This window comes from Olivibacter jilunii, assembly GCF_900607235.1.
GTDB lineage: Bacteria > Bacteroidota > Bacteroidia > Sphingobacteriales > Sphingobacteriaceae > Olivibacter > Olivibacter oleidegradans.
Window position 1 is genome coordinate 461372 of record NZ_LR027849.1, and the last position, 57671, is coordinate 519042.

A 57671-nucleotide genomic window follows, 5' to 3' on the forward strand; every position below is an offset into this window, starting at 1 on the left:
ATATTGAGGCTTTTATCAATCGAGATACGTTGAACCTATCTACGGTTGAATTTGTAGATATCGACCAAGAGGAGAAACGCTCCACACAGCGGATTTATGATGCCATGGTGGATAGCGCTGTATCTTTTTCCTATCTGGCAAGGTATCGATCTAAAAAAGACATTAATCCCGGGAATCATCTTTTTGTCCATAAAAATGGTAAATGGCGCTTCTCCGTTACGTCGAATGCTGTAGAAGGGTTATTCAAAACGGCTTACATTCCGTTGATGGATATGGACCTGTTTCCTAAAAACGCAGTGATTTATGAAATGGAAAATACGCTGCCATACCGGATTCCAAAGGATAAGGCGTTGATTGACTTTCATTATCAACACTATATCTATACTTATGATTATGTGTGCGAAGCTGCGAGCGAGGCAGTATTTAGAGAAGCGATGGCGGAAGATTTAATGAATAAATTTAACTTGGAGGTTACCTTGCAGGAACGTAAAATCCCCTGTATGGTATTGAAGATGAAAAAAACCAAACAACTGGAATCGAAAGGGGGGCAGTCTATAGACAGTCTTTATGCGGTAATTTTGCAGATGGAGGTGAAGGAACCTAAAATGAGGAACATGCCTTTTGCAACCTTGGTGCATCGCTTAAGGGCACGCATGAAAATTACCCGGGGCATGGCACTGTTGGATGAATCCGATTTTAAAGGGAACATTGATATAGACCTTAGCCCAGCAGCTTTGCAAGCAAAGGATAATAAATTGTTGATAAAGGAATTGGCGGAATATGGCCTAGTTCTGAAAGAGGAAAAAAGGAAGCAAACTTGCTTGGTTTTTAAAGAGCGAGAGTAAAGGATACTGATCCGCATTGTATGCGGATCAGTAATTCAGCAAGTTTAGATTATCCTAGTCTTGGAAGCTAAGATAATCCGACTGAGGCTGACTTTGAGGTTGCCCAGGCGTTTGTGCGCTGGTGTAACCTCTCGCACAGTCAGGTGAAACAAGGGGCTCGCAACCTGTAGCGGCTTCAGCATCTTCTTTCGAAATCATCCCGGTCCCGATCTGATTACCTACGACATTGTTTGCCGCATCAAACTGATACCAGTGTAATTGTTGCTGTGCCGATTTTGTCGGCGCTTTTTGAGTACTTGTAAAAGCACTACCTACCAATCCAACTACTATAGCTGCAGCTGGCAGGATTTTGATGAAGTTGTTCATGTTTTTTGATTTAGTAAAAGTTTCTATGTTGTTCCTTAGGCCACTACCTAGTAGCGATCTCCGAGGTATATACTCATGGTCCCATCTTAACCTCCTTTCTTTTTCGGTACAGAATTAACGCCCATATATTGAGAGCTATGAACGTGCAATTGAACAGTAAGTGCTGCCACCAAGAGAGTTGTTTGAAGGGAGCACCGCAGGCACAGGGTAAATGTGGCTGTGTTATAAACAAGAAGATAATATAACCGCTGAAAATGACAAGCAGCCAGAGCGACATCTTTAAACCGAATCGTCTAGTCTTTTCCAGCACTAAAAGTAATGCGGCTAATAGTTCGGATGGTATTAAGATCAGTTTGGTAGTTCCTTTAAGGAAAGGTAATAGTGGTTGTAAATCCATTTGGTTTTTAAACGTTTTATAATCCCGCAGTTTTATTCCTGCTGTCACCGCCCATAAAAGCGTTAGCAGTGTAGTGAGGATGATGACCGTCTGTTCGCTTTTCAGAAATCGTTTTAATGCGCTTGCCTTTTTCATTTTAAACTTTCTTCTTTTTACATAAGCGGGCTGCCGATTTATCCCACATATCTGTTTTCGGCAGCCGGCTGACCCATGGAACTGTTGCCTATTGTTCGGCTATACCTACCTGTCGTTTCCATGAAGTAAAGATCTTAACAAAAGGCCCCTGAGTGTTATATCAAATCGAAACCTCGCGCATGTCTTTTTCGAAACCTCTTTTTATCGTAAACCTATTTTTATTCCTTTTTTCTGTAAGTGGATGGAGGTGATCCGAAGTATTGTGCAAACTGCTTGGAGAATGGGCTGGCCTGGCTGTAACCTAAACGATGGGCCACGGTGTTGATATCCAGGCCCGCATGTTCCAGAAGCATACGGGCATAGTTGAACTTTTGTTCGGTGATATAGCGTTTCAAGCTTACCTGATAATACTTGCGGTGTATTCTGCACAGGTATTGTGTGGATACACCGAAATCGGATGCAATTTCATTGATGACCACAGGTGCCGAATAGGCAATCTTTTCGCTGATCAATTCGTGAACAGCGTCTAAGAGTTGAAGCGATTTGGAAACAATAGGTGTTTCAGGTGCTTCCAGATCGCTCAAACTGAGCGCCAGTAATTGAACCACTTTGTCATATACCACACAATCCTGCTCTACAGGCAGTCGTTTAGATTGTCTGCAAAGTGATAGAATTAGCTGCCGGTGTTTGGCTCGAATATCGAGCGCCGGTATGGTATAGCTTTCCATTAGCTGTGCACGCAGTTTCGCAAATAAGCTCTGCAATTCTTCCATGCGATGTGTGGGCCGCCGCATTAACCAATAGCTTTTAATGACAAAATAGAACAGTACGTGTTTTCCACTCGCCACTCTGAGCGAACATTCAATAGGGGGTATGTACGCAATGCGATATTCGTTATCAGGTATCTCCGTGATAAATGCTCCGCAGCGGTAACCTTCGCTGATGGTAAAGGTGCCTGCAAATGGATAGAACCAGTATAGATCATGTAAAGCAAAATGCACAGGAATGTCAAGTGCCGCCCGGGTATCTATTTGCAGAAAACTGATGAAGGCATCTTTTGCGTTATAATACTGTTCGGTAATTGAAAATACAGGATGCTTCCAGTGATTGCATGCCGCATAATCCAGTTTGTAACTCGCCGTTGCCGGGCATTTCGTGTTAAAGTCAATGTCCGGCAGATAACGATCAGGGATGTCGATATGTAACGGTTTTTCCATAAATGAGGTTCATTTAAGGTTTATCAAATACTTGAGATGCAATAGTAAGTGAATATTGCATCTCTTTTTTTATCGGAAAAATGCAAAAATGCCTGTTTAGGACAAATTTACAGCCCATTTAAAGGTTAAGGGGGGCATAAATGAACACAAAAAGGGGGCATAAGTGTTGGTTTTTGTTTATTGATAGAGCAATTATACCCTGTTTTTGATGACGGTTCAGAAGAATCTTCGTCAACTTCGGAAAAGATCATTCGGCGTGATACCGAAATGTTTGATAAACTGTCTTCGAAAGGCTCTGATTTCAGTGTAACCCATGGCATAAGCCGCTTGTAAGGGCCTAAACCCTTCCTCTTTGATTAAATGGTAAACCTCCTTTAATCTTAAATCTGTAATGTACTCTTGTAGGCTTTGGTCATAGGCCTGTTTATGGGCATAGCGTAGTTGGTAAGGGCTGATGTCAAACCGATAGGCAATTTGTGATACGGTATAGATATTGCCTATATCAATATTCTCCTTGATAAATAACCTGATTTCCGCTAAGCGTTCAACGTCCAATCGGATATGCTGCTGCCGCAGATAGAAGGCAGATCGAGCGATTACAATAAGCCGGATGATAGCCAGTGGAATTTCTCCTTCCAGTTCCAATTCATCTAATTTACGATGATGTAATAGCTTGTTTAAGTGGCGTAAAACATGTGCATCAATAGGTAACCGTAAACTAGCAGCAAATTCTTCGTGCGATTCCTTCAGTTTATCCAGTAGATCTTTTATGAAATGTAAAGAAGTATTCCGAAAGCGCAACAACAACTCTTCATCTACTACAAAATAAAAGACGAGACAATGGGTTCCTTTTTCGAAGTGGCTGTGGTGATCGCCTGACGGGACGTAAACTGCTTGATAGTTTTTTTCTTTTGGTTTTAATGGGATTTTACGGTGTTTGCAATTGACTACCAATAAATATTCGTCTTCCAATTGGTAAATCCAATAGATGTTCGGAGTGGAGCAACGTAAAATGATGGATAGATCTACGTCTGTTTTTATCTCTCCAAGGTAAAGGAAGATATGTTTGGTACGGTAGTATTGTTCTACCACAGAATAGACTTGGTGTTCCCAATAATTGCATAGGGCATAACCTAATCGATAAGTTGCGGTTTTCGGCAGCATATGATTTAAAGTTGGCTTGCCGAGTGAATTTGGAAATTCGAGTTTTATTAAAGATTCTGCCATGTTTTTTTTGATTTGATAATGAGTTGGTTGGTTTTAAGGTCATGTAAAGCCCGTGGGATACAGCACGGTTCCTCCTTTCTTTTGTTAAGCCGGCGGCTCCAGGGCGGAGGCAGCGTCTTTGGCTCGCCGACTTGCGTTAAACATAAATTGGTTTTTAGGGTAGTATTTTTTCAGGATCATTGGGCCGATAATAAAGGCCGCTATATTCCAACTGATCATAAGCATGCTGAAATGCCAAAGCCCCATAAAGTAGGCAATGAAGGCATGCATAAGGCATGTGATAGTAATCCACATAAAGCGGGGCCTCCCGCTGTACACGGCCAAGGAATAAAACTGTTCGAGCAGAACAACCAGCCAGCCTAGTATAATTGCTAACCATGGTTTGTTTGCTAGCAGCTCTAAATGCCAGCTGCCATGTGCTTGGAAATAGGGGAGGTTAGCGGCTTTCCAAACGGCTTCTCCATTCCACCAGGTGCCGCCCATGGCTTTGAGCAGACCTCCGAAAAAATAGATCAAGCACAGATGAATCTGCACTACGCGCATGTAAAGCCATAGGTAGAAACCGGGGCATCGCGGTGTTAAAGCCAGGTAAAAGAGAAGGGAAGCTCTAATAGCATCTGCTCCATAACTGTAAGACTGATTGATACTGAAGATGCTTACATCCAATAGCAATAGAAGAATCACACATGCCCGCCAGTAAGGGGTGAAGGCCAGGCCACCGCAAAGGATGAGGTAAAGACCCATAATGAACCATGTGCTTTGCGAGGCAGTGAATCCGATAGATTGTAAACCCATTATTAGGCTTTGGATGCCCAAAGCGGGAAATTGCTGCGTCATCCGCAACAGGTCTACATCAATCCATCCTTCGCTGCCGTAAACAAGCTCGAAGTCGGGCATGAGTATCAGCAGATTACTGGCGAAAACAAAAGCAAAAACTTTCCGGAGCACTTGGAAAAATGCTCGATCTACTGGGTGAAAATCTTTCATCTCGGCTTTATTTAATTAGGCAATGTTCATAAATTTTGGCGGCTCTTGCGCTTTTCCCTGCTTCTATTAGGGCTGGCGGCTCATGAAGGTAAATGGTGCAATGCAGGCTACTGGCCTGGTCCGCTTGCGCTAGCAGGTGCTTCATCAGGTTGCGTATACTAGCTTCCAGGTAACGGCGATAAAATCGGGCGGAAGCATTTTCTTCCGCCCGCTCGTGCAGATAACGTTGAAATTGGTCGAGCCATATGGCATAACGCTGCAAGCCCTCCATGCTGGCTTCCGCCGGCAACTGGTCCTGGCGCAAAAGCTTTCCCTCAGCATTGAAATACCGAAAGCTGCTCATGTATTGGCTGGCGACATGCGGTGCAAAGAAACCGTAGCCATATGCCGTGCCACTGACCAAACCGTAAAGACGGCAAGCATCGCTTGATAAAACCTTATCAATAGCTTCTTTAAAGTGTCCACTAGCCGCTTGTCTATAAATTAGGTTATAAGCGTTTATTCCACTAATACTATTTACAACCAAGATATGCAACAAGTGCAGCACGGCGCAAAATAGAAGCAGCTTTTGCTGTTTACTCATAGTTTGCCAATAAGGTTTCATACATAGCCCAATCGCCCTCAGGTTTTTGGATGGTTTCATCGCCACCACGGGTAGTGATGAACGAACGAGTTGCTGCCGTAAGGCCCATAAAATCTCTTAAATCCATTTCCGTATCGAATAAATCGATTTCGTTTGTAGGTACGTTTAAATGAGCTGTCTGCTGTGTAGCGATCCAATAGGCCATAACCATACCGGCCAAGCCTGCAAGCTTTATCATTTTCCTGTTCATAACTTTGTGATTGTTTATTTAATTTCTCGAGATGGAAGTAAATATCTAAGCTTTGAATCTAAATCGCGAAAAACTTGGACGAAATGAAAAATTAAGTCGATTTCGGTTGAATTGCTTGGATGAAATGGTTGCAAAAGGCATTTTGGTTAATTAATTGTTGTTAAATAAATCGATTTTTTTGATATTTAGCTTATTTAACGGTTTTATCACTCCTAAACATTATACCATGTTATTAAACTGCATAATTATTGATGACTCAACGGGTGCGCTTTTTCAGGCAGCCGATGCGATTAGATCTGTTCCGGAACTGCGCATGCAACACCTATTTGAACAGGTGCATGAGGCCCGCGCCTGGCTGCAAAAAAATGGTCCGGTCGATATCATTTTTACCGATGTGGAGATGCCCGAAATATCGGGTATCGAAGCGGTAGGTATCTTGAAGCCTTTTACTAAGTGGATTGTTTTTACCACGGCTTATAAAAAATATGCCTTTGAAGCTTTTGAAAAAAGTGTGGACGGTTTTATTTCTAAGCCAATAAGACCCGTTAAACTTATTCAGACGTTGGATCGCTTACAACAGCGAAACAGCAAAGCAAGCGACACCTTGCTTCGCGAAGCAAATGTTCGCTTTGTGAAAGGACTCTCCGGTAAATTGGATAGTATAGCCCTCAAGGATATTCTGTATATAGAATCCGATAGAAACTACATCCGTGTGCATACCAAAGAAGATGTGTATACAGTTCATTTAACCTTGCAAAAGGCCTATATGTCTTTACATCAGTTAATTGCTTTGGTACAAATCAGCAAATCTGCCCTGATTGCGATCGAACATGTGGTAAAGGTTTTCGGGAATTACATCACCATGGCGGACGGTAAAGAGTTTACGGTTCAGCCGAATTTTAGGGAAGCTTTTGTTCATCGGCTCCAGCTACTATCGTGGACGGCCAAACGTAATTCATCCGCCTAATGTTAACCCATTGGTATGAGCGAAGTCAACACGTTTGGGTTCACGTACTTGTGTGGCTGGTATACATAGCCTACCACGTCGGCCTATTTACGCTTTTTGAAGATGAATTGGATTATTGGGAAAATTATGTGTCTTATTTTTCGGTGAATATCCTGTTCTTCTACCTCCACGGCCGCTATGTTATCCCTCACATTTTGCGCTTGAAGGGCTGGAATGCACTTAAAATTCTATTTATACCTTTTGCTGAGTTTGCAACCTACTGCCTGGTTTATGTGTTGATTAGCTCTTTATTTGGTGATATGTATTGGGACTTTAGCACCTTTTTGCCGCTATTTGAGGTCGCTAATGCAACACCTTTTTTGCAACCTTTCTTAGCTTTTTTGTTTGTGTCTTCTTTGTATGGATTCCTTCGCTTATTCGGTTATAACCTCTTGTTGCAAGATGGACGAATAACGATCAGTTCCCATTTTCTAAACAATTTCCTGAGTGCTATTTATAGTTCAGTTGCTAAAGAGCAAAAGGCAGAAGCGCAAGAGTTGATTGTTTGGCTACAGGAACATGGCGGAATCATTGTAGACAAAGAGTACCACCGTCCGCAGCCGCTGGAAGCGGAATTGGAAGCCTTAAAAAACTTAATTGCAATGAAACGAGCGGCATCGGGAAGTTTCTTTTTCTTTAATTTAACAATCGGAGAAGGAGTGGCTTCGTTTGAACTGGCTCCTTTAACGCTACTGACTGTCGCTGAAAATATGTTTCAGCACGGCTTGGTTACCGTGGAGGATTATCCGGCCTGCCTTTCGATTACCCTTGCGGATGCTTCCTTAGTGGTACACGCAAAGAATGGAATTAACCGGGCAGCAAGGCATAAAGGCCGCCAGATAGGTTTGACGAACGTTCGGACGCGCTTGAAGCTTCATCACCGCGGTAAACATCAATTAATCATTAAAGAAAGTAAGGAAGTGTTTGAATTGTATTTGCGTGTTTGGGGGTAGGCGCTTGTATTGATACTTAAACGAACAGTGAATTGTTTCATTGTGGGAGACGTTAAAATAAGGAAGCGGATTTTTTACAAACCCACTTCCTGTAACTATTTTCCCTTGCGCCATTTTTGAAGCAGGTAGCTTACCAAAAAGCTGATGGTAGCACCAAGAGCTGCTAAAACAATGGTACGCAACAGCTCTTGTGTACTGATAAAGGGTAGGGTACTGCAAACTGTACCGCTTACCGTACCGATGCTAAGCCCCGTCTTTTTCATCAACAAGCTCGCTTTTTGTTGTGGATTCCTTTTCCTTTTCGAATAAGCCATCGATTAGGCTGATGGCTAACACGGCATACTTGGCTCCCTGAATTAATTTAATGGGAAGTTTTAAGGGCGAAGCTAAAATTAACTGCGCTGCTAAATGAATGCCGCTTTTCAGCTGTTTTAAGGTATTCTTTTTACTTTCTTCTTTTGAAATATTCGGATTATTCATAATGGTTTTTTAATCTTGAATTAACTGTTATTACTCCTGTTCCCATTGGATTTCGACGATCCAGAGGTATTCCTGTATATTAAGAAATACTTCTTCTCCGCGTTCTAAGGCTGGATAAACGAGATCCTTCAAGGCCTGCAAGGCTTTTCTGCTGTAAGTGCCTTTACCGTAACCGGTATGCTCGCTAACGGGTGCAATGCAGCCTTGTAGTTCGCTTAACGCGAAATTGGCTGGATGGATCAGGATGGCTTCGCGCCCCGGTACATTCGGAATGGCTAGCTGATCACCGTGCTTCTGGTGCATTCGGCGGATCAATCTGTAGGTTCCGGTGGGTATGCAGCTGACGCGCTTTTTGTTATTACGCCACGGAAGCTCAATGGTTTTGCAAACAGGTTTGCCCTCATAAGAGAGCAAACCGTTTGTTCCTTCAGGATGATAGGTCCTGAGAAGAGATAACATCATCATATGGTATCGATTTTGACAATGCTAAGTGAATTGAAGGCGCCGTTGTTAAGCGGGTAGTGCTTACCGTTAACCTCTTGATAAAAGGAAACACCGAAACCCAAAAACAGCGGCAGTTCGCCAATGCTCGCGGGTGCAAGGCTGGTACTCAACTCCGTCGCCTCGATCAGTGCATTGAGCGGCCATAAGTCGCTTTCCTGCATGTCGAATGCATAATCGCTCTCTTCACCGGCACTGAAATCAACTGCAGCAAGTGCCGCACTGAACTGAAAATGCGTAGCGCCCGCTGGCTTGGCAATTTTTACCGCCGGGTCAAGCGCTTTCAGCGAAACACCGCCTGTTCCGGTACTGCGGTCAATAACGCTTTCCACCTTTTCAAACAATGTATTGGATAGCAGTGCTGCGGCATTGAAGCTGAAACGGTTCAGAATGCCGAGATTTTCATCCAGTATCTTGCGTTCCCCGCGATCGCTTACCGCATCCGCTTTGAGCACCCGCATCATCCGGCTGTTCAAGCGGTTAGGCATGCGCGAATCGGACGTGAGCTGAATGAAGGCACGAAAGGCATCCCGCAGTTTCTTTGCCGATGCATTGGCCCGGCCAAATTCGGCATTGTTTTCGCGCGTCCGCTGAAACTTGGGATCGCTAGCGATACGGCTGGCGCTTACACCGCCTTTCTCTCTTGCTTGATATCCATCTTTGGTTTTGTAGAAGGTCAAATCCCCGATTCTTCCTTCTAATTTGACGAAACTTTTCTGTCTTGCCATGATTGTAAAAATTAGCTACCGTCTTACGGAACCCACTATTCGCTTTATCGACGGGCCCTGTCCGACAAAGGAAAATCGGGCTCTTGAATTGGGTAGCGTTTAACAACAAGACAAAGGTGCAAGGAATAAAAATAGGGGCGGTCGCGTGTATACCGCTGGGTCGCTAATGGTGCTATTTAGGCTTCTTTTTTCCTTAATGTCGCTTTTATACCCAAATAAACCTTGCCCGTTTCTATACTGCCCGTTATTTTTGAAACTAAGGGAGAGATCTGGTTTACTAGGGGCTTCCTTCGGGTCCTATCCGCCGCCTATTCACGGTATATACACGCTATATTCGCCTTTAGGGTAGTAAAAACGGGCTTTTAGCGGCAAAGTAGCGGGTGGATATCGGCTAAAGAGGGGGTGAGGCATCTCTCCGGATAATATGTTTTTGTGAACCTTAGTCTTCGTTTAGGAAGCGAAGACTCCAAACCTGTATGTTATGAATCAGCACAGACTTTATATTTACCCCAAGGATGTTACGATCATTACCGGAAAAGGTATCCGCCATGCACAACGGCTGCTGCGGACGGTCCATGTGGCTTTAGGTAAGCGACCTCACCAACCTGTTACTTTTCCTGAATTTGCCAGATATATGGGGCTCGACGAACAGGCCGTGCGGGAAGCCTGTATTGGCACCGTTGTAAAGAAAGAATGAAATAACTGACTATCGGGTAACATTAGCGAAATCATTTATTCCCCGATAAGTGCTGTCAAAATCTGACAGCACTTTATTTTCAAAGTTTCGATAGGGAGCAGGTCAGCTATAAATCTGTTTTAAAAATTCACGAACGGATGTTGGCTTCCTGCCCAATAACATGGTCAATGCTTCATCATTTTTATCCAGGCTGTGCGCTGCCAATGCTGCGGCCCACATGGCAAACATGCCAATATACAGCTGCGGAACTCCGGCATTTTCCAGCATTGTTTTAAATTCACCCATTTCGGGAGATTTATAATGGATATCCCGGTCCAATACTGCGGAAATTTCCCCGGCTATGGTTTTAAAACCAACCGATTCGGTATGGGTCAGTGTATAAGTTTTACCTTTATGCCCGTCGGTAGTTAAAACGTTGGCAGCGGCTTCCGCCAGTTCTTCCCGAAGCACCCAGCTTGCTTTTCCTTCCCCGGCAGGAAAAACGATTGTTCCGTTTTCAGCGACCTTATCTCCGATAAATACCGGAATCATTTCAGCATAAATACCGTTCTGAAGTATCGTGTATTCCATGCCGCTTTCCTTTAAATACTGTTCGGACTCAACATGTGAATTTTGAAAGCTGCTTATGGGCGAACCTTCAAACCCTGGTTTTCTTACAAAGGATGTATATACAAGATGTTTTACGCCTGCTTCCTTAGCAGCCCTGATCGCATTTTTGTGATGTTGGGTACGGTTCTCCATGGCTCCTCTATCATTGCTGGAAACCAATAACAATCTCTCCACATCTTGAAAGGCTTTTACCATAGATGTATGATCGGCATAATCACCCTCTCTTACCTGAACACCCTGTTCCTTTAAACGACCTGCCCTGGCTGAATCTCTGACCAAAACGGAAATTTCCGAAGGATGTACTCCATTTTTCACTAAATGCTCAACCGCTTTTGAGCCGAACCGGCCCGTTGCTCCCGTAACTAAAATCATATTTTGTTTTTTAAGTTTTAATGATCCCTTTTTTCTATTTTTTTGAGTTTTGTGTTCCTAGATTGTTTATGCTATAACAATACTTTCAATTCCTTTCCGTATAGCATCTTCCGGTCCCAGTATTGCCTGGGCGTCTGCCCTGAAAATATTGGCAACCTCAATTCCCATAAGCTCAAGGAAAAACCGAACATAATTGGTCGTAAAATCGAAGGCCTTCAATTCTCCTTCCGTATATATTCCACCGGATGAGGTTACTATATACGCAATTTTATCTTTCAGTAATCCTTCCGGTAAAGCTCCTTTTCCGGTATAACGGAATGTAAGTCCGGGCCTGGCGATCTGGTCAAAGTACGCTTTCAATGTTGAAGGGATATTCCAATTGTACATCGGTGCTTCAACTATTAAAATGTCAGCTTCGATCAGATCAGTAATGGCCCGATCGGAAATGGCTATTTCTCGTTGCTGCTCATCTGTCCGGTTTTCAGTAGATGTAAAGAAGGCATTGATATGGGATTCGCTTAAATGCGGAATTGTATTGAGATCGTATTCCTTAATTTCCACATGCTGAAATTTTTCTTTTAATTTTTCAGCCACTTTTTTTCCCAGCATTCTACTCGCAGAATTAGCTTTTTTCGGACTTGAAATTATGTGCAATATTTTTTTCATTTCTTTACCTCTTTTAAAACAGGGTGTTGCAAAATTAGCTATATTAGCTAACCGAATTATAGTAGTTACATTAAAGTAAGTAGTAACTTTTGGGTTAGTTGCTAAAAGAAAAAACAGAAGGGAATGGCGACAAATAAATTGGAATATTCACAGATACAGTGCAAAAATCGGCTGTCATCAACCGAAGATGCTTTATATGTTCTTGGCGGCAGGTGGACAATAAGGGTGATGATCGCAATTTTGGGGGGACATACCAGGTTCAACGATATACAGCGTACTTTAAAGGGTATTTCTGCAAAAATGCTTTCAAGCGAATTGAAAAAATTGGAAGTAAATCTTTTAGTTGAAAGAAATGTATATGCCGATCAAACGCCGGTCGTCGTAGAATATATACCTACCGAATACAGTAAATCATTAAAAGATATCATTACTGCTTTAGCTCAATGGGGAGCTCAGCATAAAAGGAAAATCACATCTGACGGTAGTTGATATTAAGGCAAAAGGGCCACAGGTTAGCTGGCATATTGCATTTGATTTATTTTTCCGGAATATGGCTTCCTATATCGGATTTTTTTTGATTTCGAACCTGTACTCCATATCCTTATTGTTCATCCACAAGCTGGTTCAAGAAGGAAAACTAGCAGAAGCACTTTCGATAAACGACGCACAGGAATCTAGGTTAACGGATATGTGTTACGTGGTACCGAGAAAGTTATGTGCCATATATCGAAGCAATCAAAATCGGACAGACTAATCTAGTTTTTGAGTTGTTGGAAAAAAATGCCGAAATTTAATCGCAGCAATTGTGATGTAATAGATATAAAACCTATAACTTTTTTTCACGATAAAAGCCGCACTATGAAGTCAGTGTTAATAGGCAATAAATATGAAATCCTACTCCTTGCGTTGGCGCAGCATTTATTCCTGTCACCTATATTTACTATCTACCCCAAGCTAGGAAGGTCAATGATAGAGCTCGCTACTTAAAATGCTTTTTTTCGTCTAGAACGAGTAACCAGTCTTGATCCCGACCTTGAGTGGGAGGTGTAAAGGTTGTCGGACACCGATTGCTATATTCTCCAATATAAAGAAAACGGCCGTCTTTGGGTTGATACCATTGTGCGCGTACGGTAGATTTAAATCCGGTGAGGTCTATACGTAGCGATTGGCCAATAGCAGCGTATACTAAAGCAAAGCTGTAGTCATTAGCCCTGGCAGCACTAATATAGGTGCTGTCTTTACCATATTCGCTCAAAATCATCGTGGTGTCTGGTACAAGCTTTGCAAAGCTCCGTAGCTCGAAAAGGTTTTTTAAGGCGGACATTGACTTAGCCCCTGGGCGATGTAACGCCGTTTTCCAATCATATAAGCAAGGAATAGCCGTCGAATCTCCTGCGGAAAAAAACTGCCAAATGGCGTTGTTGCCATACGTATAGCCGCACGCTCCAGATAAAATGTTCCAATAGGCATGTACCCGTACATCGTAATCAGTAAAATAGCCTTGTTTAAAATACTCCTTATTACGTATAAATCCATCTGCGTCTACTACTTGATTGGGCAACTTCGCTTTACCATCCCAACGAATAAAATCCCAAAACCGAATAGGTATATCTTCATAAGCGGGTTCAACATCGATAAAGGGCTTAAGCGGCTGTATAGAATAATGATAGGAAGCGAAGTTGTAAACGGGGAAATAGGGGCGGGCGTGTCCGCTTTGATAACTGTTAAATGATAGCCAAGATTCGTTATGAAACCAGTGGGATGATGATGATTCGCCAGCGGGATGATAACTTATAATTGCGTTGCTGCCCATACCGTCCTGTATTCCCGTAGCCATGCTCTTCCAGATAGCTACAACGGTCGTGTCAGCTACGTTTCTATCGCCTCCGAGCATCCAAATAACAGGCTTATTCTGATACCGCTTTCCTAAATATTTTCCGTAAGTGTAGGCATTTTCTTTATTGAAGATAACAGGCCCTTGACCAGGGCGGTTAGATTTTACCTTATCCCCCCATGTTGGTAAGAGAGCCATATAAAGGCCTAATTGCTCAGCTTTGTTTATCAGCCTATCTATCTGCTTAAAGTACGCTTCATTAGGGGTTTCCGGATTAAGATTGTGCAAAGGTCTTTCTCCATAATAATTCGGAGTTCTTAAGCCATTGTTTTCCGAAAGTATCACCGCTTGGATTACCGTAAACCCTTGCTCAGCCCGTGTTTCCAAATAATACTCGGCATCGGTCACATTTAACTTATGAAACAGCTCCCAAGCGGTATCCCCAATCCACAGAAAAGGCTTGTTATTGTGTGCTAGGTAGCGATGATTGGCACTGATATGTAATTGCCCCAAAAGAAGTTGGGGCAACAGGAGCCATTGAACAATTATAAGAAGTTTAATTTTATTTTTTTGCATATTAATCGGATAAAAAGATATACGTCTAACAAACTATTCGAGTAACAAAAATGATTCGTTTATCGTTAAATTGACTATATTCGTCTGATGATTAGTTTCGAGATTTAATAATTTACGAATGAAGCCGAAGTTTGTTGCCATCAGTGAAGAGATTATAGAAAAAATTATATCTGGCGAATTGTTGCCGGGCGATAAGGTTCCTTCTGAAAACGAATTGATCAAAACCTATCATATTAGCAATACTACGGCTCGTAAAAGCCTCCTTGAAATCGAGTCGAAAGGGTGGGCACGTAGAATAAAAGGGAAGGGCACTTTTGTGCTGAATCGTACGTCTGACCATCAGCTCTTGCGCACTTTGGGTTCTATTGATTCTACGCGGAGGGGGTTCAATGAAGGTCTTCAAGTGGAAGGTTTTACACCAAAGAACATCCTCTTGGAGAAAACTGTCTTGAAAGATGGTCTTTCGGCGGCTGTTATGGGAAAGCATTACATTATAGAAGGTCCCGTCCTGAAAATCCATCTGTTGCGTTACGCGGATGATGACGTGCTCAAAGATGAAATTCGTTACATTTCTCTTCAGCTCTGCCCACGGATAGATCGTCTGTCTACAGACATTTCTTACTTTAAAACTTATGAAGACCATTATAAACTTCAAATTAATGATGTTAAACAAACTCTAAGCGCTGACATCTTATACCCGAAAGATAACCACAATAATTTTGAAGTAGATCGGCCAATTGCAGTCTTCGCACTGGATGGGGTGGTACTCACCCCAGCGGAAGAAGTAATCGAAATTGAACGTTCTTATTACCGGGGGGATAAATACAAGTTTGCCGTGGTGGCTCATCCGCAATATGAACCCTCCAAGTCATAACCGTTTATCTTCCCGTCCATTCATTGATTTCTTCTGGTGGGGCTAACAGCTTTTCGACTTTTTTTACAAGCATCCCTTTTGGCACATTGAAGGATACTTTTTTCTTTATATGGCTGCTGGAGCTGCTTATATAGAGCTCGTATGTCCCTGCTTCAACCTCCCATGCGCTTTTTTTGCTATTAAAAGAAGCCAATAGTAGCGGGTCAATCTGGAAATCCATTCTCTCCATTGCACCTGGAGTCAACGTGCCGGTTTTAGCGAAGGCTTTTAATTCTTTGCTTGGTTTGTGCATACTTAGACCCGGGGCACGAAGGTATACTTGCACCACTTCGCGGCCAGCGACCGGCCCGTCATTTTGAATAGAAATTGACAAGTTGAGATTGTCTCTGAATACTTTTGTGCTCAATATCGGCTCTTTGTAGCTAAAGCGCGTGTAAGATAATCCATAACCAAATGGATAAGCAGTTTTTCTATTATAACTATCATAGTAACGGTAGCCTATATAGATGCCTTCTTCGTATAGTACTTTTAATGGGTTGTCTGCAGGTGTGCCGGGGAAATTCTTAGCTGTGGGTACATTTTCATAACGAAGAGGAAAGCTCGTTGTCAGTTTACCTGACGGGTTGATGCGCCCACTAATAATATCGGCCATGGCGTGACCGCCTTCTTGCCCTGGGTGCCAAGCGAGTAAAATAGCATCTACTTGGTCGCGCCAGCTGGCTGTTTCTATTACGCCTCCAATATTGAGTACGACCACAACCTTTTTACCTTTTTTACGAAAGCTTGTTGAAACCTGCTTGATTAGTTCCTCTTCTGCATTCGTGAGATAAAAGTCCGTCTGCTTACGGTCTCCCCCTTCTCCAAATACACGCATAAGTGAAATCAATGCTACATCACAGCTCGCTGCTTTTTCTTGTATTATTTTTTTACCTAATTGAAGTTCGTTTAACACGCTGTCGAGCTTCGGCATAGCCGTTATCAAACTGTCGCTTTTGTCTATCTTTCTTTCCCCTAGGGCTAAGTAGTTGTGGTATCGATTGGCCAAATCTTGGTCTAACGGATAACCAGCAGCCACTAAACCATCAGCCAATGAAACACTGTAGGCGTTATTGACCATTCCACTTCCGGTACCTCCAACAATGAGTTTGTAGGAGTAGTTGCCAAAAACTGCCACTTTCTGTGTTTTATCCAGCGGTAAGGTGGTATTTTCATTTTTTAGTAATACCATAGAGGAAGCTGCGGCTTTTCTGGCTAATTCAGCATGCTGTTTCAAATTTGGTTGATTGCTAACGGGACGGTTTTTGAAAGTAGGAGTACGTTGTACAATGCTTAATATGCGCCGAATGTTACGGTCGACCACTTCAGTTGCTAGAGACCCAGTGTTCAAGGCGCTGTCTATACTGTTCGACCAAGTCGCTAAACCTGGCATTAGTAGATCATTTCCCGCCTTCATTTGCTTGATTGGATCATCTCCTCCATACCAATCACTCATGACAAAACCGTCGAAACCCCATTCTTTACGCAACAAGTTTTCCAGGAGTTCAACGTTTTGCGATGTATGTATACCATTAATTTTATTGTAAGATGACATGACCGTCCATGGTTTGCCTTCTTTTACTGCTATTTCAAAACCTTTTAAGTAAATTTCGCGTAAAGCGCGTTCACTGATGATAGTATTAATAGTTCGTCTGTTGGTTTCTTGATTATTGGCTGCAAAATGTTTGATAGAAGTCCCAACGCCCTGAGATTGAATCCCCTTGATAGCGGCAGCTGCCATTTTTCCCGATAGGAGGGGATCTTCAGAATAATATTCGAAGTTGCGCCCTCCCAATGGGTTTCGGTGGATGTTCAATGCCGGAGCTAATAATATATCGACGCCATAAGCCAACGCCTCCTGACCCATTGCTTTTCCTACCGCTTCAGCAAGCTGAAGGTCCCAACTAGAAGCTAACAGGTTGGCAACCGGAAATGCTGTGCAATAATAGTGGCTACTGTCGCCATAGCGACGGGGAGCGATACGCAATCCCGCAGGTCCGTCGGACAACATGATGGAAGGAATGCCGAGGTCTACAAACGGATAGGTGTAGCCTCCTACACCTTCTATGTTTTTTTGTTGCTGGCCCGGAAGCGCTGTCGGGATGACTCCTCGTCGTTTTGCACCTGTTACCATCAAGGATTTCTCTTCATTCGTCATGGCGTCAATCAACTGCTGGACGGGAGAATGACCAAAAATAGGACGTTCTTGTGCTTTGGTATTAATAGAAAGATATACAAGTAAGCCAAGTAGATAAAAAGTAGATAAGCCTATGTTCATGATGATTGGATGATTATTTATTGAAACCATTTGAATAGTTCATCGGCAATAAGGGCATGTCCTTTTTCATTGGGATGATTAATATGCGACATATAGTTCCGTATCCCGCCTTGTTCGTTAACTATTTGCACAAACCGCTGATAGGGGTCGGCAAGGCCAACCTGATATTCCCTTGCAAGGTTGCGTATCTGTTGTGCATGTTGCGATAAAGGACTCTTCGCGTCGGCAATAGCTTGGCGTTGATCTGGAGAGGGAGTTAAAAGGATCACTTTGATACCTTTGGCTTGGGCTGCTTCAATCATTGATGCCCAAGCCACCTTGGATTGTCTTAGACCGATGCCAAGATCATTCAACGCGTAATCAATAAAGACTACATCAGGTTTATGTGGCAAAACATCGGTTATAAAGCGCTTTTCGCCTTTTGTTGACCATTCACCCCCAATAGAGGTCAGAATGATGTTGATCACCGCATAAGGGTATTGTTCTTTAAGCCGTTTTAATAACAGGTATGGATATGATTGCAGAGTGTGCACTTCTGAATTGGCCCAATAACCAGAAGGGACAGAATGCCCGTGGAACACGAGATTAATGGTCTTATTGTTTGGAAACTTCGTCTTTAGGATGTTTTTTACCGATACGAGGTAATCTTGAGGTGTTGCCGGAGTCAGTTGTTGCGCTGAAATTAGGCTAATAAAATATAGACTGAAAAATAAATAAGTGACTGTTTTCATAAAGAATGGATTTATGTTTACCAGGACACCACCAAATCTCCGGTGACATCCTCTATTACATAATGGTGTCCAAGCGTTTCATCTCCTTTTTTTACAGGTATTTTTCCTTTTTTCCAGGGATAGTCGCTATTTAAGTAAAAATTGATTTCTTGTTTACCAATTGCTTCGGGTGGATATACACGTACCGTCGCATTCTTTAATCCGCTAACTTTTAAGCGTCGGCTAATACCGAGTTCGCCAGAATGTATTTCCTTGCAAGAAACTAAACCGTCGGCCTGTGTAACGAAGAGCCTACATTCGCGGTGCCAAGATGGGGGGAACAGATATTGACTATAACCTTCGTGCAATTGAGTGTCATAACCCAGGAGCAAGGGCGCCCCTTGAGCCAACTTAAACTTGTGAATAACGCTTGTATTGGGTGCGTATCCTGAGAATTGATAGGCATTGTTACTTCGCGCGATGCTCAGTACAGGGTTTTTGATCGTTGGTGATGACTTCTGGAATCTTATATCGATTCCGAAAGCATCAAGAACGTAACGCAGATACAATGGGCCAACAAAATATGTATTGGGGTCATCAGGGTTTAGAAGTCGGCCTCCTGCGAAATGGCTTGAATTGGTGCCAGCGAGATAAGCAATTTTTCCTCCTTTCCAGGCGGGAAGCGATCGCAATGTTACAACATCACGGCATCTGTGTCCTTGGCTGAAGCTGACATAAACCTTACTGTTGCTATCCTGCGTATCTCGAATTTTGCTACGGATACCACCTCCTGAGAGAAGCGCCTGATGACGAATCTTTTTTGGATAAGTTTCTTGCAATTGATCGCCTTTAAATGTACTTTTTATCTCGAACTCACCTTCAAGCGGTTCAACTTTTTGTAGATTAAGTAAGCCAAGAAGCTGCTCGCTTGCACGTTCGAGGGGGCCATAAAGGACTACTTTACCGCCGGTTTGAAGGTAGTCAATCAGCGCGTTTTCATAAGCCGAATTTGGATCCGGTACGATACTGAGAAGAGTGGAGGCATTAAATAAGGACGGTTTTGCATGCCGGACACTGACGAAAGACTCGGTACTGATAACGGAGTTCAAGGGCAACCCATTGTTGATCGCCTGTCGAACAAACCAGTCGCCGTAATAGATCTCCTCCAGGTTTATTTTCTGATTAGCCCAACGATGATATTCTGCAAACGGATATACCCAAACAAGTGGGCCAGGTGCATCAGGGGCATCATACCGGGCCTTTAGGATATGGGGCGTAACCTCGTCGGGTACTTGTGTTGGCATATTACCAAAAGAGTCATCAATCGTCAAAAAATTTAAGTGCGTAGGCAGGGCTACATTTCCATTTTCATCAATGCGGGCGACACTCATCGGTAAATAGATATCATGTGGCTCGCGTCCGTAGCGATCTAACCATGGGCTGTTTAACCACCAGGGGTCGTGCGTATAGAAGCGAAAGATATACTGATTGCTGGGTAGTTCAGCCATGCGTGACATATAGCCCGCCAGCTCGAGCCCAAAGTCGCCATCTAAGGCGGCCCATGGTGAATTTGGTGGCGGAAGGATATTGAAACCACCTCGATAGATGGCTTGTAAGTCAACGCCGTCTTTGGCCAGATCAATACCGGTAGACAAATTGGTTCCACGAGTTTCGATCCGAATGCTCGGGCATTCCCGCCTGAACAGGGTCCAAAAATCAAGAATTTTTGCTTTGATATCAGCTAATTTATCCGTATTAAAATCGCTGCCAGTGAAAATAACACCGGTTGATGACCAAGGTTCCATGCCAAAACCAAATCCATTGCTAAACCAAATATAATCGAATCCCAAATCACTTAGAAAATGTTGACTTTGTCGGCCGAAGAAAGTACCAAAGGGGGTGTTGGCAGGAATACCTTTGGGATAGCCTGCGTAGTTTTCTTTGTCGGCTTTTAGAGTTGCGTAACTGTAGACAAAGCTCTTATGTCCCATAGCACTTCCCTCGACAATTTCGGGATGTTTCTCGTACTTGAAGGGCGATTTTGCGAATTCCGGACCTGGATCAAAGGTGGCGCCTATACGTATTGGTTTTCCGGTGAGTTGTTTTCCAACCCGCTTAAGCGTGTCGATAATTTCTTTAAGGTCGCCGTATAGGAAGTCGGGTGGTGCATCTTGGTAAAGATAAGCCCGTTCATGGAGAGAGAGCTCTTTTGGGCCTGTGCCAATGGCATGCATGGTGTTAGGATTGCCGATATACTTTGCCCACTCCAAGGCTTGGTTCAAATTACCCTTATAATCGAGAATTTCCGAACCATCCGCTACCCATAATAGAACGGAGACGGTATCGGCGTGACGCAAGAGCGCGTGCCATTGCGTGAACATCTCTACGGCCACCAACTGATAGTACTTGGCATCTTTCACTTTAAAGGGTTTCAACGAAACTTCTAAGGTGATATTGTCAAAGCGTTTCCCTTTCAAATTGGTGTTTATCTGACCTACAGAGATGCTGTTGCTCATCATCAACATAACGCACAAGAGCAGCGGTGCCAACGATACATGCTTTCTATATTTCATAGCTGCTTAGTAACCTTAATAACCTGGGTTTTGCTGTAATTTAGGGTTTATTTCAATTTCCCGCCGGGGAATCGGCAATAATAATTCGTGATCTTCCACGGAAAATTTCAATCCTTTTTGTGCATAGTAAGCATTGATCACTTCCTGTGCTTTACCGGTACGTTTTAGGTCGAACCAGCGTTGGGCTTCAAAAACAAATTCAACCCGGCGCTCCTGTGCAATTGCTTGCCGCAATGCTTCTGTATCGTTTTTTTCGAAAGAGTTTAATCCAGCTCGGGAACGGACGAGATTTAGATAAGTGTTTGCATCGGCAGATCCCTGTTCGTTTAGCGCTTCGGCATACATGAGCAATACATCTGCATAACGCAAAACAGTGAAATTAGCCGACCCATCGAGTGGGTTGTTTGTAGTCATATCTACAAACTTTAACCCATAACGACTGTAAACCATGCCCACATCTGTAAGAATAGAATCGCCGACCGATGCAGACATACGTACATCTCCCGATTCGTAGGCCTGCATCAAGCTTAAGGTAGGATTGATACGACCCGATCCCGATTGCCGGTCGGGCAGTAGCCCGATAATAGCTGGGGTAAATAGTGAAGAATAGCTGTTGCCAAGATTGACACCTGAAGTGTATTTGAATTCGAAGATGGATTCTGCCAAATTTTCATTGCTGGGTTGAAAAAGACTTTTATAGTTATCAACCAAGCTGTAATGACCTAAATCAATGACCTCTTTTAACTTGGCTGCTGCGTCCATGTAGTTGTGTTGGGTAAGGTATACTTTACCCAACAGCGTTTTTATGGCGCCGATAGACACTTGACCTTTATTTGGATTCAGATTGATTGGTATCTGACTTTCAGCAGTGAGCAGATCACTGATGATCAGTTGATACACTTCCTCACTTGGCTTTAAGGTAATATCCGCTGCGAAAACCTGCGCCGGACTGTTAAACTCGGCATCTGTAACTGGTGTATTACCGAAGGCCTGCACCAAAAAAAAGTAGCTTAATGCCCGCATAAATCGAGCTTCTGCAGCGATTCTGTTTTTAGCGATCTCATCAATCGCAGCCTCATTGATGCGATTCAATAGTACATTACAACGGGATACCGTGAAGAGTGCACTATTCCAAGCGCTTTGAATAATGGTATTGGTTGCTGTAAGGGTCATTTCGTCAAATTCTACTTCAGCCAGTGATGATGTCGGAATAGATATTTCAGCGTTATCTGTTGTTAATTCTGTAATGAAAAAGATGTCACGGGCGTATAGGTTCTTCAAAGTGGCATAAATGCCTACCATTGATGTCTCGAAATCTTTTTCGGTTTTATAGAAATTGTTCTGATTGATTTGATTCTCAGGTTCCAGTTCTAAAAAATTGCTACAGGCACTTACCAAGAGAGTGCATGCGATGCAAATGCTTAACCAGTACTTTTTCATAATGTCGTTTATAAAGTGAAATCCTAATTGTTTATTTTAAGGTGGCACGAATTCCTATTGTAAAGGTTCTTGCCAAAGGATAGCCAAAATAATCTACACCACTTGCTGCGATGTTATCACCTGTAGAGCTTACTTCCGGGTCATAAGAGGGGTAGTTTGTAAAGGTGAAGGCATTGGCCACGTCACCATAAATGGTTAAACCGGGTACGTTCAGTTGTTTGAGCAGACGCTCGGGAAAGCGATAAGCAAGATTGATGTTCTTGACGCGGACGAAAGAGCCATCAAAGAGGTAACGCGAACTGAATTGCTGGCCACGTGCATAATCACTCCGGATAGCCCGAGGTACTAAGCCGGCTCCTGGCCGCTCAGGTGACCGCCAACGGTCGTTTGCTAACGCTAACTGATTTTGTACACCCGCACTGTTCAACAAGATCTCTCCACCTTGAAAGTAAACTTCCTGACCTTGGCTACCTACAACAGATACATTTAGCGTTAGGTTTTTATAGCGGAAGCTGTTGTTAAATCCAAAGGTATAATCGGGCATAGGATTTCCCACAATGGTTTTGTCATCATCGCTTATCCGACCATCGCCATTCACATCCGCAAATTTTACATCGCCTGGTTGGGTATTTGGCGTAACCAACGGTGAAGAATTTACCTCATCCCAGTCTTTGAATACACCGATGGCGTGCAGTAGAAAAAAGCTAGAAATCGGTTTTCCTACCTCAGTGATCTGGTAGGTTGAATTACTGATGCGCGAACCCACAGTGCTTAGTTTCAATACCTTGTTCTTATTAAAGCTGATATTGAAGTTGGTGCTCCAGGAAAAGTCGGTACTTCGAATGTTCTCGGTGTTCAGAGCAATTTCAAGTCCTTTGTTTTCCAATTCGCCGATGTTCTGTGTCGCTGTTAGAAAACCCGAAATAGCAGGTAAGGCGTTATTGAGCAGTAGGTCTTTCTTTAGATTACGGTAAATATCAATGCTAAGGTTCAACCGGCTATTCCAGAATGCTACATCCATACCAAGGTTAGTTTGCTGAGAGCGCTCCCAGGTAAGCTCGGCATTGGCAAGGCCTGCTGGTACAATACCTAAGATTGGAGCTCCGTTGTTAACATAAGAAGTAGTGCCTAATAAGCCGATATGTGCATAATTGCCGATGAGATTATTGCCTGATTCACCATAGCTTGCGCGGATTTTTAAATCGTTGATAAGTTGTTGATTCTTCATGAAACCTTCCTCGGATAATCGATATCCTACAGATGCCGATGGAAAAGTACCCCAGCGATTATTGGTGCCGAAGCGCGAACTTCCATCACGTCGAACCGTACCCGTAAACAGCCACTTATCGGCAAACGTATAGTTGATACGGCCGAACATGGAAAGCATTGCCCATTCGGATATATAGTTATTACCGGCATTAACATTGCCGCCACCGATATAGTGAATGTAGTCGGTCGGGAAATCCGTAGCGCCTGCTTGTAGTATTTCAAATCGATCTTTTTGAGCCGAAAACCCCGCGACTGCGTTGATACGATGTTTTTCACCTAGGTGCTTGTTATAGGTAACCGTATTTTCATTAAGCCAATTAAGGGAGGTCTGCTGATTAACACCTGCTGTTGCCGGACTGGTTTTTACGCCCCATTGGCCAATTTCGGACGATTTCCATAACTTCGTGTTATTTGAATTGTAGTTGATGCCAATAGATGTTTTAATGGTTAAATCGTCATTTACTTTGTATTCCAGGTAGTTGTTATTGAACACCTGCGTTGAATATCGTCTATCACTAAATTCATCGATCACGAGTAGGGGATTTTCTACGGGTACGCCAAAAGGATCTAATAGCTCGGAGGTGTAACTGCCGTCGGGATTATAAATAGCGAGTGCAGGCGAATTCGCTAAGGCTGTGGCGATTAGTCCACGTTGTCCCAGATGGCCTTCAGCTCGTGCAAAATTGCCATAAGCGTGCGAACCTGCAACGGAAACACCGAGTTTTAGATGTTCGGTAAGATCGACGTCTAGGTTAGTTCTGATGTTAAATCGCTTGAAATCAGAATTTTTTATAGTGCCTTGTTGGTCAAAATAACCCGCCGATACATTATACACAACCTGTTGGCCGCCACTTGTAGAGAATAAGTAATTCTGTACGGGAGCGGTTCGGAAAATGACATCTTGCCAGTCGGTATTGGTAGTGATGGAACCAGGGTTTCTAAACTCCGGTTTAACGGAGGTAGCTCCGTTTCGCACTTCGTTGGGATCGCTTGCATTTCCGCCGGCTAATATCCACGCATTATCGCGTCCTTCCGCTACGAATTCAGCAAATTCTCTTGCATTCATCATGTCCAGTTTATTGGCTACTTGCTGTAAGCCTCCCGAGGCCTCTACCTGTATACTTGATTGTCCCTTGCTACCGCGTTTTGTTGTAATGATGACAACTCCGTTAGCTCCCCGCGAGCCATAGATAGCGGTAGCCGAAGCATCTTTCAAAATTTCAATGGATGCGATATCGGATGGATTAATGGTGCTGAGCGGATTGATTTTGGCCACCGTATTATTTGCCATACCGCTGGATGAGTAGGAGTTCCCATTAAAACTAGAGGCATCTGAGCCGCTACCACCTGCGCCTATAGCAAAACCATCGATCACATATAAAGGCTGATTGCCGCCTGTAATCGAATTGATACCACGTATGACTACGTTGACATTTCCTCCGGGAGATCCGGTGGTTTGCGTAATCTGGGCTCCCGCCACTCGGCCCTGCATTAGTTGATCAAAGCTGGCGGCAGGTGTAGGTATGAGATCTTTGCCGGATAAATTGACGATAGAGCCGGTTAAGTCGCGCTTTCGTTGCGTGCCATAGCCCACAACCACCACATCTTCCAATATTTGTGCGGTTGGTGTTAGGGTAATAGACAGATTATTATCGGTGCCTACAAGAACCTCTCTACGCTCAAAACCTACGTACGTGAAAACTAGTGTTTCCCCAATTGAAGCATTGACGTTAAAGTGCCCATTTTCGTTCGTTTTGCTGGATGCATTTCGCCCTTTGACCGTAATACTAACTCCTGGAAGCGCTTGCATGCCTTCGGACGAGATAACCCGTCCTTGAATTTGTTTTGTTTGCCCCATACTGGTCTGGCTGAGAAGCAAGAGTACAGTAAGGAAAACCAGTTTTAATTTAACAAAAGATTTCATAAATTAGTTGGTTAGATTTATAATATTATAGATATGGTATTACGCCACGATCACCGCCTCAATTCCTAAGTACTCCCCAATTTTCTTAAGGCTTTGCGCATGATGGCCGATTCCGAGTGCAAAATGATGCGTAGGACCTTCTTTTACCCATTTTGTCAAAAACGTACGCACATCAGGTTTAAAGTAACCACGTGTGTTGGTGTTTCCCGTCGGCGGAATTGGCCCCTCTACCGACATCCCTTCGGCAATGACGAATTTTATTTTTCCTTCGTAGGTTGAAGTGATGCTCAACATGGTAATAGGACCTTCCTTGATTTTGAATTCCACACCAGCGCCAAAGCCGGGTTTTCCATGGTATTTTTTTAAGCTCCGCAGGACCGGTTGGCCCTCGGCTATGGAGATGTTATGCGGCCCATCGTGACCGACAAGAATGAAATTCTCTTGGAAATCCACAGGGTGAAACTCCGCAAAGCTGCCGCCTATACCAAGTCGCTCCATGATCAACATGGCGATACAACATTTTAGGTCTGATTCGCCGCACATCGGAAAACCTGCACCCGTTAACAACGAGTTGCCCACAATCAAATTGGTCATTACCTGTTGCGTTAAGCTGTTTTCCTCGCCCTCGTAGTAATAAGCGAGTCCTGTGAGGTTTTTTTCGCGTACAAAAGTGTGTAGCGCTACCGATACCCTTGCAGCGACTTCAAGATCAGTGCTCCGTAGTTTTTCAGATATGGGATCAGATACCGGATCCGGTGTATCAAAAAAACCTAAAATTTTTTCTTTCTCGTAGTCGACGGCTGCAGTGGATACTTCATTGTACTTGCTTACGATTTCATGTGCTTCACATTGTACAATATGTAGCCCGAAATGAGCAGTGAGCATGGTGGCATCTGAGTGCATATCTAGCATGGCCTCAATGGGGTGGCCAATATGACCGATGCGCGCAGTTTTAAGATCATGCAAGACTCTTGCAATGTCGCAATACTTTTTTATCTCTTCGTCTGCCGCTGGGTCGTCATGTAAAGTCCCAATAATAACCTCAGGCGCTTTTTTTCCCATCCGAACGGCTACGCCTGTGAATTCAGGTAAAGAGCAGATGTCGTCATTGTATAGCTGTTGATGAGTGGATGCTCTGCTATAATTCAATGCTTTGTCGGGTTGAAGTGCCACTAGCACAATAGGAACATCTAAGGATCTGATGATGACACCAAACGTGCTAGAAGTGGCGTAAGTAAGCATGTCGCAGAAAATTAGATCGAGATTGCCTGCTTTGAGTTTAGGTACCAACGCGTAGGCACCCGTTACGTCATCTATCATGCCAAACTCGATGAGCTCAATGTCGTAAGCCTTAACCTTGTCGATGAAGACAGCTTGCTTATCCAACATTTGTTGATAAAGGCCCTCAAATTGCGGCCAATACTTGGCATAACCAACTCCAAATACGCCTATTCTTGGGCGTGTTTTCTCTCTCTTGTTAAAGTTTTTCATTCGCTGTGTTCTAGTTTATTTTTGTATTCTTAACGCACTAACTTTTTATAAGTACTTCATGCTATCCCTTTAGCCAAGTGATGAGATATTTTTTATCTTGTCTTGTCTGGATACGGTTTTATAGTAATTCCTGTTGCGATAATTAAAAAAGCTATAGGATACATAAGGCCGCATATGAGCCATAAAGGCGTGTATGAATACTGTTGAATGATCCATCCTATTAGCGGGTTAATGACTAATCCCGAAATAGCACCGGCAGTACCCGAAAGTCCCACAATAGTAGACGTTGCTCTGTCTCCAAAAATGTCTGAAATAGCGGTAATGTAATTGGTAATCCAAAAACCGTGTGCAAATAACAGTATAGTCATCAGTGTAATAGCTGATGGTAAATCGCTTGTTTGAGGTATTAATATGGCTGATAATGTGAGTAAAGCGGCTACACCCATGACCAGCTTCCTTGCTTTGTTAACCGAGTAACCCTTTTTGATTAATGTGTCTGAAAAATACCCTCCGGCAATATTTGACAAGCCAAGAGCAAGAAAGGGTATCCATAAAAAATGTCCGATATCATCAAAAGATACGTTTTTGGTTTCATTCAAATACTTTGGAATCCAAAACATAAAAAAATAGAAAACGGGATCCAATAAAAAGCGTATCATTAACATTAACAAGGCTGATCGATTCCTGAAGATTTGAGAAAAAGGCAGAGGTGGTTTGGATGGATATATCTCCTTGTAAGTCTTTGGTTTATGTTGTTTTGGCCAACGCAGAAAGAGCCAAATGGCTACCCAAACGAGGCCAACTAGGCCAGCAAAGATGAAGCACCAACGCCAGCCATATCGATTAGATAACTGAATGGTAAGGACGGGAGCCAATACCGCTCCGATGGCAGACCCGCCAATAGCTATTCCATTAGCTAATGCACGTTCCTTTTTATTGAATAGCTCATTTACAGTCTTTGCAGCTCCGGGGAAACAGGCCCCCTCACCGAAGCCAAGCAGAAAACGCGAGGCAACAAGATGTGAAATATGTGTCATAAAGCCATGTAAAGCACTAGCGGTAGACCAAATACCTACGGCGACGGCCAAACCAATCTTGCCTCCGAAGCGCTCAATCAGTCGGCCGCCAATGGTAAACATCAGTGCATAACTTACTAAGAAGCTGGTGTTTACCCATCCGTATTGGATGTCCGTTATATTAAACTCTTTCTGGATCTTGATAATGGTAATCGAAAGTATTTGCCTATCGAGAAAATTAAGCCCCGTTGCAATAAAAACTAAGAATACGATAATCCAACGTATATAAGGTATTAGCATGAGATGGTAGTTTAATAAGATGTATTTTTTGCATAGTTCAATTAGCTGATCGTATAGCTTTTTTAAACAGTGCTCACGTTCTTAATTACATGTAGAAATATATTTGCTGAATCATTTTTCATAATATGTTATAATGGTTAGTGCTTTTAATAACAAACTTAGTGCGTTAAGTTGTTGTGAACAAATATAGCTAAATATTCGAAACAGGCAACAAACTTTTAAAGAAATTTTTTGAATATGTACCCGATTATTTTCTACCTTTAATATTATGCACACGTTTGGCACGACTAACATATCCTTATTTCATAGACAATTATCCACATTGTTTTTCTGCAAATATCGTCTTGACTTTGACCCTAAGGAGAATGTCGCTCCCGAAAAACTGACCGAACTGGTGGGAATACTTTATTATAGTCATAGAACTTGCTAAGCAGACACATGAACAACTCCCTAACAATTTCTATGTACAAATTAAGGTACAGGAATTAATGTACTTGCTTTCTATGAAGCTGTCGCTCGTGGAGAATCAAGTTTTAAGAATATAAATAGTACGATGCGGAGAGACTTTTGGTTATCCTCCATGAAATATTGAGCGATCTCAGTACACCGCCAACGCCGTTTGAAATGCATCTTGGCCATTATCGACGGTTACTTCCTTAAAATTAACTGCAACTCTTTAGCCACATACTTTACGATGTCTTTGTGTTTGCCCATAAAAATGTAAGAAGGAAAACTAGCAGAAGCACTTTCGATAAGCGACGCACAGGAATTTAGGTTAACGGAGATGTCTAGACAAACGGTTACCTGGTACCGAGAAAGTTATGAGCCATATATCGAAGCAATCAAAATCGGACAGAAGCCTATACTACCACAACTTTTCAGAAGAGGGTAATGGCTGTACCATTTTGTAAACAAGAACGCTCATTTCCACATCAGAAGACCCAACCGGCTAATTCGTAGCAAAGCCCGTGGGGTAATCCAATGACTATGTGACAATCCTATTTCGGTTATCCGAACCCATTCGGATTTGCTTTATGTACTTTAATTCAGTGTGTTCAGCTGAAGTCGATAGCAATGAAAAATACATAAAACTATACCCATCATGCCAGTTTTTGCGCTTATGCTACGAGGTATTTACCAGGTACTGCCATTGTATTTACGGAAGTTTTACGATTTTTTTTAGAAAGCATGTAACATTTCCTCAACATATGTATTTAGACAGTACATGGATTTCGAAAGTATATACAAAACGTATTCTCCAAAAATATTCAGGGTCTGTCTTGGGTACTTTAATGATATTGATAAAGCCAAAGATATAACACAAGAAACCTTTATTGTCGTGTTTGAATATTTGGGATCCATAAAAAATACGGAAAATATTCCGGGCTGGATATATCGGATTGCTACCAACAAGTGTTTGCGGCAGTTGGCGAATGAAAGGAGAAACGAACGGGTTCCTGATTTTGATTTTTCGAAGATTGAATACAAAGAAACAGCTATAGAGGAGGGGAGTTACCAAAAATTATGGCAGTGTATCAATGAACTTGCAGAACTGGACCGGATTATTATCGGCCTCTACCTCGAAGATGTTAATCAGGATAAAATAGCCGGAATTGTGGGACTCAGCCATGCCAATGTAAGAGTTCGGATCCATAGGATAAAAGAAGTTTTGTCAATAAAAATGAAAAAGTATGAATGATAGTTTTGAACAGCTCAAAAATACCTGGCTTTCTGTAGATAGGGATTTAGTTCCGGGTTTTACAGAAGTACAGGATGAAATTGTCCATTTGAGAAAGCAAAAGAGAAACCGGATTTTGGTATGGTACATGCTTGTAATCTTGTTTTCGCTAGTGGTTATTGGGTATGTAATATATACAGACAAACTGAATAACATCTATAAAAGTATTTCTGAATTCATTCTTCTCTTTACATCCATTTATTTATTCAGCAATTCATGGAAGAACATTACCAGACAAAAAAAAGAATATTTGTTGAGTAATCTTGCTTTCATCAAAAGCTTAAGCATTAATGAAAGCAAAAGAGCAGGTAAGCAGGTGCTTATAACTTGTACTTGTACAAGTCTCTTTATGATTTCTTTATTTTTTCACTTTTTAGATGATCTCCTTAATTCACCTGAACATTTTTTGATGGGCTTGTCTTCGCTGCTGATCCTTATGGTGATTGTTTGGAAGGTTTTAAAACCCATTAGTGATAAGAGGATCAGCGAAGAAAATAAAGAACTATTATCCAAAACAGAAAAGATTTTCACTAATATAAATGATTAAAAAATATGAAAAACCTATTAACCATTATTCTTCTGTTGGTATGCATTTCAATTTTTGCTCAAACGAAATCAATTCAGCACGATGGGATCAAAAGAAAGTACATTGTATATACTCCGAAAGGATATGATGCTGAAAAACGTTATCCGGTAGTTTTTAATTTTCATGGAGGAGGGATGACGCCTGCTGAGCAGATGCTTTATACACGATTTAACCAAACTGCCGATAAATATGGGTTCATTGTAGTTTATCCAAAAGGGATCAATGAAGACTGGAACGTCGGTTTTGGAATGTCTTACAAAAACGGTACGGATGACGTCGGTTTTACGGAAATTCTATTGCACCAAATCGAAAAGGATTACAAAATAGATGGCAACAGGGTCTTTGCGACCGGCTTGTCACGGGGAGGCTTTTTCTGCCATCGTGTTGCCGCCGAATTATCCCATCGGTTTTTGGCTGTTGCAAGTGTCGGCGCCCCCTTGCCGGATTCTATTGCTTATTACCATAATAACAATAGAAAGGAAGTTGGAGTTCTCATGGTTCATGGTACGGCCGATAAAGTAGTAGATTATAAAGGAAAAGATGGTCACTACTACTCCGCACTTGATTCTTACAATTATTGGAAAGAGAATTCATTTACAAACGACAATACCACAAAAATCGATGAGATTGCAAGCGATAGTACGGTAGTCGAGATTTTAGAATCCTTTTCCGGTAAAAAATCCGTTGTGCTGATTTCTATTGAGAACGGTGGACATACCTGGCCAGGCGCCGATGACTTTAATATAGGATTACCTATAGGGCTGACATCCAAAGAACTTGATATCAATGATTATATCTGGAGTTTTTTTGCTAAACAGAAATAATGCAATGGAATTTTTTGCATTTATGCAGTGCCCGTGCTTCGGGTCTCTTTAATTTGTTACAGGCTAAACGGTTTGTCTGAACGGTATTGTTTATCTCTGATTGGTCGGATGCAGCAGGCCCGGGTTATTTGGAGAAAGTAAGTTGCCTTAGGTCGTCTTGTACCGGCGTTGTAGAATAAGTATTGATTACATTCTGTAATTCTATTCAATCAAATGCATCGTACGGTGGTTTTTTGTAATTTAGCCACTAATGAGAGCATTGGTTGCGGTAATGCTGAATTGAATATCGGAGCTTGTATTTCCACCGCTATGAATAGCTCAAAGCTGTTGATGACAGGCATACAAAATCAGCAAGAAAAATGACGATGAATGAGTAAGATTCTACGACAACAAATAGAAAAAATCACACCGCTTTCAGACAACGAGTTTGAATACATATTGTCGCATTTCACTGAAAGAAAACTCAGGAAGCATCAATTTGCTGTGCAGTGCGGACAGGCCGTCAAGTTTGACTATTTTATTTTAAGCGGCTGCCTGAAATCTTATCACACAGACAATGACGGCAAAATCCATATTATACAGTTTGGTATGCAAGACTGGTGGATAACAGATTATCAGGCTTATTACAATCAAACTGCTGCCACAATTGATATTGATTGCATTGAAGATACCGAAATGCTTTGCTTGTCTTACGAGAACAGAGAAAAATTATGTGCGGAACTACATAAAATGGAGCATTTTTTCAGAAAGAAAACGAATATACGGAATGTTGCGCTGCAACAACGCATTCTTTCACTGATGAGCAATAATGCAAAGGAACGATACGATAGTCTATTGGAACAATACCCCCAACTTTTTCAAAAAGTACCAAAACATTTATTAGCCTCTTATTTAGGCGTTACAAGAGAAACACTAAGCCGTTTTAATTCAACTTCCAAATAAACTGTGATTTACCTCACATTAAAGTTGTGAGGTATGTCCTTCCTGATTTACCTAAAGCTATGGAATTTTGTGTTATAAATTTCAACACAAAAATAATGGCAAAATTTCAAATTCAAAGTGCGAGTAGTACCGTAAACTGGACAGGTAAAAAAGTATTGGGCTTGCATACAGGAAGCATAAATGTAGAAAGCGGATTTCTTGAGCTTACTGACCACTTGATTACAAACGGTGAGATTAAAATTGATATGGCTTCAATTGCTGTTACCGACATTGAAGACATCAAGACCCATCATGAATTCCTGGCTCACCTGCAAAGTGAAGATTTTTTTTCAGTGGACAGGTTCAAAACGGCAACGTTGGTAATTACAGGTTCCAGGCAAATAGAAAATAGCAATTTCTCGATAAGCGGTAATCTTACCATAAAGGATATTACAAATCCTATCAGCTTCAATGCAAAAATTGAAGTATTTACCGACTACTTACATTCAATGGGCGAAATTGTTATTGACAGAACGGCGTACAACATCCGTTACGGCTCCGGTAAATTTATTGACAATCTTGGCGATAAGCTTATTTACGACGATTTCGTTCTTCAATTCAAGTTGATAGGAAAAATAAGTTGAAAAAATGGAAAGACGGACTGGTATTGCTAATTTTTCGTCAGTAAAAATAAAAACACCATGTGGAATAAAACAAAATTTACAAAGCTATTGGGTATAGATTTCCCGATCGTTCAGGGACCCTTCGGTGGTGGATTGTCATCAGTCAGCCTCACAAGCACAGTTTCAAATGCAGGGGCGTTGGGTTCTTTCGGTGGGCAGCCTTTTTCTGCTCGGGAAATTATCAACATTTGCAATGAAATTAAAAAGAACACGAATAAACCCTTCAATATTAATTTGTGGGTTAATGACCGTGATAGCCGTTTAGCTACGTTTGGCGATGATGACTATAAAAAACTTACAGAATTGTTTAAGCCCTATTTTAACGAACTTGGTTTACCAATTCCCCCAAAACCGACAGATTTGGGGACGAAATTTGAAGAGCAGGTAGAAGCGATATTTGAAGCAAAACCTGCTGTATTTAGTTTTGTTTACGGCATTCCGCCACAACCTATTTTAGCAAGATGCAAAGCACTTGGAATAAAGACCGTTGGTGCCGCTACTACGGTAGATGAAGCTATTGCCTTGCAGCATGCAGGTGTAGATGCTATTGTAGCAACAGGATTTGAAGCGGGCGGGCATAGGGTTTCCTTTTTACAGTCAGCAGAAGATTCGCTGACAGGCACTTTTGCACTAATACCACAAGTTGCAGATGCAGTCAACATTCCGATAATAGCAGCAGGAGGAATAACTGATGCAAGAGGAATACAGGCCGCACTAGCATTAGGTGCCGATGCCGTACAGATGGGGACTGCGTTTTTAGCAACAGAACAATCAAACGCATCGCAAGATTATAAAGACAAATTATTCACATCTGATGCCAAACATACATCGCTAACGAAGGTATTTACAGGCAGACTTTCAAGAGGAATACGCAACAGAATAACGGAAGAGTTAAAACCTTTTGAATACTTATTAGCTCCATATCCTTTGCAAAGCAAATTTATGGGAAATTTGAAAGCCTATCCTGCCACCTATGATACCAACCCGGACCTCAGTTCATATTGGGCAGGACAAGCAGCGGCTTTACTGAAACACCGAGATGCAAAAACCTTGATAGAGACTTTGGTAAAAGACATGAATAAAAAGACCTTCTAGATTTAAATGTCAGTCCTCGATATCTGTGGCCGCTACATCTGGAAGCAATCTACAAAGTTTGTTCAGTTATAGATATCTGTCAGGATTTGACAAACCTAAAAAAGTGAGAATAGAAAAATTCTAAATGTGTTTCTGTCCTTCGCGGTTTGTAAAATTATGTTTAACTTTAACTAGGTCTTGGCCATTATCGACGGTTACTTCCTTAAAATTACCTGCCACATACTGTTCGATTTCCTTGTCGTTGCCCATAAAAAAATGTGTTATTTATTTCACTTATTCGCTAATATTTCTTTATTTCGGGTATTAAGTGTTTAAATGACATCTGTAAAATTTGCCATTTAGTGCTAGGCTAACCAATAAACGCTAATGAACTAATTGCCTGAAAGCAAGAGGATCAATAGACTGAAATCGTAAATTATGAAATTAGACTTAAACAATTGTCCCAAAGTGGGGATATTAGCTGCATTACTCTGTATATTGAGTTCAAGTGGGTTCGCGCAGAACCCGATCATCCAAACAAAACATACGGCAGACCCAGCTCCTATGGTGTATAAGGACACGGTATACTTATACACAGGTCATGACGAGGATGATGCTTTTGGGTTTAAAATGACGGATTGGCTGCTCTATACGTCGACCGATATGGTTAACTGGCAGGATCGCGGTCCTGTAGCTTCATTGAAAAATTTTAAATGGGTCGATGCAGATAATGGTGCCTGGGCGGCCCAATGTGTAGAACGCAATGGAAAGTTTTATCTCTACTGTACTGTGCCAGGAGGTGTCGGGATAGGTGTACTGGTTTCTGACAGTCCCTACGGGCCGTTTGTTGATCCCATTGGTAAACCCTTGGTGAAAAATTCCAATGAAGATATAGATCCAACGGTTATGATCGATGACGACGGTCAAGCGTATATGTATTGGGGAAATCCTAACCTGTGGTATGTTAAGCTCAAGGAAGACATGATTTCGATTGATGGTGAAATCGTTAAGGATTCATCATTCGCTAAACTTGAAGGGCAGAAAGACCCATTTCGCTATCAGGAAGGACCTTGGGCGTGGAAAAAAAACGGGAACTATTATATGGCCTACGCTTCAACTTGCTGTCCGGAAGGAATAGGCTATGCGATGGGAAAATCAGCGACAGGTCCCTGGGTCTTTAAGGGAATGATTATGGATCGCAATAGCCGATCCAATGGTAACCATCCCGGTATTATAGACTATAAGGGTAAGTCGTATGTATTTGGATTTAATTATGAAATACTCAAGAAAACAATGAGCAAGCATTATGAGAGACGGTCCGTCTGTTTAACCCAGCTGGTTTATAATGAAGACGGCACACTGAAAGAACTGCCATTTTGGACATCTGAAAGTGTAGAACCTGTAGGGACACTTAACCCTTACCGGAGAACCGAGGCAGAAACAATCGCTTTTAGTGAAGGGCTCAAAACCGAAAAGCAAACGGAATGGGAGCGTAATATCCCTTGGGATAAAGGAGCGAAGATAGCTGATCGGGTAGTGGTTTCATCTATACACAATGGAGATCATCTCATGGTTCGGGCAATAGACTTTTCCAAGGGTATAAAATCCTTAGACGTTAATGTTGCGTCGCTTTATGGAGGCAAGATCGAGGTTTATTTGGATAGCATCAATGGGCCGTTGTTAGGTGTAGTGAACGTTAATACGCAGGGTGAGGGTGATATCTTTCGTACAGTTAACGGGTCCATGAAAAATATAACGGGTAAACACGATGTTTTTTTTGTTTTCAAAGGAAAAAAAGATTTATTCTATTTTGATTGGTGGCAGTTTAAATCTTAAATTTAAGGTAAAGAATAAAGGGAGAAATGTGGTAATTGTATTTTAAAAAACGGAAGATGAAGCGATAACGAACAATCATCAATTTGGTGAATTGAGTAAATTTCTGAAAGTCATTTTCTATAGTTAAGAAGAGAAATCTTAAAAAATGTGATATGAACGGCCAGGTCATACCTCCTTCTTCAACACTTGCCGATTACATTCGGTTCTTCTGGTTTGCAGAGGGCAGTGCTACGCAGGATACACCCTTTGTTCATCATGCCTTCGCTTACCCTTGTCCCGAACTCGTGTTCTGTTACAAAGGTCAATTTCAATTCCAAACAGCTTTTGAAGCAGAAAAAAAATTATCTCCTGGAATTTACGGGCAAACGCAGACCTTCGGTAAAGTCGCTTCAACTACAGATTTTGGTGTTTTTGGATTTTATTTATTTCCACACGCACTTCCACAATTATTCGGACTACCGGCGAACGAGCTGACCAACGAATCGGCGGACATTAAATCACTCTGTGGCAAAGAAGGTGAAATTCTCGAAGAAGAAATCATGCTGGCCAAGAACAACCACCAGCGAATTGAGCTGGTAAGCGATTTCTTAACAAGACGCTTAAAAAATGCGAAGACTACGAACATCCATATTCCTTTGTCTATCAAAACGATTATATGCACTCAGCAAGTGGGATCTATCAGTGCCTTAGTCAACCATAGCTTTTTATCAATAAGGCAATTTGAAAGGAGATTTAAAGAGTTTTCAGGCTTTAGCCCAAAGCTGTTTTTACGGATTACAAGGTTTAACTCCTTGCTCAACAGATCTTTCCAGGATAAGTCATTTGCGCAAATCGCCTACGAACATGGCTACTACGACCAATCTCATTTTATTCACGATTTTAAGAATTTCTCTGGTTACAATCCGAAGGAATACTTTAGACAAGATACTGTCTTTGCAAATGATCGGGGTACCGTGGGATAAGGAAAAGTAAAAATGTCGTTTTTTTACAATCTAAAAATTTATAAGGATTATACCTTGGTCCCAAATAAATGACCATGAAAACAGTTACTTCATACCTTCTAATGATTGGGTGGATCGTTGGATTTTCATTTTTAGCAATAACAGCGGTATATTCACAAGAAGGTACAATCGACAATCAATCGGAGATGACCACGGTGAAGGACGAAACCGGTGAACATTATTCTGCCGTACAGGGAATTACCACAGGGCGGGCACGAGCGCTCGTGGGAGCGGTGATGTCTCTCCTCAGTCTGGGCGCGGGATGGCGGGCAAAAAATATCGCCACTAGCAATAAGGGTAAAGGCCGAACAGCAGCTATTGTTGCATTGATATTTGGCGTGATTGGTATTGTTTTAAGTATCATACATCTTAGCATTACTGCCGGTGCCGTGTTCGGCTCCGGTAGTGGAAAAGCCGGAGCAATTGTTGCTTTAGTGCTCGGACTTATTGGTGTTGTCCTTAGTGGCTCAGTGCTCCGCTTGCTCAAGAGTAACTAATTTTATGTAAAATTTCAACTATAACTTAACCGGTAGTGCCTAAGTAAGGATAGCTTTACGTTATACGCCGGAAAATACCGATATTGTACACGATGATCACCAGAAGACAATTCATTTCACATAGCTGTATGGCTACCTCAGCGCTTATGCTACCAAATGCGCTTTTTGCAGAAGAAACAAAATCCGCCTATAAGATGGGACTGCAACTTTTTACGATTCGTGATGCGATGGCAAAAGATCCTTTTGCTACGATAAAGCAGGTAGCAGCTCTGGGTTATGAAGATACGGAGACTTATGGTTTTGACCCGAAAACAGTATCCTATTATGGTTTAAAAGCAAAGGATTTTCTTGGTCTACTGAGCGATCATGGATTGACGACCACCAGTGGTCATTATGATCTTTTTCGCTATTTCAATGCGCCTGAAGCAGAATTGATGGCTTATGTGGATCAATGTATTATCGGTGCAGGTATATTAAAGCAACCTTATATCACCTGGCCCTGGTTAGATCCTAATAATAGAAGTATCGAGCAATTTAAACAACTCGCCCCGAAACTTAATAGGATTGGAGAAAGGATTAAAAAGGCCGGTTTGGGCTTTGCTTATCATAACCATAATTTTGAGTTTATCGATCATGGCGGGATAAATGGTTATGAAATAATCATGAAAGAGACGGACCCCGACCTGGTGAAGCTACAGATCGATCTTTACTGGGTAATGCGTGCTTCTAAATTAAGTCCTGCAGCGCTTTTTAGCATGCAGCCCGGACGTTTTGTAATGTGGCATATCAAAGACATGGATAAAGTGACACAGGATTATACGGAACTGGGCAATGGTTCAATAGATTATACTAAAATTTTACCAGATAAGGACTTGGCCGGTATGGAATATTATTACCTGGAGCAGGGCGGAAATTTTAAGAAGAGCTCTATGGAGAGTATAGCCGAAAGTGCTGCTTTTTTTAAAAAAAATTTAGCGAAGTATTTTCGTTAAGGTGTATTGTTTAGGACGTGAGTAAAGATAATCTTTATTGGAAAGTAAAGAGAGAAGTATTTAGAATATTTTATTTAAATTTGTGTATGGAAGCACTGGTAATTCATCCCGAAAATAAAGAACAGTTAAGGGCCGTTAAAGCGTTCTTGAAAGCAATGAAGGTTCCTTTTCAGCAACAGGATGTTAGTTTACCAAAGCATATCCAAGAGAGTATAGAAAAAGGGCTTGATCAAGCTACTAAAGGACAGACTGTCTCCTTCGATGTGTTTAAAAGTAAACATTTTATCAGCTAGTGTACACCATAAAGTTTTTCTCCCTTAATTTTTCCAATAATTGACGAGCGCACCGAAGTTCGGAAATGCATCTTACACAAGCAATGTTCTATGTTTTATAGAGTCTATGAAGAAGAGATAATTGTTATCTGTTTCTGGGATAATAGACAATCATCAATCTGGTAATTTTCTCGGGGAAACATATCCGATAACGAACAACCCGGTGTATCAAAAACGAACATACAGATCTGAGTGCGTTGTTTAAATCGCTCGTTTACAGTTTATTATTTTTGTGGCATAAAGCTGGTATAGTGATGTACACATTCAAGTCTTTATCCAAATGCTGAAAAATTATATAAATATTGCCTGGAGAAGTCTGTTGAAAAACAAGGTTTCAAGCTTGATAAATATCGGCGGCTTAAGCATAGGCTTAGGAATTGGCATCATTGTTATTATATGGATTAGCCACGAATTAAGTTACGATCGATTTCAGAAGAATTTGCCGAACATTTACCTGATGATGACTAACACAGAAGTAAATGGCGAAGTCAATACGGGGCGCGAAACGCCACCGCCTTTAGCGGATGAAGTACTTAAAACCATGCCCGAAATACGACAGACTGCGCGAACCAGTCAACCGGGTGCCCAGTTATTACGGGTGGGTGACAAAAATATCTATGAAACGGGAATCTATGCGGAACCCTCCCTTTTCAAAATAATGACCTTTAAAACCTTATCGGGTAATCCTTACGACGCGCTGAACCAGTCGGGCTCCATCGTTATAACAGAAAGTACGGCAAAAAAATTGTTCGGAAATGAAAATCCCGTTGGCAAATTACTTGCGCACGACAATAAATATACGCGCAATGTTGGGGCGGTAATTGCTGATATTCCACAAAATAGTGTCAACGAATTTAGCGTAATTCTTCCTTTTCGGGATTTTGAACGAGAGAATAGCAGCTGGATCCATCGATGGGATCACTTCGTAATCAATACTTGGGTGCTATCTATAGACCAGGCGAATCGGGGGCTTTTGAACAAGAAGATCAATCAACTGTACCATAGAAAGCAAAATGAACCGATTTCCTTTTTCACTTATCCGCTTAAAGATATGCGGATTTTCAACCAATTCAAAAACGGCAGGGCGCAGGGTGGTAAAATTTACGGATTGGTACTCCTCGCAATTATTGGTTTTTTCGTGCTGTTGATCGCCTGCATCAATTTTATGAATTTAACCGTGGCCAAATCGCAAAAGAGATCGCTGGAGGTAGGAATAAGAAAAGTGGTCGGCGCAACGCAATGGCAAATGATCTATCAGTTTTTAACAGAAGCTTTTATATTGACGATATTGGCCGCCATTCTCGGTTTCACAATAGCCAAGATTGGCCTGCCTTATTTTAGCACCGTAACCAAAAATGAGATTCTATTCGATCCAGGCAATATAGCGGTCTGGTTGGCGCTTATTCCGCTGGTTTTTCTTACGGCCATTATTGCGGGAGGCTATCCGGCGTTTTTTCTAAGTCGTTTTAAGGCGATCACCTCGTTAAGAGGTGACATGTTAATAAAGAGAGGTAAGTTTTCGATGCGAAAACTATTGGTTACCTTTCAGTTTATCGTTTCTATATTCTTGATCATTACTACCATTGTTATCTATAAACAGGTTGACTATACCAAGGGCCAGCCCATAGGATACAAGCCGAAAGGTCTTCTGCGGCTTACAGCCCATGGAAGCATGGCGGAACAATTTCCCGTATTGAAAGAACAACTCCTTCAGTTACCCGGGATCGAAAGTGTGAGTGCAGGCAACGACAATTTGATTCAGTTTGGTGGATACGCAAATGGTTTTGGTTGGACGGGTAAAAATGATGATCAGGATTTTGCTTTCGCGCTGGCAGGGGTACAATATGATTGGATTAAAACGATTGGCGCTGATGTCGTTGAAGGAAGAGACTTTTCCAAGAATTACGGAAGTGATACGTCCGCTTGTCTGATTAACGAAGCTGCTGCAAGAAAGATGGGGCTCGAAAAGCCTATTATTGGAAAGAAGGTGGGGGACAAGGAAATTATAGGCATCGTGAAGGATTTTGTTTATAATAACCCCAATAAACTGCCTGATCCGATGCTTCTTACGCTTGGGCAACAGGCTATGTCTAATGTTTTTGTTCGTATACAAGATGGTGTGGATATGAAAAAGATATTATACGACATTGGCCAAACGGTAAAAAAACAAAATCCCTATTATCCTTTCGAGTATCATTTTATGAGCGACGAGTACGAGGCCAAATTTGACGAATTGCGTAGTACGGGGGAAATGATAAATATCATAAGCCTGTTCGCGATTGTCATATCTTGTTTGGGCTTATACGGACTAGCCAGTTTTGTGGTAGAGGTACGGACAAAGGAAATCGGAATAAGAAAGGTTTTGGGTGCCGGTATCAAACAGATGTGGTGGTCTTTGTCGAAGGATTTTTTAAAGCCTGTGTGCATTGCCTTTGTGATCGTGGTACCTGTGGCGATTTTAGCCATGCAAAGCCTGTTGTCGAATTGGGAAAAGCGCACTGCTTTGTCTTGGTGGATATTCGCTTTAAGCGGCCTCATCGTATTGTGCATTGCATTATTTACAGTTAGCCATCAAGCCTTGAGAGCGGCCAGAACCAATCCGGTAAAATCGTTAGCTGCTGAATAGATAACTTATGGAAACGGGAAGCTACAGGTGCGAACCTAAGCCGTTAATTATTCGTAACTTTGCGGCAGATGAAAAATACGCTCAGATTGCACAGACTTGTATGGCTGATTGGTGCTTTAGCGACGTCCGCTTGTACACAAAGCCAAGCTCCCAAAGCTACGAATACGGAAGATAAATCCATGGTTCAGCCTAGTCAACCGGATACCGTAGGCCAAATGGCGCTTAGTGCAGCCGATTCTACACATTTGTTAGGTGTTTGGTTTGATGAAACAATTAAATCACCGGAAGGGGCGAACGTTGCTTATCAGGTGATTGCTCGCCAACAACGCGTTTTTATTCAGCCCATCGCTTTTAAAGGAAAAAAGCTTCAGGTAAGCGATCAACCGGTGGTTAGCGCTTATGCCACAGAGCTGAAAAAAAACGGTAATTATTATGTTAGTCTGGAAAGCGCGGAAGATGCCTATGAAGTAGATAAAGAAGGCAACTTGCTGATTTTTCACAAGGGAAAACTCGTAGTGGTTTGCAAGAAAATAGGGTAACATGCCGGCTTCTTGTTCGGTGCATATTTTCTTATGCATCGCTTCTAAAATTTCAGTGTGTATTTCCGTGTGGCTTTGGTGTCTATCTCTTGGTTATGGGTGCCATATTTTACTTTACAAGACCCACCATTTTTTGAAACGATACTGGCATGCACAATTTTTCCGTTCCGCCATTGCATATCGATGACAAAGCCCCCACGGGCAACTAACCCGTTGACTTCTCCATCGGGCCATTCCTTAGGCAGGGCGGGAAGCAGCTCGATATAGTGTTCATGACTCTGTAGCAGCATCTCGGAAATGCCGGCACCACCGCCAAAGTTGGCGTCGATCTGGAAAGGTGGGCAGGTACTGAATAGATTCGAGTAAAGTCCGCCTTCTCCTTTTTTGATGATTTCGGGATCATTGGCATTGCGGAATAGCTTTTTCAACGCGTCATAGGCCATCGCACTGTTGTGTAATCTGGCCCATAGGTTGATGCGCCAGGTGATAGCCCAGCCAGTACTTTCATTGGTTCTGATGTCCAATGATTTTTGTACCGCCCTTGCCAGTTCCGGTGTGGATGCATCGCTTATGGTAGTGCCGGGGTACAATCCAAACAGATGGGATACATGACGGTGTTGAGGTTCAGCATCTTCCCAGTCATGATACCACTCTTGCAAATTGCCTTTTCTGCCTATTTTGTAGGGTGGAAGCTTTGCCAAAGCGTTGGTAACCGCTTCTTGTGTTTTTTTGTCCTTTTTTAAGATAACAGCTGCTTTCAGGTAGTCGGCAAACAACTCACGGATCATTGCAATATCGGCCGTACTTCCATACAACACGGCACCTTTATAGCCCTTATCAGTTATGTAGATGTTTTCGGGTGAGGTGGATGGTGCAGTTACTAGATAACCGTCTTTATTGGTCGTGAGAAAGCTCAGGCAGAAATCGACGGCGCCCTTCATTAGCGGATATGCCTGCTTGCGTAGGAAGTCGGCATCTGCGGTAAAAGCGAAATGTTCCCATAAATGGGTACTTAACCATACGCCGGCCATTTGCCAGTTGGCCCAAGAGGGATGCCCTTCGCCAAAATGACCCACCGGATGCGTCATTGCCCAGATATCTGTATTATGGTGGCATACCCAACCATCAGCATTATAATAATTTTTAGCCGTGATGGCACCCGTTTGTGCTAGGCGGCCTATAAAATCGAATAAGGGCTGGTGCATTTCGGGAAGGTTAGCGACCTCAGTACCCCAATAGTTCATCTCGGTATTGATGTTGGTGGTATAGTTGCTGCTCCAAGGCGGTCTTACAATTTCATTCCACAAAGCCTGCAAATTGGTTGGCTGGCCACCGGGTCGTGAGGAGCTAATCAGTAAATAACGGCTATATTGATAGAAGAGTGCTACGAGGTTGTTATCGCCGTCACCTTTGGCAAAGCGTTCTAGCCTTTCATCCGTAGGCAAATTTGCTTTCTCCCCGTGTCCTAAATTAATTGAAACGCGGTCAAAATAATGCCGATAGTCCTGAATATGCTTTGCTTGCAATGAGGCGAAGGATTGCTTTTCTGCTTCCTTCAAGTAAGAAAGCGCTAAATCTAATTCATTCTTTCCTGCCCTGCCCGGATTTTTGTCGAAACCACTGTAACTGGTGGCCATTGATAAAAGTAAGACTACCTCTTTGGCGTTCGAAATAGCGAGTGATGAATCTTGCCAACTGGTTTGCCCATCGTTCTTCAATACTTTCAGCATGGAGGCAAAACGCATGCTGTTTAGCGTATCATATACCACCGGATTTTTTTCTTTATTACGATAATTAGGCTCGGTATGAATAGGTGCCCAACCGTGCATCCATAAGCTGGTACTTTGCTTCTTGCTTTTTGAACGCAATAAACTGTTAAAACGGCAAGTAAAATCCAACCTATCTTTACCTTCTGCGGTTAATCGGATGACAATAAGCTGATCGGGATGCGAGGCAAAGATTTCCCGACGGTAACTGGTTCCGTTAAGCTGATAGGAAACCCGTGCAATGGCTTGGGAAATATCCAGTTCGCGCCTGAAATGAGTGGGAGTACCTTGGTGTTTAAAATGGATCAATAGATTGCCCAAGGGTTCATAAGATTGAGAATAAGCGCCCTGCATAAAGCGAATCAGTGAATCCGCAGTTTGATAATCTTCGTTAAAGAGTGCTTCCTGTACGGCGGGAAGATGATCCTTGGCTTGTGGGTTAACTTTATTTTCGTCAACAGGCTTGCCCGACCAAAGCGTTGCTTCATTGAGAGACAGCCGCTCTTCTTGCACGCCACCATAAACCATGGCACCTAAACGGCCATTGCCTAAAGGAAGTGCTTCTTCAAATTTACTGGCGGGCTTGCTGTACCAAAGTTTTAAATTATTCTTATTTTGACCTGTAGCACTCTTGCATAGGAAAATAAGTAAAATAATGTGTGTGATAGCATGTTGTATTTTCATATTTAGATCTTGCTGTCCGGTGACGATGCCAGACCGGGTTGTAAGGAACAATACTAAACAATATTGCTTATATCTTTAGCATGGAAATTAGCAAGATCTTCAGCTATATTAACCAGAGGCAACCCGATTATTCGTGAAATGCTTCTGTTTTACGGCGTTGTATGTCCCTTGGATTTTTGCCGTTGTACTTCTTATAGATTTTATTAAAATGGCTGGCATCAGTAAAGCCAAGCTTGACAGCAATTTCGTTGATATTATTGCGCCCGTTTTTCAGTAACTGATCAGCGGCTTTCAGTTTAATTTGTACAATGTGTTGCTGGAGGGATAAGCCACTATGTTTTTTGACGTAAATGCTGATGTAATTAGGTGACATCGAGAAGTGCCTGGCTATACTTTCTACACGTACTTTGTCTGCATCAAGCGCATGCAAACGGGTATAGCTCAGAATTTCGCTCAACTTATCTAATTCGGTATTCACCGGGCATTGCGTGCCAAATTGCGCGGTAGCCTGTGCTCGGGCCAACATCATCATAACGGCTCCAAAGAGCTCGAGTTGCAGTTCACGGCTGTAAGAACATTGATGGGAAAACTCGGCCAGCAATATTTGAAGTAAATGTTTAAGTTGATCTTGATCCTTTTTATCCTTAATTAAACTACCATTCATGGAGAAAGGTGATTGTAATAAGGTCTTAAGGATGTCGAGCCATTTAGCGGTCCTGCTTCCTTCGAGCTTTTCTATGAATAGTTGTTCCGTAAATTTTAGAAATATAAATTTCGAAGGTGCTTCAATTTCAAAATAATGCGTATCTTCCGGTCTTAGTAAAAAGACATCACCCATATGATAGGGCGCAACAGCGTCATTAAGCACGTGATTTCCGTTACCTTCTTCTATGAAAATGAGTTCATAAAAGTTGTGCTTATGTGCCGGATAACTCCAGGTTTCGGCTTCTAGTCGAAAGATATTGAGCGAATGGTAGCTGTTAAATCTTGTCATCGGGGATTGATTTTTACAAATATAGCATGAAATTGTACTGGTTTCTCTTTCTGTAACCTACTAATTTTGTGATGTACTTAAGGAATAAATATATGAAAGCTATAGGATTCAGAACATCGTTACCCGTTGAAGCAGCGGACAGTTTTATTGAGTTTGAAACAGAAAAACCAAGCCCGAAAGGCCGAGACCTTTTAGTAAAAATAAGCGCTGTATCCGTCAATCCGGTCGACTTCAAGATTCGGCAGAACAGTGCAAAGGATACGGTACTGACAGAGCCAAAAATTATTGGCTGGGACGCGGTGGGCGTAGTGGAGGCGGTAGGCGATGCGGCATCTTTATTTAAGGTGGGAGACGAAGTGTACTACGCAGGGGATATTAACCGTGCAGGCAGTAACGCGGAGTATCAGTTGGTGGATGAACGGATTGTAGGGAATAAACCAAAAAAACTTACTAAGGAGGAAGCCGCAGCTATTCCGTTAACGGCCTTAACCGCTTGGGAGATTCTCTTCGATCGGCTTCGTATCGGTGAGCGCGACAAGGGCAAATCCGTCTTAATTATCGGCGGAGCCGGTGGGGTTGGCTCAATTGCGATACAACTTGCCAAGCACGTGGCGGGACTTACGGTGATTGCAACTGCCTCGCGACCGGAAACAGCTTCGTGGTGCAAGACTCAGGGTGCCGATTATGTAGTTAATCATTATAAGCTCGTGGACGAAGTTCGTCAAGCAGGTTTTCAGTATGTCGACTTTATTCTGGATTTCGTGGATACCAATACCTATTGGGATGCAATGGTTGAATTGATTAAACCGCAAGGTCATATTGGTTCGATAACCGGATCTGCTACCCCTCTTGCTTTGAATAAATTGAAAGCTAAGAGCGTCAGCTTTTCATGGGAGTTGATGTACACACGTTCTACCTTCCAGACGGATGATATGATTGAACAACATCATATTCTGAACAAGGTTGCCGATTTATTGGATCGTGGCGTTTTAAAAACCACACTAAAAGAAACGCTTAAGGGCTTGTCCGTTACAAATTTTAAGGAAGCACACCAACAGTTGGAAAGTGGAAAAACGATTGGAAAACTGGTTGTCAGCTTTTAGGTAAATCCCGGCTCGTTCTATTATTCTCCCCTAGCTGAAAAGCGGGGAGTTTTGTTTTTTGATTCAATGTGAATTTCATTTAGTTGGGGCGTAGTCAGGTAACTTCGGTTAGGATTTTGACAGCGTCCATTGTTTTCGGTATTGTTTGGGCGATATTCCCATTTGCGTGCTAAATAAACGGGAGAAATAGTAAGGGTCTTCAATACCGATGGCTAAGGCAATTTCAAAGATTCGTCGGTCGGAAAATTGCAAAAGTTGACAGGCATGCTGGATTTTTAAGTGATTAAAGTATTCAATAGGCGAATATCCCGTTTTTTTGTGGAAGAGATTTGAAAAATGGGATACGGATAGGTGCGCCTGATCAGCGATCTCTTTCAGACTTAATGTTTTATGAATACTAGTTTTGAGAAAGCGAATAGTGCGATCAACGATATCTTCTGCCTGTTCATCGGGGTGATAGTTGAAACGGTCGTTTAAAAGAAAGGCACTCAGGTAAAAAGGCATAGTGAGGGCTATAAACTCCATATTTTCCTTACTATAGCCTTGCTGCAGTGTGTTGTATATTTTGGAAAAAAGTGCTAAATGGGGTTCGCTTCGCATGATCTTATTTTTCTGGGAAAGCATTTTCTCGAAAAGATGGGCGACTATGAGGTCGGCTTGCTTCCCGCCAAAGTGAAGCCAGTAAATTGTCCATGGATAGGCTGGATCAGCACGATAGAGGTGTTGCGTTCCGGTAGGGATGATAAGGAAATGATTTGCCTCGATCGGCAGGTCGAAACCATCGATGGTAGCACTTCCCCTACCTTCGACGCAATGAATCAATATATGTTCATTTGTCCCTTCGGGACGGTTTCGGTAGTGGTATTTGGCCTTTGGGTAAAAGCCAATATCGGTAATGTAAAATTCCCTGGTAAGGAACGTGTCCCGGTATTGATTAACGACTTTCGGAGGAATGATGATGGCCTTTTCTCCTTCAAATCCTTCTTTCTTTCTAATCATAAATTGGTTTAAAATTCCTGCAAGATAGTAATATAATCCATTTTTAAAAACGCTTTCTCCATGCTTCGTGTACCGGTTGACCTTAACTTTGTCTCATTAACCGTTATATACTATGCAGACTGAAGTCAAGGTTTGGATCGAAAAAATCAACATACCAACTTATAAAATTGGTGAGGCCGAGAAAAATCCAATGTTCTTGGAAAAAAGGGTATACCAAGGAAGTAGTGGCGTTGTTTATCCTTATCCGGTGGTGGAAAAGATCTTTGACGAGAAAGAAGATGTGAGCTATGATGCTGTTTTTCTGGAAAACCAATACCTTAAAGTGATGATACTCCCGGCCCTAGGGGGTAGGGTGCAGATGGCTTATGATAAAGTGAAGGAAAGGCATTTCATCTATTACAACCACGTCATCAAGCCAGCTTTGGTAGGCCTGACAGGACCCTGGATTTCGGGTGGTATTGAATTCAACTGGCCCCAGCATCATCGCCCCAGTACCTTTTTGCCGGTAGAATATACGATTGAGCACGGAGAAAATGGTGAGCAAACGGTGTGGGTCAATGAAGTGGAAATGATGTTCAGAACAAAGGGCAGAGCCGGATTTAGGCTTTATCCGGGCAGGGCTTACCTGGAGATTGAGGCGCATTTAACGAACAGAACACTTTTTCCGCAGACTTTCTTATGGTGGGCAAACCCTGCCGTAAAAGTGAACGATCATTATCAATCGATATTTCCGCCGGATGTGCATGCCGTGTACGATCATGGGAAGCGGGATGTCTCTTCTTTTCCGATTGCGAAAGGGGTATATTATAAAACGGACTATGCTCCGGGAACGGATATTTCACGCTATAAAAACATACCGGTACCCACTTCCTTCATGGCGGTAAATTCAACCTATGATTTTATGGGCGGCTATGAACATGACACGCAAGCCGGTATGCTTCATGTGGCCAATCATCATGTAGTGCCGGGTAAAAAACAATGGACTTGGGGTAATGCCGACTTCGGAAAGGCCTGGGACCGGAATCTAACGGATACGGATGGTCCGTATATCGAATTAATGACAGGCGCTTTTACGGATAACCAGCCTGATTTTTCATGGCTACAGCCAAATGAAACCAAGTCTTTCGTGCAGTATTTTATGCCCTATAGTGAAATTGGTGTAGTGAAAAATGCAAATAAGGACATGGCCGTTCACTTCGACCTACAGGAGGGACAACTCACGCTAGGTGTTTATGCAAGCGGTGTTTGGGAAGAGGCTCGAATTGTTGTAACTGTAGGTGCTAAACTGATTTTGGAGCGTACGGTGACGCTTTCGCCAAGCCATAGCTATCAGGAAACCTTAACCAATTCGGATAGGTATGATGCTCTACACGACTACGAATTGCGTGTGTATGATTGGGAAGGAGCTTTATTGATTCGTTATGCCCCTGAACGTGCGGAAGAAAAGGAGATCCCGCCGCCGGCAATACCGGCACCCGATCCGAAAGATGTTCCCTCTACCGAAGAACTGTATTTGCACGGTCTGCACTTGGAACAATATCGACACGCCACTTACGATCCAAGGGCTTACTATCAGGAGGCTCTTCAACGCGATCCCAATGATATTCGGAATAACAATGCCATGGGGCTTTGGTTATTGAGAAGAGGCTTGTTTACGGAGGCCCAAGTACATTTTCTGGCAGCGAAAAGCCGACTTCTCTCAAGAAATACCAATCCTTACGATAGCGAAGTGCTTTATAACTTGGGCTTGCTCAAGAAGGTAAACGACTCATTGGATGAGGCCTATTCGCTGTTTTACAAAGCGACCTGGAATGCTGCTTGGAAAGATACTGCGTATCTGATGCTCGCCCGTATAGACGTGGGTAGAAGCGAGTTTAGCAGCGCACTGGAACATATAGACCACTCCCTTGCCAATAATACCACAAGTGGACAAGCACAACATTTGCGCGTGGTCATTTTACGAAAGCTCGGGCGTGTAGAGGAGGCTTTTTCTTATGCGAACTTTAGCCTTGAGCTGGACGCTTTTAATTATGCGGTTTATTTTGAAAAATACTTGCTGTTAAAAGAGCGTAACCAAGAACAGGAAGCCGATAGCCTAATAAGCAATACAGTCGCTTTAATGAATGAGCGAAGCAGTACGTTCATTGAGTATGCGCTGGATTACGTGCAGGCGTATTGTTATGAGGAAGCGCTAGACTGGTTGGGGTGCTTGGCCGAAAGCCCGGATCCTTTGGTTCATTACCATAAAGGTTATATCGCCTCTTTACAGGCTCGACTCGATTTAGCACATTCGTTTTTCGAGAAGGCAAGCAGATGCAGTCCTGATTATTGTTTTCCGAATCGGATGGAAGATATGCTGGCACTGGAAAAAGCCTTAACCTTTAACCCAAACGATGCCAAGGCGTACTATTATCTGGGTAATTATTGGTATGATAAACGTGTGCACGAAAAGGCCATTCACTGTTGGGAAGAATCGGTTCGTATAGATGCCGGTTTTCCTACCGTAAAACGGAATTTGGCACTGGCCTTTTATAATAAAAAGAACGAGAGTGAAAAGGCTCTGCGTTTCTTGGAGGAGGCGTTTTTCCTGGATCGCACTGACGCCCGTATTTTGATGGAGCTGGATCAGCTATATCGCTTACAACAGGTAACGCCACATCAGCGCCTTTCGTTTTTAGCTCAATATGGGGATTTGGTAGAACAGCGAGACGATTTATACCTTGAACGTATCAGCTTGTTCAATTTATTGCAGCGACATGATGAAGCCTGGCAACAATTGGCATCTCGTAATTTCCACCCTTGGGAGGGGGGCGAGGGCAAGGTGCCCGGCCAGTACCTGGTGGCCGGACAAGAATTGGCCAAATTAGCGCTGCTTGAAAACCGGCTCGAGGAGGCCTTGGATTATTTACAGGCCATGCTTTGCTATCCGCCAAATTTGGGTGAAGGCAAACTCCCTAACACCCCGGAAAATGACATCCATTACCTAACCGGATTGGCCTATAAACGGTTGGAAGAAGAAACGAAAGCAAAAGCGTATTTTGAGCTGGCAACACGGGGGAATGACGAACCCGTACAAGCGATCTTTTATAATGATCCGCAACCCGACAAAATCTTTTACCAAGGATTGGCTTGGATACAATTAGGGGATGAAGAAAAGGCGCGCATGGTATTTAATAGACTGGCGGATTTTAGCGCTTATCATCTACATGATGTCATTTCAATTGATTACATGGCTGTATCCTTACCGGATCTGTTGGTTTTTGAACAGGATTTGTCGGCCAAGAACCATGTTCATTGCCTTTATATGGCTGGATTGGCTCAATTGGGACTAGGCAATACGGATGGGACCGAACATTTTTTCAATCAAGTATTGGAACGTAACAATAGTCATTTGGGTGCCGTTCTGCATAAACGCATGATCGGTTTCCTGCAGCGTTTCGACGCGCTTTGTGTACCTAGGTAAAGAGTAACGAAATACATAGACGATAAAACAGTATATCGATGAATGATTCTGAATTGAACTTTAAGCACTCCTACATCTTGGGTATCTCCTTTATTTCGGCACTTGGAGGCTATCTGTTTGGTTTTGATTTCGCCGTGATTGCCGGTGCCTTACCTTTTTTGCGTGAGGCGTTTGGACTCAATGCATGGTGGGAAGGATTTCTCACCGGCTCGCTGGCCCTTGGTTGTATTGTGGGATGCCTGTTGGCCGGAAAACTGGCGGATCGTTATGGCAGAAAGCCCGGCCTCCTGTTAGCTGCCCTCATCTTTGCCATATCTTCCCTGGGAATGGCCTATGCCTCCGACTTATCCATCTTTGTACTCATGCGCTTTGCTGCGGGGATAGGCGTGGGCATGGCCTCGATGTTAAGCCCTCTATATATTGCCGAAATTTCACCGGCCCATGTTCGCGGTCGCAATGTCGCCATCAATCAACTGACCATCGTCATAGGGATTTTGGTGACCAACCTGGTTAACTATACCCTTGCAGACAATGGCCCCGAGGCCTGGCGGTGGATGTTTGGCCTGGGGGCTGTACCTGCCGTTTTGTTCTTTATTGGTGTGCTTTGGTTGCCGGAGAGCCCACGATGGCTGTTAAAAGCAAGGCAGGACGAACGTGCGCGTAAGGTGTTGTCAGCTATCGGAAGTGAGGCTTTTGCTGCAGAAACTTTTTTAACAATTCAGGCATCCCTTAAGGGTACAGCCAGGCAATCCTTTCGGGCCGTATTTGAAAAGGCAGTACGTCCGGCCGTCATTGTCGGCATTACGTTAGCTGTATTCCAGCAGTTATGTGGTATCAATGTGGTATTCAATTATACCTCCACGATTTTTGAATCCATAGGCGCTGATCTGGATAGACAGCTGTTCGAAACCGTTGCCATTGGTACGGTTAACTTAATTTTTACGGTTATTGCTATGTGGCAGGTGGATAAACTTGGGAGACGTCCTTTGATGTTAATCGGATCTCTAGGCCTTTCCGTCGTTTATCTCGTATTAGCGGGGGTATTGCAACTTGAAATGAACGCCACGGTGGTATCTATTTTTGTGTTAATTGCCATTGCTATGTATGCCACTTCGTTGGCGCCGGTTACTTGGGTCTTGATTGCCGAGATTTTTCCGAATAAGATCCGCGGTGTGGCTTCATCCATTGCCATTGTGTCGCTTTGGATCGCTTATTTCATTTTAGTTTTTACGTTTCCTATTCTCGCTGAAATCTTAGGTACCTATGGGCCTTTCTACCTCTATGCGGCTATCTGTTTTGCCGGCTTTTTGTTTGTGAAGCACCGGGTAAAGGAGACCAAGGGACAAACGCTCGAAGAACTAGAACAACAATTGATTCATCGTTAAAACAAACAATACGGGGAATCCGAAAAAATAAAAAAAGAAAGTGTAGAACCGTTGAATCTTTCTTTGAACGAAAAGTGGTTTTCAGTATCTTAGATATTGAAAACCTAATAAATAAGAAACAGGGAAGCGAGATGATGTCGTTCCCTTTTATAACCAATATGAAATAAACCGAGAAGAGCATGGTGGTATTCCATAGAAAAAAGTTGCTTATTTTACTTGCGGTAGCGGTAGTGCTTGTATTAATCGTGTTTGCTTTTCCGCATGAGGATCCGATTGATTTTAATACGCAGGTGAAGCCTATCATTAACAAAAAGTGCATATCCTGCCATGGAGGCGTAAAACAGCAAGGAGGTTTCAGTTTGCTTTTCGAGGAAGAAGCAATGGCTGCTACCAATAGCGGTAAACCGGCTATCATTCCCGGCAATCCCGACGGTAGCGAGTTTGTTAAGCGCTTATTGACAAAGGATGTGGAAGAACGTATGCCTTACAAACATGAGCCGCTAAGTGAAGAAGAGATAAGCGTTTTTAAGAAATGGATAAAACAGGGTGCGAAGTGGGGGGAGCATTGGGCCTACCTGCCCGTTACGGAAGTAGAAGTGCCTAGTAAGGGGGAGGATTGGGCACACAATGAAATTGACCGTTTTATTTACGAGAAGCTAGATGCTGCTGGCTTAAAACCGTCAAAGGAAGCCGATCGTGCTACCTTACTCAGAAGAGCAAGTTTAGATTTAATTGGCATGGCGCCCAAGTCGGCGCTTGCTGACGCCTATCTACGTGATCCGAATGCCGACAAAGCCTATGAGAAGTTAATAGAGGACTTATTGAAATCGCCTGCCTTTGGCGAAAAGTGGGCCTCCATGTGGCTCGATGTAGCACGATATGCCGACACAAAAGGGTATGAATCAGACGGAGCACGTAATATTTGGAAATACCGCGACTGGGTAATCCGAGCATTTAATGAAGACAAGCCCTATGATCGCTTTATTACCGAACAAATAGCCGGTGATTTTTATGTGAATCCAACGGACGAGCAGTATATCGCGACGGCTTTTCATCGGAATTCGATGACCAATGACGAGGGTGGTACCAGTAACGAGGAATACCGCGTGGCGGCGGTTATCGATCGCGTCAATACGACATGGGAGGGGCTATTAAGCACTACTTTTGCCTGTGTACAATGCCACAGTCACCCTTATGATCCCATTAAGCATGATGAGTATTATAAGTTTATGGCCTATTTTAATAATTCGCGGGATGAAGATGTGCCGAGCGAATATCCTTTATTAAAACAGTTCGCTCCAGATATGGAACTGAAGTTGAAGTCCTTGACAAAATGGCTTAAAGAAAATGTTTCTGAACAAAAGGCCGCTGAGATCTATAAGTTTCTAAAAACGGGACAACCGACAATCAATTCTACGACTACGGATAGTTTACGCAATGCGGTAATCGGCAATAATAACATTGCGCTTTACTTCCGTAATCATGGTGTTGCTCGGATTGCGGCAGTGGATTTGAACCGTGTTGACCAAATGATCTACCACTTTGCTTCCAAGGTACCTGGCGGCCATATGCAGCTGCACCTGGACAGGCCGGATGGACCGGTTTTCGCTTCTTGGAAGGTGGAAGCTAAGGAGGGTTACCAGATTCAGGCAGTAGACTTCCCCATGCAACAAGGCGTACACGATGTATATATTACCTATCGGAATACAAGTAAAGGTAAAGGTGATGAGGTGTTAGTATTTTTTGATTGGTTTTACTTTAGTGATCAATTTCCCGGAAAAGGCAAGGTTGGTTATGAAGAACAAAAACAGACCTTCTGGACCTTGCTGCAAGCACCTGCCAGTACAACACCAATTATGGTAGAAAATCCGACCAATAGGCAACGTAAAACCTTTGTCTTTGAGCGTGGTGCCTGGATATCGCCGGGAAAGGAGGTAAATGCCGATGTCCCGGCGGCATTTAAGTATGCCATGCCGAAAGGTGCACCGAAAAATCGGATGGGACTGGCGATGTGGCTCACGGATAAGCGCAATCCACTGCTTTCGCGCACGATGGTAAACCGTGTTTGGGAGCAACTTTTCGGGACAGGTATCGTGGAAACCCTGGAAGACATGGGTACACAAGGCATGGACCCGACGCATCGTGAACTGCTCGATCATTTATCGTGGCGGTTTATGCATGACTATAAATGGAGTGTGAAGCGATTGGTGAAGGAGCTTATGATGAGTGCAACCTACCGACAAGACTCTAGAATCACTAAGGAGCTCCGGGAAAAGGATTTGTTTAATAAGCTGTACGCCAGAGGACCACGTATGCGACTCAGCGCCGAGCAACTGCGCGACCAGTTTTTGTCGATCAGTGGCGTGCTCAGGACGGAAATGTATGGAAAAGGGGTAATGCCCTGGCAGCCTGAAGGTATATGGAATTCGCCATATAATAGCGCCAAATGGGAAAATGCAAAAGGGGAGGATCGGTATCGTCGGGCGGTATATACCTACTGGAAGCGTTCGGCACCTTATCCTTCCATGATAACATTTGATGGAGCACAACGTGTGGTGTGTAATCCACGGCGGATCCGCACTAATACGCCCCTACAAGCTTTGGTAACACTAAATGACTCAGTCTATATAGATCTCGCTCGCCATTTCGTTGATCGGATGCAACGGGAGGGGGGCGAGCAGGTTAACGATCAGATTGCAAAAGGTTATGAATGGATTATGTATAAGCCTATCCCGGCCGGAAAGCTGGGAATTTTATCCAAGTTGTATCAAACCGCTTTTGATGAATATAAAACACATCCGGATCGCATCGATTCTTTATTAGGGGAACAGGTTAAAAAGGATGCAAGCAGTGCAGCCTTATTGGTAGTCGCGAACACCCTATTTAACTTGGACGAAGTAATTACTAAAAACTAGGAATTTATGACACGGGACGAATTGAATTTACATCGGTTGCTAAAGGAGGCCAGCCACACGCAATTGCGGGCCTATACACGTCGACATTTTTTAAAGGAAAGTGCGATGGGGCTGGGAGCGTTAGCATTTGGCTCATTGCTGGGGAGCTGTAGTACGCAGGCTACGGGCGCTAAGCCGGTTGTCTTTGATCCGGCTCACCCATTGTTGCCGAAATCGCCGCCTTTTTTGGGGAAAGCTAAAAGCGTAATCTATCTACATATGGCCGGAGCACCATCGCAATTGGAGCTGTTTGATTATAAACCTGAACTGGAGAAGATGAACGGACAGGATTGTCCGGAGTCTTTGCTGAAAGGGAAAAAATTTGCATTTATCACGGGAGTTCCGAAGATGTTGGGGCCGCAGGCTAAATTTGCCCAACATGGCGAAAGTAGGGCTTGGGTGAGTGAAAATTTACCGCACTTTTCGAGCGTAGTGGATGAAGTGACTTTTTTAAAAGCGGTGACAACAGACCAGTTTAATCATGCGCCTGCGCAGTTGTTAATGCATACAGGGAGTGCCCGTTTGGGGAAACCCAGTATGGGAAGTTGGGTTACCTATGGCTTGGGAACCGAAAATCAGAATTTGCCGGGTTTTGTGGTGCTCACCAGTGGTGGCAGTTTTCCGGATGCAGGAAAGAGCATTTGGGGGAGCGGTTTTTTGCCTTCGGTTTATCAGGGTGTTCAGTGCAGAAGTGAAGGTGATCCGGTGTTGTTTATCAAGGATCCGAATGGGATGGATCGGGATTTACGGAAGGCAACCATCGACGCGATCAATGCGTCCAATGAACAGGAATATGCTTACTACAATGACCCTGAAATTTTATCGCGGATCTCGCAATATGAAATGGCTTTTCGCATGCAAGTAACTGCGCCTGAAGTCATGAATATTGATAATGAACCGCAATATATTCACGATATGTATGGCACGCAACCCGGGAAAGCTTGTTTTGCCAATAACGTACTGCTGGCCCGCAAGTTGGTGGAGAAGGGGGTGCGCTTTGTGCAGCTTTTCGATTGGGGCTGGGATGCACATGGCGACGGACCGCAAAACTCATTGAACATCGGCTTGAAAAACAAATGCAGAAGCACGGATAAGCCGATTACCGCCCTACTGTTGGATTTGAAACAAAGGGGACTATTGGAAGATACCCTGGTTGTTTGGGGTGGAGAATTTGGCAGAACCCCCATGCTGGAAAATCGAAACGGGGCCACGAATCCTTACAATGGACGCGACCATCATACGGAGGCATTTACCATTTGGATGGCGGGAGGTGGTATCAAAAAAGGATTTACCTATGGCGAAACGGATGAAATTGGTTATAGTGCCATTAGTGGTAAGGTAGAGCCCTTTGATATACAAGCTACCATTTTGCATCAACTGGGTTTTGACCACGAAAAATTTACGTACGACTTTCAGGGACGGCCATTTCGACTTACCGATGTTTTCGGAAAGGTTATCCATGATATTATTGCTTAGCTATTTAATGATACATAACGATGCCGCATAATCGACGACATTTTTTAAAAGCCGCAACGGCTGGTTTATTTTTGTCAATGGAAGAACTTTTTGCCGATTTATCCGTGCCGGTATTATCAAAAGCCGGTTATTCGCTGACTTTTATGGCTACCGACTGGGGTTTTCAAGGGGGTGTTGAGAACTTCTGTGCAGCAGCAAAAAAGGACGGCTATGATGGTATCGAGGTATGGTGGCCGAGTAGCGCAGAGGCACAAAAGCTGTTGTTTTCGGCACTTCAGAAGCACCGGCTGGAAGTGGGATTTCTATGTGCGGGTAGCGGGCCGGATATCAAAGAGCATTTGGCAACCTTTTGCAGGCAAATTGACGCGGCTTCCGGTAATGGATATCAACGTCCACTTTATATCAATTGCCATTCCGGGAAAGATTATTTTACCTATGAAGAAAATGCGGCTTTTATTGATTATACCGTTAAGAAATCGAAAGAAACGGGTATCCCGATTTACCATGAAACCCATCGTGGCAGAATGCTGTTTGCCGCACCTGTAGCTCGAAATTTTATAGAGAAGCACCCTGATTTACGCTTAACCTTAGATATTTCACATTGGTGTGTTGTTCATGAGAGTTTATTGGACGATCAGGCAGAAACCGTGCAACTGGCCCTCCAACGTGCTGATCATATTCATACGCGCATTGGCCATGCAGAAGGTCCACAGGTAAATGATCCGCGCGCACCTGAGTGGAAAGGGGCTGTGGAGGCTCATCTTCGTTGGTGGGACCAAGTCGTTTCGCGTAAGAAACAAAAGGGTGAGCCGATGACCATGCTTACCGAATTTGGCCCCCCGGATTATTTGCCGACCT

At 42.9% G+C, this 57671-nt stretch carries 50 protein-coding genes (2 of these 50 running past the window's edge); 25 read left to right on the forward strand and 25 right to left on the reverse strand.

Annotated features, from left to right (window positions below; translation table 11 throughout):
- Window positions 1-845: the 3' portion of a TlpA family protein disulfide reductase gene (locus tag E0E36_RS07955; protein ID WP_165446940.1), read on the forward strand. Its footprint begins 481 nt before the window's first position; only the last 845 of its 1326 coding nucleotides appear in the window; its start codon lies beyond the left edge, outside the window; the stop codon is at window positions 843-845.
- 54 nt (window positions 846-899) lie between these two features.
- Here the strand turns inward: E0E36_RS07955 and E0E36_RS07960 are convergent, their stop codons facing one another.
- The 7 genes from E0E36_RS07960 to E0E36_RS07990 form a co-directional block, all read right to left on the reverse strand.
- The gene (locus E0E36_RS07960) at window positions 900-1211 is read right to left on the reverse strand and encodes a hypothetical protein (protein WP_130855496.1); all 312 of its coding nucleotides are present in this window, start codon (window positions 1209-1211) and stop codon (window positions 900-902) included.
- 73 nt (window positions 1212-1284) lie between these two features.
- On the reverse strand, window positions 1285-1743 hold the full coding sequence (locus tag E0E36_RS07965; protein WP_130855497.1) for a MauE/DoxX family redox-associated membrane protein: 459 nt from the start codon (window positions 1741-1743) through the stop codon (window positions 1285-1287).
- A gap of 218 nt (window positions 1744-1961) precedes the next feature.
- A complete protein-coding gene (locus E0E36_RS07970; RefSeq protein WP_130855498.1) occupies window positions 1962-2960 on the reverse strand; it encodes an AraC family transcriptional regulator in 999 nt (332 codons plus the stop codon).
- 231 nt (window positions 2961-3191) lie between these two features.
- Window positions 3192-4187, reverse strand: a complete 996-nt coding sequence (locus E0E36_RS07975) for a helix-turn-helix domain-containing protein (protein WP_130855499.1) — start codon at window positions 4185-4187, stop codon at window positions 3192-3194.
- A gap of 84 nt (window positions 4188-4271) precedes the next feature.
- The gene (locus E0E36_RS07980) at window positions 4272-5174 is read right to left on the reverse strand and encodes a hypothetical protein (RefSeq protein WP_130855500.1); all 903 of its coding nucleotides are present in this window, start codon (window positions 5172-5174) and stop codon (window positions 4272-4274) included.
- Window positions 5175-5181: 7 nt separating this feature from the next.
- Complete coding sequence (locus E0E36_RS07985) at window positions 5182-5757, reverse strand: hypothetical protein (protein WP_130855501.1); 576 nt, start codon at window positions 5755-5757, stop codon at window positions 5182-5184.
- On the reverse strand, window positions 5750-6007 hold the full coding sequence (locus tag E0E36_RS07990; RefSeq protein ID WP_130855502.1) for a hypothetical protein: 258 nt from the start codon (window positions 6005-6007) through the stop codon (window positions 5750-5752). Before E0E36_RS07990 ends, E0E36_RS07985 begins: the two co-directional genes overlap by 8 nt.
- 226 nt (window positions 6008-6233) lie before the next feature.
- Here E0E36_RS07990 and E0E36_RS07995 point away from each other — a divergent pair, with 226 nt between their 5' ends.
- Together E0E36_RS07995 and E0E36_RS08000 are read left to right on the forward strand one after the other, a co-directional pair.
- Window positions 6234-6974, forward strand: coding sequence for a LytR/AlgR family response regulator transcription factor (locus E0E36_RS07995; RefSeq protein WP_130855503.1), 741 nt, complete (start codon window positions 6234-6236; stop codon window positions 6972-6974).
- Complete coding sequence (locus tag E0E36_RS08000) at window positions 6974-7966, forward strand: histidine kinase (protein ID WP_130855504.1); 993 nt, start codon at window positions 6974-6976, stop codon at window positions 7964-7966. The genes E0E36_RS07995 and E0E36_RS08000 overlap by 1 nt, the downstream gene beginning before the upstream one ends.
- Window positions 7967-8061: 95 nt before the next feature.
- On the opposite strand, the gene E0E36_RS27690 is transcribed toward E0E36_RS08000, so the two are convergent.
- From E0E36_RS27690 to E0E36_RS08015, 4 genes are read right to left on the reverse strand one after another with little or no spacing between them, the layout of a single operon-like run.
- Window positions 8062-8229 carry a hypothetical protein gene (locus tag E0E36_RS27690; protein WP_165446941.1) on the reverse strand — a complete coding sequence of 56 codons (168 nt, stop codon included), beginning with the start codon at window positions 8227-8229 and terminating at the stop codon, window positions 8062-8064.
- On the reverse strand, window positions 8210-8446 hold the full coding sequence (locus E0E36_RS08005) for a hypothetical protein (protein ID WP_130855505.1): 237 nt from the start codon (window positions 8444-8446) through the stop codon (window positions 8210-8212). Before E0E36_RS08005 ends, E0E36_RS27690 begins: the two co-directional genes overlap by 20 nt.
- Before the next feature lie 30 nt (window positions 8447-8476).
- On the reverse strand, window positions 8477-8911 hold the full coding sequence (locus E0E36_RS08010) for a DUF5675 family protein (RefSeq protein ID WP_242627162.1): 435 nt from the start codon (window positions 8909-8911) through the stop codon (window positions 8477-8479).
- Window positions 8908-9675: a hypothetical protein gene (locus tag E0E36_RS08015; RefSeq protein WP_130855506.1), complete on the reverse strand. Its 768-nt coding sequence runs from the start codon at window positions 9673-9675 to the stop codon at window positions 8908-8910. The genes E0E36_RS08010 and E0E36_RS08015 overlap by 4 nt, the downstream gene beginning before the upstream one ends.
- 481 nt (window positions 9676-10156) lie before the next feature.
- On the opposite strand from E0E36_RS08015, the gene E0E36_RS08020 reads away from it, so the two are divergent.
- Entirely contained in the window at window positions 10157-10372 is a 216-nt protein-coding gene (locus E0E36_RS08020; protein WP_130855507.1) for a hypothetical protein, read from the forward strand.
- 102 nt (window positions 10373-10474) lie between these two features.
- On the opposite strand, the gene E0E36_RS08025 is transcribed toward E0E36_RS08020, so the two are convergent.
- Both E0E36_RS08025 and E0E36_RS08030 read right to left on the reverse strand, forming a co-directional pair.
- Window positions 10475-11353: an SDR family oxidoreductase gene (locus E0E36_RS08025; RefSeq protein WP_130855508.1), complete on the reverse strand. Its 879-nt coding sequence runs from the start codon at window positions 11351-11353 to the stop codon at window positions 10475-10477.
- Window positions 11354-11419: 66 nt separating this feature from the next.
- Window positions 11420-12019 carry an FMN-dependent NADH-azoreductase gene (locus tag E0E36_RS08030; protein WP_130855509.1) on the reverse strand — a complete coding sequence of 200 codons (600 nt, stop codon included), beginning with the start codon at window positions 12017-12019 and terminating at the stop codon, window positions 11420-11422.
- A 123-nt stretch (window positions 12020-12142) separates the two neighbouring features.
- Here E0E36_RS08030 and E0E36_RS08035 point away from each other — a divergent pair, with 123 nt between their 5' ends.
- Complete coding sequence (locus E0E36_RS08035) at window positions 12143-12508, forward strand: winged helix-turn-helix transcriptional regulator (protein ID WP_130855510.1); 366 nt, start codon at window positions 12143-12145, stop codon at window positions 12506-12508.
- A gap of 490 nt (window positions 12509-12998) precedes the next feature.
- On the opposite strand, the gene E0E36_RS08040 is transcribed toward E0E36_RS08035, so the two are convergent.
- A complete protein-coding gene (locus E0E36_RS08040) occupies window positions 12999-14429 on the reverse strand; it encodes a glycoside hydrolase family 140 protein (protein ID WP_130855511.1) in 1431 nt (476 codons plus the stop codon).
- A 118-nt stretch (window positions 14430-14547) separates the two neighbouring features.
- On the opposite strand from E0E36_RS08040, the gene E0E36_RS08045 reads away from it, so the two are divergent.
- Window positions 14548-15303 (forward strand): GntR family transcriptional regulator, encoded by a 756-nt coding sequence (locus E0E36_RS08045; RefSeq protein WP_130855512.1) that lies wholly within the window; start codon window positions 14548-14550, stop codon window positions 15301-15303.
- Between the two features lie 4 nt (window positions 15304-15307).
- Here the strand turns inward: E0E36_RS08045 and E0E36_RS08050 are convergent, their stop codons facing one another.
- The 7 genes from E0E36_RS08050 to E0E36_RS08080 form a co-directional block, all read right to left on the reverse strand.
- Window positions 15308-17617, reverse strand: coding sequence for a beta-glucosidase (locus tag E0E36_RS08050; RefSeq protein ID WP_130855513.1), 2310 nt, complete (start codon window positions 17615-17617; stop codon window positions 15308-15310).
- Between the two features lie 17 nt (window positions 17618-17634).
- Complete coding sequence (locus E0E36_RS08055; RefSeq protein ID WP_130855514.1) at window positions 17635-18348, reverse strand: SGNH/GDSL hydrolase family protein; 714 nt, start codon at window positions 18346-18348, stop codon at window positions 17635-17637.
- Window positions 18349-18365: 17 nt separating this feature from the next.
- Complete coding sequence (locus E0E36_RS08060) at window positions 18366-20900, reverse strand: hypothetical protein (RefSeq protein ID WP_207303737.1); 2535 nt, start codon at window positions 20898-20900, stop codon at window positions 18366-18368.
- A gap of 15 nt (window positions 20901-20915) precedes the next feature.
- On the reverse strand, window positions 20916-22340 hold the full coding sequence (locus E0E36_RS08065) for a RagB/SusD family nutrient uptake outer membrane protein (protein WP_130855515.1): 1425 nt from the start codon (window positions 22338-22340) through the stop codon (window positions 20916-20918).
- A 31-nt stretch (window positions 22341-22371) separates the two neighbouring features.
- On the reverse strand, window positions 22372-25533 hold the full coding sequence (locus E0E36_RS08070) for a SusC/RagA family TonB-linked outer membrane protein (protein ID WP_130855516.1): 3162 nt from the start codon (window positions 25531-25533) through the stop codon (window positions 22372-22374).
- Between the two features lie 39 nt (window positions 25534-25572).
- Complete coding sequence (locus E0E36_RS08075) at window positions 25573-27024, reverse strand: L-fucose/L-arabinose isomerase family protein (RefSeq protein ID WP_130855517.1); 1452 nt, start codon at window positions 27022-27024, stop codon at window positions 25573-25575.
- A gap of 92 nt (window positions 27025-27116) precedes the next feature.
- Window positions 27117-28340, reverse strand: a complete 1224-nt coding sequence (locus E0E36_RS08080) for an MFS transporter (protein WP_130855518.1) — start codon at window positions 28338-28340, stop codon at window positions 27117-27119.
- Between the two features lie 1225 nt (window positions 28341-29565).
- Between E0E36_RS08080 and E0E36_RS08085 the strand changes: the two genes are divergently transcribed.
- From E0E36_RS08085 to E0E36_RS08110, 6 genes are all read left to right on the forward strand, one after another.
- Complete coding sequence (locus E0E36_RS08085) at window positions 29566-30039, forward strand: RNA polymerase sigma factor (RefSeq protein ID WP_130855519.1); 474 nt, start codon at window positions 29566-29568, stop codon at window positions 30037-30039.
- Complete coding sequence (locus tag E0E36_RS08090) at window positions 30032-30625, forward strand: hypothetical protein (protein WP_130855520.1); 594 nt, start codon at window positions 30032-30034, stop codon at window positions 30623-30625. The genes E0E36_RS08085 and E0E36_RS08090 overlap by 8 nt, the downstream gene beginning before the upstream one ends.
- A 5-nt stretch (window positions 30626-30630) precedes the next feature.
- Window positions 30631-31488 carry a CE1 family esterase gene (locus E0E36_RS08095; protein WP_130855521.1) on the forward strand — a complete coding sequence of 286 codons (858 nt, stop codon included), beginning with the start codon at window positions 30631-30633 and terminating at the stop codon, window positions 31486-31488.
- A 369-nt stretch (window positions 31489-31857) separates the two neighbouring features.
- Window positions 31858-32430, forward strand: a complete 573-nt coding sequence (locus E0E36_RS08100; protein ID WP_130855522.1) for a Crp/Fnr family transcriptional regulator — start codon at window positions 31858-31860, stop codon at window positions 32428-32430.
- 95 nt (window positions 32431-32525) lie between these two features.
- Window positions 32526-33053, forward strand: coding sequence for a YceI family protein (locus tag E0E36_RS08105; protein WP_130855523.1), 528 nt, complete (start codon window positions 32526-32528; stop codon window positions 33051-33053).
- Between the two features lie 57 nt (window positions 33054-33110).
- On the forward strand, window positions 33111-34187 hold the full coding sequence (locus E0E36_RS08110; RefSeq protein ID WP_130855524.1) for an NAD(P)H-dependent flavin oxidoreductase: 1077 nt from the start codon (window positions 33111-33113) through the stop codon (window positions 34185-34187).
- A gap of 120 nt (window positions 34188-34307) precedes the next feature.
- Here E0E36_RS08110 and E0E36_RS28160 read toward each other — a convergent pair whose 3' ends face one another.
- Window positions 34308-34436: a hypothetical protein gene (locus E0E36_RS28160; protein WP_278045539.1), complete on the reverse strand. Its 129-nt coding sequence runs from the start codon at window positions 34434-34436 to the stop codon at window positions 34308-34310.
- Window positions 34437-34604: 168 nt separating this feature from the next.
- Here E0E36_RS28160 and E0E36_RS08115 point away from each other — a divergent pair, with 168 nt between their 5' ends.
- From E0E36_RS08115 to E0E36_RS08145, 7 genes are all read left to right on the forward strand, one after another.
- Window positions 34605-36002: a glycoside hydrolase family 43 protein gene (locus E0E36_RS08115; RefSeq protein ID WP_130855525.1), complete on the forward strand. Its 1398-nt coding sequence runs from the start codon at window positions 34605-34607 to the stop codon at window positions 36000-36002.
- Between the two features lie 152 nt (window positions 36003-36154).
- On the forward strand, window positions 36155-36964 hold the full coding sequence (locus E0E36_RS08120; RefSeq protein ID WP_130855526.1) for an AraC family transcriptional regulator: 810 nt from the start codon (window positions 36155-36157) through the stop codon (window positions 36962-36964).
- 74 nt (window positions 36965-37038) lie between these two features.
- The gene (locus tag E0E36_RS08125; RefSeq protein ID WP_130855527.1) at window positions 37039-37500 is read left to right on the forward strand and encodes a DUF6223 family protein; all 462 of its coding nucleotides are present in this window, start codon (window positions 37039-37041) and stop codon (window positions 37498-37500) included.
- A gap of 92 nt (window positions 37501-37592) precedes the next feature.
- Window positions 37593-38492, forward strand: coding sequence for a sugar phosphate isomerase/epimerase family protein (locus E0E36_RS08130; protein ID WP_242627163.1), 900 nt, complete (start codon window positions 37593-37595; stop codon window positions 38490-38492).
- An 86-nt stretch (window positions 38493-38578) separates the two neighbouring features.
- Window positions 38579-38785, forward strand: coding sequence for a DUF2683 family protein (locus E0E36_RS08135; RefSeq protein ID WP_130855528.1), 207 nt, complete (start codon window positions 38579-38581; stop codon window positions 38783-38785).
- Window positions 38786-39104: 319 nt separating this feature from the next.
- Window positions 39105-41450 carry an ABC transporter permease gene (locus E0E36_RS08140; RefSeq protein ID WP_130855529.1) on the forward strand — a complete coding sequence of 782 codons (2346 nt, stop codon included), beginning with the start codon at window positions 39105-39107 and terminating at the stop codon, window positions 41448-41450.
- A 68-nt stretch (window positions 41451-41518) separates the two neighbouring features.
- Window positions 41519-41989 carry a hypothetical protein gene (locus E0E36_RS08145; protein ID WP_130855530.1) on the forward strand — a complete coding sequence of 157 codons (471 nt, stop codon included), beginning with the start codon at window positions 41519-41521 and terminating at the stop codon, window positions 41987-41989.
- Between the two features lie 44 nt (window positions 41990-42033).
- Here E0E36_RS08145 and E0E36_RS08150 read toward each other — a convergent pair whose 3' ends face one another.
- Both E0E36_RS08150 and E0E36_RS08155 read right to left on the reverse strand, forming a co-directional pair.
- Complete coding sequence (locus E0E36_RS08150; RefSeq protein WP_130855531.1) at window positions 42034-44439, reverse strand: glycoside hydrolase family 95 protein; 2406 nt, start codon at window positions 44437-44439, stop codon at window positions 42034-42036.
- 127 nt (window positions 44440-44566) lie between these two features.
- Window positions 44567-45433 carry a helix-turn-helix domain-containing protein gene (locus E0E36_RS08155; protein WP_130855532.1) on the reverse strand — a complete coding sequence of 289 codons (867 nt, stop codon included), beginning with the start codon at window positions 45431-45433 and terminating at the stop codon, window positions 44567-44569.
- A gap of 92 nt (window positions 45434-45525) precedes the next feature.
- Between E0E36_RS08155 and E0E36_RS08160 the strand changes: the two genes are divergently transcribed.
- Entirely contained in the window at window positions 45526-46536 is a 1011-nt protein-coding gene (locus tag E0E36_RS08160; protein WP_130855533.1) for a zinc-binding alcohol dehydrogenase family protein, read from the forward strand.
- 108 nt (window positions 46537-46644) lie between these two features.
- Here the strand turns inward: E0E36_RS08160 and E0E36_RS08165 are convergent, their stop codons facing one another.
- Window positions 46645-47535 carry an AraC family transcriptional regulator gene (locus E0E36_RS08165; protein WP_130855534.1) on the reverse strand — a complete coding sequence of 297 codons (891 nt, stop codon included), beginning with the start codon at window positions 47533-47535 and terminating at the stop codon, window positions 46645-46647.
- A 112-nt stretch (window positions 47536-47647) separates the two neighbouring features.
- Between E0E36_RS08165 and E0E36_RS08170 the strand changes: the two genes are divergently transcribed.
- The 5 genes from E0E36_RS08170 to E0E36_RS08190 form a co-directional block, all read left to right on the forward strand.
- The gene (locus tag E0E36_RS08170) at window positions 47648-50998 is read left to right on the forward strand and encodes a DUF5107 domain-containing protein (protein WP_130855535.1); all 3351 of its coding nucleotides are present in this window, start codon (window positions 47648-47650) and stop codon (window positions 50996-50998) included.
- Between the two features lie 38 nt (window positions 50999-51036).
- The gene (locus tag E0E36_RS08175; protein WP_130855536.1) at window positions 51037-52383 is read left to right on the forward strand and encodes a sugar porter family MFS transporter; all 1347 of its coding nucleotides are present in this window, start codon (window positions 51037-51039) and stop codon (window positions 52381-52383) included.
- A gap of 179 nt (window positions 52384-52562) precedes the next feature.
- The gene (locus E0E36_RS08180; RefSeq protein WP_130855537.1) at window positions 52563-55298 is read left to right on the forward strand and encodes a DUF1553 domain-containing protein; all 2736 of its coding nucleotides are present in this window, start codon (window positions 52563-52565) and stop codon (window positions 55296-55298) included.
- A 6-nt stretch (window positions 55299-55304) separates the two neighbouring features.
- Window positions 55305-56813 carry a DUF1501 domain-containing protein gene (locus tag E0E36_RS08185; RefSeq protein WP_130855538.1) on the forward strand — a complete coding sequence of 503 codons (1509 nt, stop codon included), beginning with the start codon at window positions 55305-55307 and terminating at the stop codon, window positions 56811-56813.
- 20 nt (window positions 56814-56833) lie between these two features.
- Window positions 56834-57671, forward strand: the 5' portion of a protein-coding gene (locus E0E36_RS08190) for a sugar phosphate isomerase/epimerase family protein (RefSeq protein WP_130855539.1). It continues 83 nt past the right edge of the window; 838 of the gene's 921 nt are visible here — the first part of the coding sequence; it begins with the start codon at window positions 56834-56836; the stop codon falls past the right edge of the window.

What these genes read in the sequence shown, in the direction of transcription:
- E0E36_RS07960 (WP_130855496.1), bottom strand. Translation starts at nt 1,211, where the DNA reads ATGAACAACTTCATCAAAATCCTGCCAGCTGCAGCTATAGTAGTTGGA.
- E0E36_RS07965 (WP_130855497.1), bottom strand. Translation starts at nt 1,743, where the DNA reads ATGAAAAAGGCAAGCGCATTAAAACGATTTCTGAAAAGCGAACAGACG.
- E0E36_RS07970 (WP_130855498.1), bottom strand. Translation starts at nt 2,960, where the DNA reads ATGGAAAAACCGTTACATATCGACATCCCTGATCGTTATCTGCCGGAC.
- E0E36_RS07975 (WP_130855499.1), bottom strand. Translation starts at nt 4,187, where the DNA reads ATGGCAGAATCTTTAATAAAACTCGAATTTCCAAATTCACTCGGCAAG.
- E0E36_RS07980 (WP_130855500.1), bottom strand. Translation starts at nt 5,174, where the DNA reads ATGAAAGATTTTCACCCAGTAGATCGAGCATTTTTCCAAGTGCTCCGG.
- E0E36_RS07985 (WP_130855501.1), bottom strand. Translation starts at nt 5,757, where the DNA reads ATGAGTAAACAGCAAAAGCTGCTTCTATTTTGCGCCGTGCTGCACTTG.
- E0E36_RS07990 (WP_130855502.1), bottom strand. Translation starts at nt 6,007, where the DNA reads ATGAACAGGAAAATGATAAAGCTTGCAGGCTTGGCCGGTATGGTTATG.
- E0E36_RS07995 (WP_130855503.1), top strand. Translation starts at nt 6,234, where the DNA reads ATGTTATTAAACTGCATAATTATTGATGACTCAACGGGTGCGCTTTTT.
- E0E36_RS08000 (WP_130855504.1), top strand. Translation starts at nt 6,974, where the DNA reads ATGTTAACCCATTGGTATGAGCGAAGTCAACACGTTTGGGTTCACGTA.
- E0E36_RS27690 (WP_165446941.1), bottom strand. Translation starts at nt 8,229, where the DNA reads ATGAAAAAGACGGGGCTTAGCATCGGTACGGTAAGCGGTACAGTTTGC.
- E0E36_RS08005 (WP_130855505.1), bottom strand. Translation starts at nt 8,446, where the DNA reads ATGAATAATCCGAATATTTCAAAAGAAGAAAGTAAAAAGAATACCTTA.
- E0E36_RS08010 (WP_242627162.1), bottom strand. Translation starts at nt 8,911, where the DNA reads ATGATGATGTTATCTCTTCTCAGGACCTATCATCCTGAAGGAACAAAC.
- E0E36_RS08015 (WP_130855506.1), bottom strand. Translation starts at nt 9,675, where the DNA reads ATGGCAAGACAGAAAAGTTTCGTCAAATTAGAAGGAAGAATCGGGGAT.
- E0E36_RS08020 (WP_130855507.1), top strand. Translation starts at nt 10,157, where the DNA reads ATGAATCAGCACAGACTTTATATTTACCCCAAGGATGTTACGATCATT.
- E0E36_RS08025 (WP_130855508.1), bottom strand. Translation starts at nt 11,353, where the DNA reads ATGATTTTAGTTACGGGAGCAACGGGCCGGTTCGGCTCAAAAGCGGTT.
- E0E36_RS08030 (WP_130855509.1), bottom strand. Translation starts at nt 12,019, where the DNA reads ATGAAAAAAATATTGCACATAATTTCAAGTCCGAAAAAAGCTAATTCT.
- E0E36_RS08035 (WP_130855510.1), top strand. Translation starts at nt 12,143, where the DNA reads ATGGCGACAAATAAATTGGAATATTCACAGATACAGTGCAAAAATCGG.
- E0E36_RS08040 (WP_130855511.1), bottom strand. Translation starts at nt 14,429, where the DNA reads ATGCAAAAAAATAAAATTAAACTTCTTATAATTGTTCAATGGCTCCTG.
- E0E36_RS08045 (WP_130855512.1), top strand. Translation starts at nt 14,548, where the DNA reads ATGAAGCCGAAGTTTGTTGCCATCAGTGAAGAGATTATAGAAAAAATT.
- E0E36_RS08050 (WP_130855513.1), bottom strand. Translation starts at nt 17,617, where the DNA reads ATGAACATAGGCTTATCTACTTTTTATCTACTTGGCTTACTTGTATAT.
- E0E36_RS08055 (WP_130855514.1), bottom strand. Translation starts at nt 18,348, where the DNA reads ATGAAAACAGTCACTTATTTATTTTTCAGTCTATATTTTATTAGCCTA.
- E0E36_RS08060 (WP_207303737.1), bottom strand. Translation starts at nt 20,900, where the DNA reads ATGAAATATAGAAAGCATGTATCGTTGGCACCGCTGCTCTTGTGCGTT.
- E0E36_RS08065 (WP_130855515.1), bottom strand. Translation starts at nt 22,340, where the DNA reads ATGAAAAAGTACTGGTTAAGCATTTGCATCGCATGCACTCTCTTGGTA.
- E0E36_RS08070 (WP_130855516.1), bottom strand. Translation starts at nt 25,533, where the DNA reads ATGAAATCTTTTGTTAAATTAAAACTGGTTTTCCTTACTGTACTCTTG.
- E0E36_RS08075 (WP_130855517.1), bottom strand. Translation starts at nt 27,024, where the DNA reads ATGAAAAACTTTAACAAGAGAGAGAAAACACGCCCAAGAATAGGCGTA.
- E0E36_RS08080 (WP_130855518.1), bottom strand. Translation starts at nt 28,340, where the DNA reads ATGCTAATACCTTATATACGTTGGATTATCGTATTCTTAGTTTTTATT.
- E0E36_RS08085 (WP_130855519.1), top strand. Translation starts at nt 29,566, where the DNA reads ATGGATTTCGAAAGTATATACAAAACGTATTCTCCAAAAATATTCAGG.
- E0E36_RS08090 (WP_130855520.1), top strand. Translation starts at nt 30,032, where the DNA reads ATGAATGATAGTTTTGAACAGCTCAAAAATACCTGGCTTTCTGTAGAT.
- E0E36_RS08095 (WP_130855521.1), top strand. Translation starts at nt 30,631, where the DNA reads ATGAAAAACCTATTAACCATTATTCTTCTGTTGGTATGCATTTCAATT.
- E0E36_RS08100 (WP_130855522.1), top strand. Translation starts at nt 31,858, where the DNA reads ATGAGTAAGATTCTACGACAACAAATAGAAAAAATCACACCGCTTTCA.
- E0E36_RS08105 (WP_130855523.1), top strand. Translation starts at nt 32,526, where the DNA reads ATGGCAAAATTTCAAATTCAAAGTGCGAGTAGTACCGTAAACTGGACA.
- E0E36_RS08110 (WP_130855524.1), top strand. Translation starts at nt 33,111, where the DNA reads ATGTGGAATAAAACAAAATTTACAAAGCTATTGGGTATAGATTTCCCG.
- E0E36_RS28160 (WP_278045539.1), bottom strand. Translation starts at nt 34,436, where the DNA reads ATGGGCAACGACAAGGAAATCGAACAGTATGTGGCAGGTAATTTTAAG.
- E0E36_RS08115 (WP_130855525.1), top strand. Translation starts at nt 34,605, where the DNA reads ATGAAATTAGACTTAAACAATTGTCCCAAAGTGGGGATATTAGCTGCA.
- E0E36_RS08120 (WP_130855526.1), top strand. Translation starts at nt 36,155, where the DNA reads ATGAACGGCCAGGTCATACCTCCTTCTTCAACACTTGCCGATTACATT.
- E0E36_RS08125 (WP_130855527.1), top strand. Translation starts at nt 37,039, where the DNA reads ATGAAAACAGTTACTTCATACCTTCTAATGATTGGGTGGATCGTTGGA.
- E0E36_RS08130 (WP_242627163.1), top strand. Translation starts at nt 37,593, where the DNA reads ATGATCACCAGAAGACAATTCATTTCACATAGCTGTATGGCTACCTCA.
- E0E36_RS08135 (WP_130855528.1), top strand. Translation starts at nt 38,579, where the DNA reads ATGGAAGCACTGGTAATTCATCCCGAAAATAAAGAACAGTTAAGGGCC.
- E0E36_RS08140 (WP_130855529.1), top strand. Translation starts at nt 39,105, where the DNA reads ATGCTGAAAAATTATATAAATATTGCCTGGAGAAGTCTGTTGAAAAAC.
- E0E36_RS08145 (WP_130855530.1), top strand. Translation starts at nt 41,519, where the DNA reads ATGAAAAATACGCTCAGATTGCACAGACTTGTATGGCTGATTGGTGCT.
- E0E36_RS08150 (WP_130855531.1), bottom strand. Translation starts at nt 44,439, where the DNA reads ATGAAAATACAACATGCTATCACACACATTATTTTACTTATTTTCCTA.
- E0E36_RS08155 (WP_130855532.1), bottom strand. Translation starts at nt 45,433, where the DNA reads ATGACAAGATTTAACAGCTACCATTCGCTCAATATCTTTCGACTAGAA.
- E0E36_RS08160 (WP_130855533.1), top strand. Translation starts at nt 45,526, where the DNA reads ATGAAAGCTATAGGATTCAGAACATCGTTACCCGTTGAAGCAGCGGAC.
- E0E36_RS08165 (WP_130855534.1), bottom strand. Translation starts at nt 47,535, where the DNA reads ATGATTAGAAAGAAAGAAGGATTTGAAGGAGAAAAGGCCATCATCATT.
- E0E36_RS08170 (WP_130855535.1), top strand. Translation starts at nt 47,648, where the DNA reads ATGCAGACTGAAGTCAAGGTTTGGATCGAAAAAATCAACATACCAACT.
- E0E36_RS08175 (WP_130855536.1), top strand. Translation starts at nt 51,037, where the DNA reads ATGAATGATTCTGAATTGAACTTTAAGCACTCCTACATCTTGGGTATC.
- E0E36_RS08180 (WP_130855537.1), top strand. Translation starts at nt 52,563, where the DNA reads ATGGTGGTATTCCATAGAAAAAAGTTGCTTATTTTACTTGCGGTAGCG.
- E0E36_RS08185 (WP_130855538.1), top strand. Translation starts at nt 55,305, where the DNA reads ATGACACGGGACGAATTGAATTTACATCGGTTGCTAAAGGAGGCCAGC.